The organism is Methylomonas stagni (genome assembly GCF_050154735.1).
GTDB lineage: Bacteria > Pseudomonadota > Gammaproteobacteria > Methylococcales > Methylomonadaceae > Methylomonas > Methylomonas koyamae_A.
The window spans coordinates 1,088,665-1,146,335 of the sequence record NZ_CP189557.1 but is presented as its reverse complement, the minus strand read 5'-3'; the positions used below and the strand labels follow the sequence as shown (position 1 = coordinate 1,146,335).

The window sequence follows — 57,671 nt, the reverse complement described above, 5'->3', positions numbered from 1 at the left end:
GGCTTGGCGGTGCATCCGCCGATGTTGTACATGGGCTATGTCGGTTTCTCGGTGGCGTTCGCGTTTTCGATCGCCGCGTTGTTGGAGGGGCGATTGGACGCCGCCTGGGCGCGTTGGTCGAGGCCGTGGACTAACGTTGCCTGGATGTTTCTGACGCTGGGCATCACCTTGGGCAGTTGGTGGGCCTATTACGAGCTGGGGTGGGGAGGCTGGTGGTTTTGGGACCCGGTCGAGAATGCCTCCTTCATGCCCTGGCTGGTCGGTACCGCGCTGATTCACTCTTTGGCCGCCACCGAAAAACGCGGTGTGTTCAAAACCTGGACTGTGTTGTTGGCGATTTTCGCGTTTTCGTTGAGCTTGCTCGGTACCTTTTTGGTTCGGTCCGGAGTGTTGACCTCGGTGCATGCCTTTGCCAGCGATCCGGCGCGCGGGGTATTCATTTTGGTGTTTTTGGCGACCGTGGTGGGCGGTTCCTTACTGTTGTATGCGATCAAGGCCCCCAACGTGAAAAGCTCGGCGAGCTTCGATTGGGTGTCCCGGGAAACCGTGTTGTTGGTCAATAACGTGCTGTTGGTGGTGACCGCCGCCAGCATTCTGCTCGGCACCTTGTATCCGTTGGTGATAGACGCGCTCGGCTTGGGTAAGCTGTCGGTTGGTCCGCCGTATTTCAACGCGGTGTTCATTCCGCTGATGGCGCCGCTGGCATTGGTGGTCGGCTTGGGGGTTTTGCTGCGCTGGAAATCCGACGACTTCAAGAGCTTGACCGTTAAGCTGCGCGGCTTGGCGGCGGCATGTCTGCTATTGGCCGTTGCCGCCCCGCTGGCGATGCCGTTCTATTCCTGGGCGGCGGCAGTGGGCAGCGCCCTGGCGCTGTGGACCTTGGCGGTGTCGGGTGCCGCTTTCCAACACCGCATCCAAACCTGGTCCTGGGAGCGTTTGAAACAAATTCCGGCCGGTTTTTACGGCATGACGGTGGCCCATTTGGGTATCGCCGTATTCGCGATCGGCATCACCTATACCTCGGTGTACAGCATCGAACGCGACGTGCGTTTGGCGCCGGAAGAAACCCTGGATTTGTTCGGCTACGTGTTTCAGTTCCATGGGGTCAAACAGACTCAGGGTCCAAATTATCAAGCCGAGCAAGGCTTTCTGACCGTCAGCCATGAAGGCCAAATCGTCGCCGAATTGGCGCCGCAAAAGCGGGTTTATCGTGTCCAAAAAATGCCGATGACCGAAGCCGCAATCGATGCCGGCGCGTTTCGCGATCTGTTCGTCGCGTTGGGCGAGCCCTTGGACCAGCAGGGAGCCTGGAGTTTGCGGGTTTATTATAAGGCCTTCATCCGTTGGATTTGGATGGGCGGCGTGTTAATGGCAGTGGGCGGCTTATTGGCGGCCTGCGACCGTCGCTATCGCATGGCGGGTATCAAGACTCAGGAGAGCCGATGAAATACGTTTTACCGCTATTGCTGTTCATTGGCTTATCGGTATTTTTGGCGATCGGTTTGAAACTGAATCCTCGGGAAATTCCGTCGCCGCTGATCGACAAACCGGCACCGGCATTCAACTTGCCGGTATTGGCCGAGCCAAGTAAGACCCTGACTCCCAATGATTTGAAAGGCAAGGTTTGGTTGCTGAACGTTTGGGCGTCGTGGTGCATTTCCTGCCGCGAAGAACATCCGCTGCTGGTCGAGCTGGCCAAGCAAAACCGAGTCACGCTGATTGGATTAAATTACAAGGACGAAGCTCAGGCCGCCGAACTTTGGCTGGGCAAACACGGTAACCCTTATAACGCCAGCGTCATGGACAGCGACGGCCGCATCGGCATCGACTACGGCGTTTACGGTGTGCCGGAAACCTTCGTAATCGACAAGCGCGGCGTCGTGAGGCATAAACACACCGGACCGATTCAACCGGCCGATCTCGAACAAGTGTTATTGCCGATGATAGAACGTCTGGAAGGGGAGCCTTCATGAAACGCGCGGCCCTGCTGAGTCTGATGCTGATGGCCTCAACGACCTTCGCCGCCGTGGAGTATCGGGATTTTTCCCAACCCGAGCAAGAACAGGTCTATCAGACCTTGATTTCGGAATTACGCTGCCTGGTTTGCCAAAATCAAACTATCGCCGATTCCAACGCCGATTTGGCCAAGGATTTGCGCGAACAGGTTTATCAAATGCTGCGCCAGGGTAAATCCCGCGCCGATGTGGTCAATTTTATGACCGAGCGTTACGGCGATTTCGTGATGTACAAACCCGCTTTCAATCTTAAAACCGTATTGCTTTGGCTAGGGCCTGCGTTATTCTTGGGTGGTGGTTTGATCACGGTAATACTGGTGGCGCGCCGCAAGCGGACCGGGCGAGCAACCGAACTTGACGCCGCGCAAAAAGCCCGGCTGGAAAAACTATTGGGCGAGGGCGAAGACGCGTGACGACTGAATTCTGGCTTTGGATAGCCGCGCTTTGCGCCGTGGCGCTAGCGATTTTGCTGCCACCGTTGTTTCGAAGAGCGCCGATTTCATCGGCCGACGGCGCGCAGCGCAACACCGACATCGCTCGCCAACAACTGGCCGAACTCAAGCAACAATTGCAAAGCGGCGCGTTGTCGCCGACGCAGTACGAAGCCCAATACAATGATTTGCAGTTGTCCGTGCTCGACACCTTGGACGACCAAGGCCGGGGGACCGCGATTGGCTCTGCCGGTCGCTGGATTGCCGTGCCGATTGCAATATTGCTGCCGGTGGGCGGCTTGTTGTTGTACGGCATGCTCGGCGAACCCGAGGCGATGAAGAAGGCCGAATGGCAAGCAACCAATCAAAAGCTGGCCGACAACGTGCAGACCATGGTGCAGCGCTTGGTTGATCGCTTGCAACAACATCCGGACGATCTGGAAGGCTGGATGATGCTGGGCCGATCCTTCGTATACATGCAGGAGTATCAAAAAGCGGCCGAGGCCTTCGGCGAGCTTAATCGGCGCAAGCCGGGCGATCCGGCGGTGATGCTGCGCTACGCCGACGCCTTGTCGATGGCGCGCAACGGCCGTATGAGCGGCGAACCGGCCGACTTGGTCTTCAAGGCCCTGGAGCAAGTCCCGGAAGATCACACCGCGCTGTGGCTGGCCGGGATGGCCAAGGCGGAGTCCGGCGATTTTCGCGAGGCTATCGCTTATTGGCAAAAGCTTTCTAAATTATTGCCGGCCGATGACGAGGCTCAACAACAGTTGGCCAATATGATGCGGATGGCCGAAGCGGAAATGGTCAAAGCACCGCCTTCTAACGCAGCATCCGCGCCGAACGTCGAAATTTCGGTGCGCGCGTCATTGGCGAACGGCCGAACCGCGCCGGCGGATAGCACGGTATTTATCTACGCCCAAGCGGCCAACGGCCCAAAAATGCCGTTGGCCATCGTCCGCAAGCAGGTCGCCGACTTGCCGATTGACGTGGTGTTAAACGACAGCATGGCGATGCAACCGCAATTGCATTTGGCCGACTTTCCGAAATTGCGCATCGTTGCCAGAGTCTCCAAGTCCGGCAATGCGATGCCGGCCGCCGGCGACTTGATCGGCAGCGCCGAACTGAACTTGGCCGATGCCAACCGGCGGGTCAATGTCACCATCGACCAAGAAGTGAAGTAATGGATCAATCCATCCAATTCGACCTGGACCTGATTCACCGCTACGACAAATCCGGTCCGCGCTATACCTCGTACCCGACCGCGTTGGAATTGCACGAGGGCTTCGGCGAGGCGGAATATCTCAAGCATATCGAAAAATCCAATGCGGCCGGCGGGCCGCTATCGCTGTATTTCCACATCCCGTTCTGCGACACGGTATGTTTTTATTGCGCCTGTAACAAGATTGTGACCAAAAACCGGGCACATTCGGTACCGTATCTGGACAATCTGGTCCGGGAAATCGAAATGCAGGGCGACTTATTCGACGGGTCCCGTCCGGTCAACCAATTGCACTGGGGCGGCGGCACGCCGACCTTTTTGAATTTCGAACAAATGCAACGGTTGATGGACGCCACCCGCCAGCATTTTAATCTGCGTAGCGACGACGGCGGCGAATACTCGATCGAAGTCGATCCGCGCGAAACCAACGATAGAACCATCGCGCAGTTGCGAGAATTGGGTTTTAACCGCATTAGCCTGGGATTGCAGGATTTCGACCCTGCGGTCCAAGCCGCGGTCAACCGTTTGCAGAGCAAGGAACAGACCTTTGCGGTGCTGGAAGCGGCTCGGACGGAAGGGTTTCGTTCCACCAACATCGATTTGATCTACGGTTTGCCGTTGCAAACCGAGGCCAGCTTCGCGGATACCTTGGATCAAGTACTGGCTTACGCGCCGGACCGCTTCTCGATCTTCAATTACGCTCACATGCCCAGCCGCTTTAAAACCCAGCGGCAGATCAACGAAGCCGATTTACCGCCGCCATCGGTCAAGCTCGATATTTTGCAAATGATCGGCAGGAAACTAACCGACGCCGGTTACGTATACATCGGCATGGATCATTTCGCCAAGCCAGACGATTTGCTGGCGGTAGCGCAACGCGAAGGCAAGTTGTATCGAAACTTTCAAGGTTACTCGACCCACTCGGACTGCGATCTGATCGGATTCGGTATTACGTCAATCGGCCGGGTCGGCGATGCGTATATCCAGAACGTTAAGGAACTGGACCCATACGTCGCGCGGATTTCCCAAGGACGGCTAGCGGTGTTTCGCGGCGTCGAATTGGATGACGACGACAAGTTGCGGCGCGCCGTGATCACTCAGTTAATCTGCCACTTCGAATTGTCTTTCGCGGTTATCGAACGGGAATTCTCGATCCGCTTCGCCCATTATTTCGCGCCGGAATTGGAACATTTGCGGGTCATGCAAGGTGACGGGCTGTTGAGTCTCGACGACGCTGGCGTCCAGGTCTTGCCCGCCGGCCGCTTGTTGATTCGGAACATTTGCATGGTATTCGACAAGTACCTTGTCCAAAAACAACAGCAATTTTCCAGGGTAATTTAAGCGCCGCGTCGGGTTGAATCTCGGACTCCACGGCTTGTTTGTGTATGGGGATTTCCGCCGGTCTCGCCTTACCGACAGGGATAGGTGCAATGCAAAAGTTATCCCCGGCTACCCGACCCGTTACTAACTGCGGCAGGTGCCCGCTGACTGAGTTCGCCGCTAATTTTGCCAGCTAGACTTGGGTTTTCGGCTACGCTTGTAGGCCACATACCATTGTAAAAGGAGCTGGAGCGTATGTCGGCACAACCTCTATCGCTGCGTTTCACCGGAAACGGGAGCGAATATTTTCGAATCTGGATCGTCAATCTGTTGCTCAGTATCGTGACTTTGGGTATTTATTCGCCGTGGGCCAAGGTCAGGCGCAACCAGTATTTTTACCGGCATACCTTACTCGCCGACAGCGGCTTCGATTATCACGGCGACCCGAAGTCGATATTGAAGGGTCGAGTAATCACGGTGCTGCTGTTTGGTTCCTATTCTTTTTTCAGCCGTTTCGACCCGACCATCGCGGCCGTGATTTTTCTGGCGATTTTAGCGGTGCTGCCGTGGTTGCTGGTGCGGTCCTTGCGGTTTCGCTTGCATAACACCAGCTATAGGGGTTTGCGGTTCGGTTTTCACGGCCAGACGGGCCCCGCCTATTGGTATCTGTTGGGAGCACCTTTTTTAGGCGGCGCCACGCTGGGCTTGCTCTGGCCGTGGGCGCAACAGCGCATGACGGTTTACACCCGTGATCACAGCAGTTTCGGCTCTGCGCGCTTCAAGTTCGAAGCCACCGCCGGAGCGTTTTACAAAATCTATTTCTGGGTATTCTTGTTGGCGGTGCTGATGTTTGCCGGCGCGGCCGCGGCCATGACGCTGGTTCTGTCGTCCGGCACTTTTCCGCTGGAAGGCCAGAATCAGGCTGGCGTGATTGGCGGCGCGGCGGCAGTGTTGACGTATTTTGGCCTAGTGGTGATTGTCTATCCCTTCGTGTCGGCGCGGATGCAAAATTTAGTGTGGGGGCACACCCGGCTCGGTGCGCACCGCTTCACCGCGCGGGCCAGAGCGCGCGACTTGTTGTGGATCATGATCAGCAATGTGTTACTGATCGGCTTGTCGTTGGGGCTTTTCAAACCGTTCGCCGATATCCGCCTGGCTCACTATCGTCTCGAATGCACGAGTTTGTTACCGGGCGGCAGCCTTGCCGATTTCGTCGGCGGACTGCAAAGCCAGGCCGGCGCGGCTGGCGAGGAAATCGCCGATATTTTCGATTTCGATATCGCGTTGTGAAGACGGTCGCCGGCATTTATTTCGACGGCCGGCAGGCGATAGCCCATCGGGTCGTTCTCAGCGTCGAAGCCGGCCGCTTGCAATTGCGAGGCGAAACTGTAAATCGCGACGCGCCGCTGGCCGCGCTAACGATACCGGCACCGCTCGGCCGTTCGCCGCGTTTGATTCTATTCTCCGACGGAGCCCGCTGCGAAGTGGCGGATTCGGTCGGTTTCGCCGACTTGCTGCCGGAGCGGGCCGACGGTTGGTTATCAACCTTGGAAAGTCATATCGTCGCGGCAATAACCGCCGTATTGTTATTACTGGGATTGGCGATTGCCGGCTATCGTTGGGGCTTGCCTTATGCGGCCAAGACAGTCGCGGAAAGGTTGCCGGCCGAGATGTTGACGGAAATGGACCATCAGTTGTTCGCCAGCCTCGACCAACATTGGTTGCAGCCCAGCGGCGTGCCGGAATCGCGCCGCGCCGACATCCAGGCGAAAGTATTTAGTTTGGCGCCGCATGCCGAGGTTCGGCTGGCGTTCCGCGCCAGCCGTCAGCTTGGCGCCAACGCCTTTGCGCTGCCCGGAGGAACGGTGTTGGTGCTGGACGATTTGGTCGACCTTACAGCCAACGACGACGAGATCGTGGCGGTGCTGGCGCACGAATTCGGCCATGTTCGCGAGAAGCACGCCTTGCGGCAGATGTTACAAGCCACCGTGGTTGGCTTGGCATTGGCGGCCTATCTGGGCGACATCAGTAGTCTATTGGCGGCGGCTCCCGCGGTATTGCTGGAGACCGGATATTCGCGCGATTTCGAGCGTTCCGCCGACCGCTATGCCGCCGATTTGCTGATTGGCCATCACCAATCGCCGACCTTGTTGGCCGATATGCTAGACAAGTTGGACGCTTACTGGCGAGAAAGAGACCGCCTGCAACTTGGTGATCGAATGGGGGAGTTCGGCGAATATTGGTCCACGCATCCCGACAATGCCGAGCGCATCGCTTTTTTGCGGGGGCAGCGCTAGCGAAGCGAATTGGGTTAAAGCCGCTAAGCACGTGATCGCTTGATTTGCATCGGCAAGCGCCCGGTTAGTGTTTAGTCTGGTAAAAGCATGTCGTGGCTCGTGTTCAGCGAAATCGTCGTTCGTTTGACGTCGAAGGCGTTCTATCCGGACTTTGTGCATCGGTGCTGAAGCACGGTGTCTCAATCGGAATTTATATGGTCGTCGGGCCGCTATCTCGTGATCGGTTGTTTGTAGGTCGACTAACCACTCGATCAAGCCCATGCACCAAAATGCAGCGCGATCTCGATTAGCTTGGTGCGGCCGCTCGCTTTAGAGAGCGGCATTCTGCCAGTATCGGCTAGCGATCGGTTCACCAACGATGTCGGCATAGTACGCCGAAACATGAAGACACTATTTTCAAAGGTCTGGCGACGCCGAGATCGGCCATGATTTGGCCGTCTCGGCTCCGGTAGTCGCGCGATGGCTACAAGCCGGCCGAAGCCCCGCCAGTTTGTGCCACCGGCGCGTATGCCGCGGGCCGTCGTAGCCCCCTAGGAGTCTGCCAGGACTGCGGTTTCCAATCTATAGGCGCACAGTACCCTCAGTCGTCGCCTCGGCTAAAGGCCCCTTAGGCTGCAATTGGTGCGAGTTTTGCTTTCTGATCTGCAGGACGCTAAGATCGGCCTTGGGTTTCAGCGGGTTTGTTGCCCGGTCTGTGCTGACTGCCCGATGTTTGAAATTGATATGATAAACCACGGATTATGCCAAACATGCAATGCTCGACCAGATCCTAAGCAAAATCCGCCTGGAAGGCGATCATGCGCTCGGTCATCACCAGAATGTCGAGTTAAGTAGTGCTTTTCAGGCGATTGTCAGTTTGCCGCACCAGCGCGCGGTAGGTTACGAGGCGTTAATCCGGGGCAGGGCGCTCGACGGAAGTGTGGTGGCGCCTCCGCAATTGTTCGAGAGTGCAAAGTCCTTGCAGGATTTGGTTTATCTGGACCGTTTATGTAGAGCCCTGCATTTGCAGAATTTTAAGCGGGCGGATTCCCGCGACAACTGGTTGTTTCTGAATATTGCGCCCGAAGTCATCGTACACGGCTGGCGTTTCGGTATTTTCTTCGCGGAGTTGCTGAAACTGATAGAAATTCGGCCCGAGCGGGTCGTGATCGAAATCATGGAAAGTCCGTTGTTGGAAGAGCGGCAATTGAATCGGTCGGTCGATTTTTACCGCGAGTTGGGCTGTTTGATTGCGATTGACGATTTCGGCGCGGGACATTCCAATTTTCAGCGGATCTGGCGCATAAAACCACATATCGTTAAGTTGGACCAGTCGATCGTCCGCCATGCGGTAAATAACCCGGTCGCGCGGCGCATGCTGCCCAATATCGTCGCCACGCTGCACGAAGCCGGAAGTCTGGTGTTGATCGAAGGTGTCGAAACGCATGAGGAAGCGATGATCGCGATGCATGCGAATATCGATTTGGTACAAGGCTATTATTTCGGCACCCCGCGCATGGGGGTGCAAGACGCCGAAGAAGCGCGCCCGGTGGTTGCTGAATTATTCGGCCAGTACGCGCTCGATATTGCCAAGCGGAGCGGTCGCTCGCGTTATCCGCATCATATTCAAGCGATGCTGGTGGCTAAACAGGCTCTACAAACCGGTGCCGAAGACCTCGAGAGTCTTGATTGCATTCGCCAATTGTTGGCGCTACCGGGCGCCGATCGCTGTTACTTGTTGGGCAGCGACGGCGTGCAGATCGGCGGTAGCGTGCTTGCCGATCACCGCTACGGAACAGCCTCAGGCCGGTTCGCGCCGTTGGCGGCCGGGAATCGGGCGAGTTGGCTACGCCGACCGTATCTTTTACGAGCCTTGCAAGGTTCCGAGGACGTGCATTTGACCCGGCCCTATTTGTCGGTGGCAACCGGACGCTTGTGCGTGACCTTGTCGGTGGCCTATCCGTTCGGCGGATCGCCGCGAATTCTTTGTTACGATCTCGATCACGAAACCCTGGAGGCTGCACCGATCGACGATGCCATGGTTATCGAATCGGCCGCTGCACTTTGAGTCTCGGCGGTTTCGCGTCGTTAATCGAAACTGTGTATGATTGTTTATCCCTTAAATATTGAGTCAGGAGAGTTTGAATGCATAACGTCACGTTGATCAAAGGCGATGGTATCGGTCCCTCGATCATGGAAGCGGCCGTCGCGGTGATTAACGCCGCCGGCGCGAAAATCCATTGGCACGAGGCCGATGCCGGCATGTCGGCCTACGAACGTACCGGTACGCCCCTGCCCGACGCAACGATGGAATCCATAGCGCAAACCAGGGTGGCCTTCAAAGGTCCGTTGACGACGATGGTCGGCGAGGGCTTTCGCAGCATTAACGTCGAATTGCGCAAGCAATACGATCTTTACGCCAACGTGCGACCGGCCAAAAGTTGGCATGGCGTTAAAACCCGCTACGACGATGTCGATATCGTCATCGTGCGGGAAAATACCGAAGGCTTGTACGTGGGCCTGGAGCATTATCTGACACCGGCCAAGGATATTGCCGAAAGCTTGGCCGTCGTGACCAAAGCGGGGTCCGAGCGCATTGCCGAATATGCCTTCAAATACGCGATCGACAACCATCGCAAGAAGGTCACGGTTTGTCACAAGGCCAATATTTTGAAATTCACCCAAGGCTTATTCTTGAAAACCGCTCGCGAAGTGGCGGCCAAGTATCCCAATATAGAATTCGACGAAAAAATCGTCGATGCGGCCTGCATGCACATGGTCATGAAACCCGAACAGTTCGATGTGGTGGTGACCACCAACATGTTCGGCGACATCCTGTCCGATTTAACCGCCGGTTTGGTGGGTGGTTTGGGGCTCATTCCCGGCGCCAATATCGGCGAGGACGCAGCCCTGTTCGAAGCCGTGCATGGTAGCGCGCCGGACATCGCCGGCAAAAATATCGCCAACCCGACTGCCGTGATGATGGGCGGCGTGATGATGCTGAATCACTTGGGGGAACATGATGCAGCGATCCGCATGCAAAACGCCATTGAAAAAGTCGTGAACGGCGGCGTCTATGTAACCCCGGATTTGAACCCGGGCAGCAAATACGGCACCAAGGAAATGGGGCAGGCCATTGTCGATGCGATGGAGTGATTAATCGGCGACGGAGGCGGATATGAGCGCGCAATCTGAATTTGATAAACCGTGGATGTCCGTTGAGGACTATCTTGCGGCGGAATTGCTCAGCGACACCAAGCATGAGTATGACGACGGGGAAGTCGTGGCAATGTCGTGCGTCAGCAAGAATCACGATAGGATTAAGATGAACTTGTCACGTAACTTCGGCAACCATTTGCAGGACCAACCCTGCGAGCCGTTTAGCTCCGATGTCAAAGTCAAGATCGGCCAGTATTTGTTCTACCCCGATGCGATGGTGGTTTGCGAGGATACCTCGACCCACGACTATTACGCCGAGACTCCGGTATTGGTCGTCGAGGTGTTATCCAAATCCACCCGCCGCCGCGACGAAACCATCAAACGCCGCCTATATCAAACCATTCCGACTTTGCAGGAATACGTGCTGATCGAGCAAGACATCGTCGATGTCGAAGTTTGTCGGCGTAGCGAAGGTTGGGTCTCCAATCACTATTTTCTCGGCGACGACATGCCTTTCGAATCGATTGGCTTGAACCTCGGCGTCGCCGAAATCTATGCCCGAGTCGACAACGACGACATGCGGACCTTCATCGCCGTGCAAACGCTGGCTCAAGAAAATGCCAACGCCAACGCATCCCAAGCCTAATTTTTTTACCGGAAATCATCATGCTAGAACAATACCGAAAACACGTAGCCGAACGTGCCGCTGAGGGCATCGTTCCCAAACCCTTGGATGCCGAGCAAGTCGCGGCCTTGGTCGAATTATTGAAGCAGCCGCCGGCTGGCGAAGAAGCGTTTTTGCTGGATTTGCTGGCCAACCGCATTCCCGCCGGCGTCGACGAAGCCGCTTATGTCAAAGCCGGTTTCCTGACTGCCGTCGCTAAGGGCGGGGCGACTTCGCCGTTGTTGACGCCCGAAAAAGCCACCGAGTTGCTCGGTACCATGCTCGGCGGCTACAACGTCGCGCCGTTGATCGAATTGCTGGACAACGCCGCGTTGGCACCGATTGCCGCGAAAGCCTTGTCGCAAATCCTGCTGATCTTCGATGCCTTCCACGATGTGCAAGAAAAAGCCGAAGCCGGCAACGCTTACGCCAAGCAAGTGCTGCAATCCTGGGCCGATGCCGAATGGTTTACTGCTAAACCGGAAGTGCCGGAAAAACTGACCGTCACCGTGTTCAAAGTCACCGGCGAAACCAATACCGACGATCTGTCGCCGGCGCCGGACGCCTGGTCGCGGCCGGATATTCCCTTGCACGCTAAAGCCATGCTGAAAATGCCGCGCGATGGCATCACCAACGCCGAACAGCAAATTACCGAGCTAAAAGCCAAGGGCTTTCCGGTGGCCTATGTCGGCGACGTGGTCGGCACCGGCTCGTCACGTAAATCCGCGACTAACTCAGTGCTGTGGTTCATGGGTGACGACATTCCGTTCATTCCTAATAAGCGTGGCTGCGGCGTTTGTATCGGCGGTAAGATTGCCCCCATTTTTTTCAACACCATGGAAGATTCCGGGGCATTGCCGATCGAATGCGATGTGACTGGCATGGCGATGGGCGATATGATCGATATTTTTCCTTATCAAGGTGTCGTCAAACGCCACGGCAGCGAAGAAATCATCTGCGAATTTGCGTTAAAAACCGAAGTGATTTTCGACGAAGTCCGTGCCGGCGGTCGTATTCCGTTAATCATCGGTCGCGGTTTGACCGATAAGGCCCGACTAGCCTTGGGCTTGCCGGCTTCAACCGTGTTCCGCCGCTTAGGAGAAGCTACGGACACCGGCAAAGGCTACACGCTGGCGCAAAAAATAGTGGGCAAGGCTTGCGGTGTGGTCGGTGTCAGACCCGGCAGTTACTGCGAACCGAAAATGACCACTGTCGGTTCGCAAGACACCACCGGACCAATGACCCGCGACGAATTGAAAGACCTGGCGTGTTTAGGTTTTTCGGCGGACTTGGTGATGCAGTCCTTCTGCCACACGGCCGCTTATCCGAAACCGGTCGATGTGCAAATGCAGCATACCTTGCCGGACTTTATCATGACCCGTGGTGGGGTATCGCTGCGTCCCGGTGACGGCGTGATTCACTCCTGGCTGAACCGGATGCTGTTGCCCGATACCGTCGGCACGGGCGGTGATTCGCACACTCGATTCCCGATTGGTATCTCGTTTCCGCGGGTTCCGGTTTGGTGGCGTTTGCGGCTGCGACCGGCGTGATGCCTCTGGATATGCCGGAATCGGTGTTAGTGCGCTTCAAAGGCCAGATGCAACCCGGCATTACCTTGCGAGATTTAGTCAACGCGATTCCGTATGCGGCTCTGAAAAGCGGCTCGCTGACCGTGGCCAAACAGGGCAAGAAAAACGTATTTTCCGGCCGAATCCTGGAAATCGAAGGCTTGCCGGATTTGAAAGTCGAGCAAGCATTCGAGTTGTCCGACGCGTCAGCCGAACGTTCTGCCGGCGGTTGCACCATCAAGCTCAATGAAGCGCCGATTCGCGAATATCTGAACTCCAATATCACCTTGCTGAAGTGGATGATTGCCGAAGGTTACGGCGATGTACGGACTATCCAACGCCGGATTAAAGCCATGCAGGATTGGTTGGCGAACCCGGTATTGATGGAAGCCGACGAGGACGCCGAATATGCGGAAATTATCGAAATCGATTTGAACGAAATCACCGAGCCGCTATTGGCGTGCCCGAACGATCCGGACGACATCAAACCCTTGTCGGAAGTGGCTGGGACCAAAATCGATGAAGTCTTCATTGGCTCCTGCATGACCAACATCGGTCATTTCCGCGCTGCCGGTAAATTGCTGGAAAAAGCCGGGGCCTTGCCCACGCGCTTATGGGTGGCGCCGCCGACTAAGATGGATCAAAACCAGTTAGTGGAGGAGGGCTATTACGGTACTTTCGGCAAAGTCGGCGCGCGCACTGAAATGCCGGGTTGCTCGTTATGCATGGGCAACCAGGCGAGGGTGGCGGAAGGCTCGACTGTCGTTTCAACTTCGACGCGTAATTTCCCCAATCGTTTGGGGAATGGCGCCAATGTCTATTTGTCTTCGGCGGAATTGGCGGCGGTGTGTTCTTTATTGGGGAAAATCCCGACGCCGGAGGAATACATGCAATATGCGACGTTGATCGACCAAAGCAGCGCCGATACTTATCGGTATCTGAACTTCAATCAAATCGACAGCTATCAAACGAAGGCGGATCAAGTCGCCTAATGGCATTTTCTAAGCGGCGGGGTTATGCCTCATCGCGCCGGTTGTTCGCCGCGAAACCGAGCGGGTAACCGGCCTCAAACACGTCGGGTTGAGCCCGAGGCGACCGGATGAAGCCTCGTGTGTCAGGCCCGCGCATTTTCGACAAACCCTGCTAGGATTATCGGCTGGGTCGTCGCGCGCGGTGGGGGCAAGATTGGAAGAAGATATAACAGCTGAATTGTCGGTGCTGGAGAGCCATTTGGATGGCATGCTGAATCGCGTTCAACATAACAGTCTGACTCTGAAGCGCCTGCAGGCTTTCGAAATGCGTTTGTTGGCGCTGAACACCCTGGCGGAGATGATTGAATTCATCATAGACGAGACCCGCTTGTTTTTTAATCTCGATGCGGTTTGCTTGTCCTTGATCGACGCCCAAGGCGAAATTGCCAGTTGTCTCGAGGCAGATCACTATGCGTTTCGCGAGCGGCCCGATTTGGTGCTGTTGGAGCAAGACGGGGTATTTCTACAAAGTTTCGGTACGGCCGGCCAGCCATTGGTGGGTATCCATCGCGATGAGCGCTGGAGCCGCTTCTTTCCAGGCGTCGAGAAACAGCCGGCTTCGGTTGTGATCATCCCGCTAATCCGCCGCGGCAAAATTCTGGGTTCATTAAATTTGGGCAGTCACCAGCGCGACCGTTTTATCAACGGCATGGCGACCGATTTTATCGAGCACATTGCATCCGTGATCGGGATTTGTCTCGAAAACAACTTGAATGTCGAGACAATGCGTCGCACCAGCCTGATAGACCCGCTGACCGGCGTCAATAACCGGCGCTTTCTGGAACAGCGCATCGTCGAGGAATTGACCGAAGTCAACGCAGCCGTGAACCCCTGTCCTGTCTGTTTCTGGATATCGACTATTTCAAACGAATTAACGACGGCTTCGGTCATCAAGCCGGCGATCAAGTACTCTCGTTGGTGGCGTGTACTATCAAACGGCAGCTACGTAGCAACGATGTATTGGTCCGATACGGCGGCGAAGAATTCGTCGCACTGTTGTCGCAGGCTGACGAAACGATGAACGGTGAGATTGCCGAGCGGATCCGCATCGGCATTTCCGATTTGACGATCAAATACGCCGATCAAGTTATTCCGGTCACAATCTCGATCGGTGCCGCCACCTACCACCCTAACCTCAGCAGGAAATTGGCGGTGCCTCAAATCGCGCTGGAACTGGTGCAAGCGGCGGATGTAGCCTTGTACGAGGCCAAGCGTAGCGGCAGAAACCGGGTTGAAAACGCCGGGTTGGTGCTGGAGCCGAGGGCTGTTCAGTCGTAACCGTTGGGGTTTTGTGTTTGCCAATGCCAGGTATCGGCCAGCATCCGGGCCAACTCTCGCTCGGCCTTCCAGCCAATTTTTTCGGCGGCCAGGCCGGGGTCCGCGTAACAGGCCGCCACGTCGCCGGGCCGGCGCGGCGCAATACGGTAGGGTACGGCTTGTCCGGTGACTTCAATAAAGGTTTCGATCATCTGTAAGACGCTGTAACCGTTACCGGTGCCGAGATTGATGGCGTCGCACACGCTATCCTTGGCATCCTGTTTTAGAAGGTATTCCAAGGCCTTGATGTGGCCGACCGCCAAATCGACCACGTGGATGTAGTCGCGGACGCCGGTGCCGTCCGGCGTCGAATAGTCGTTGCCGAATACCGACAGCATCGGTAATTTGCCGATCGCGACTTGCGACAGGAAGGGCATCAAATTATTGGGGATGCCGTTCGGGTCTTCGCCGATGAGCCCGCTGGCGTGCGCGCCGATCGGGTTGAAGTAGCGCAATATCGTGATTTGCCAAGGTGTGGCGCTATGGCTTAGCGGATCGGACTGGCTAAGGTCGCGCAGGATTTCTTCGATAAACAGCTTGGTGCGGCCGTAAGGGTTGGTGGCTTGCAGCGGAAAATGTTCCAGAATAGGCACGCTGTGCGGATCGCCGTAAACGGTGGCCGAAGAGCTGAACACCAGGCGTTTGATCCCGAACTCCGCCATCGTCTCCAGCAGTACCAAGGTGCCGTAAATATTGTTGTGATAGTAGTTCAGCGGCATCTGGCAGGATTCGCCGACCGCTTTCAGTCCCGCGAAATGCACGACGGCGGCAATGTTGTGCTGGGCCATGATGGCTTGCAACGCCGCTTTGTCGGTAATGTCGGCTTGATGAAAAGCTATTGTTTTGCCGGTGATACGTTCTACCCGGCGAATGGCTTCGATTTTGCTGTTGCTAAGATTGTCGACGACGACAATATCGAATCCTGCGTGTAACAGCTCGACGCAAGTATGGCTGCCGATATATCCAGCGCCGCCGGTGACCAAAATGGTTGGGTTCATGTCCGGATTTCCGTTGGGTTAACGTTCGAGTATGTCCAGTCCGGCGCCGTAGGCAACGACGGCCGATTGGTCGGTGCCAACGTCGCCGCAAGCGCTAGCGGCCGGCAGTGGGTTAGTATCGCGGGTCAGGCCGGCAAAGTCGAATAGGCCGGCGTCGAGCATTTGCGACGGCGCGATATTTTGCAGCCCGGCGAAAATGGTTTCGATACGACCCGGAAACTGCTTATCCCAACCGTTCAGCATCACCTTCATGGCTTTGCGTTGCAGGTTTTCCTGCGAGCCGCACAAATTACACGGAATGATCGGAAATTGCTTGAAGGCCGCGAAGCGATTGATGTCTTTTTCCCGGCAGTAGGCTAACGGCCGAATCACGATGTTCTGTTTGTCGTCGCTGAGCAATTTCGGCGGCATTGCCTTCAGTTTGCCTGCATAAAACAAATTCAGGAAGAAGGTTTCGACGATGTCGTCTCGGTGGTGACCCAGCGCGATTTTGGTGACCCGATGTTCTCTGGCAAAGCCGTACAGTGTGCCTCGCCGCAGCCTTGAACACAGACTGCAGGTGGTTTGGCCTTCCGGAATGATGCGTTTGACGATGCTGTAGGTATCGTGCTCGATGATATGAAACGGCACGCCGATAGAGCTCAGGTATTCCGGCAATACGTGCTCCGGAAAACCGGGCTGCTTTTGATCCAAATTGACGGCCAGTATGTCGAAATCCACCGGCGCGGTCTTTTGTAAGTTCAGCAGAATGTCCAGCATCGTGTAGGAGTCCTTGCCGCCGGACAGGCAAACCATGACTTTGTCGCCATGCTCGATCATATTGAAGTCGGCGATAGCCTCGCCGACGCTACGGCGCAAACGCTTCTGCAGTTTGTTGAATTGGGTACGGGATTTTTGGCTGGAATCGGACATGGGCGCTAGGCGAGCGGCTAAAGCAAGGCTTCAGCCGCTTAAGGATTTAGCCGTTGAAACGTTGGAAGATCAGCGTGGCATTGGTGCCGCCGAAGCCGAAACTATTGGACATCACGGTGTTCAAGCTGACGTTGTCCCAGTATTCGCGAACGATGGGAATGCCCGCCGCGCCAGGGTCGAGTTGGGTAATGTTGGCAGATGCGCTCAAGAAACGTTCCTGCATCATCAGCAACGAATAAATGGCTTCATTGACGCCGGCCGCGCCCAAGGCATGGCCGGTCAGTGATTTGGTGGAACTCACCGGCGGCACCGAATCGGCGCCGAACACCGCGCGCATCGCTTCCAGTTCGCGGGTATCGCCCACCGGCGTACTGGTGCCGTGCGCATTGATGTAGTCGATATTGCCGTCAACGGTCGCCAACGCCATTTGCATGCAGCGCACCGCGCCTTCGCCGGACGGCTGCACCATGTCGTAACCGTCGGACGTGGCGCCGTAGCCGACCAGTTCCGCGTAAATTTTCGCGCCGCGCGCCTTGGCATGTTCCAGTTCTTCGACAACCAGTACGCCGCCGCCGCCGGAAATCACGAAGCCGTCGCGGGTTTCGTCGTAAGGTCTAGACGCGCTTTCCGGCGTATCGTTGTATTTGGAGGATAGCGCGCCCATCGCGTCGAACAAGACCGACATAGACCAATGCAACTCCTCGCCGCCGCCGGCGAATACAACGTCTTGCTTGCCGAGTTGGATCAACTCCATCGCATGACCGATACAGTGGGCGCTGGTCGCGCAGGCTGAGCTGATCGTGTAATTGACGCCCTTGATTTTGAACGGCGTGGCCAGACAGGCGGTATTCGTGCTGGACATCGCGCGAGTCACCATATAGGGACCGACTTTCTTGACGCCCTTGGAGCGTAGTATGTCGGCCGCATCGACCAAGTTAGACGTAGACGGTCCGCCGGAACCCATCACCAGACCGGTGCGGACATTGGACACTTCGTCGTCGGCCAGACCGGAGTCGGCAATGGCTTGTTCCATCGCCAAATAATTGTAAGCCGCACCATCGCCCATGAAGCGTTTGACTTTGCGGTCTATCGCTTCGTCGAGGTTGATCTTGATCGGACCGTGGATTTGGCTGCGAAAGCCCAGTTCACGATAATCTTCGCAAAAACCAATGCCGGAACGCCCCTGGCGGAGCGACTCGACCACTTCGTCGCGATTATTGCCAATGCTGGAAACGATGCCCAGACCGGTTACTACTGCTCGTCTCATGGCTAGACCTTCTTCAGAAATCCTGGGTGGAGGTAAACAGACCGACTCTCAGGTCGGTGGCTTCATAAATTTGCTTGCCGTCGACTTCCATCACCGCGTCGGCAATGCCCATGACCAGTTTGCGCAAGATCACCCGTTTCAAATCGATTTTATAAGTGACTTTTTTCGCGCTGGGCAAGACTTGGCCGGTGAACTTGACTTCGCCGCAGCCTAACGCCCGACCTTTACCTGGTCCGCCCATCCAACACAAATAAAAGCCAACCAATTGCCACATCGCATCTAAACCCAGGCAGCCGGGCATCACCGGGTCACCTTGAAAATGACAGGCAAAAAACCAAAGATCGGGGGTAATGTCCAATTCGGCAATGATTTCGCCCTTGCCATATTTACCGCCTTCGTCGGAGATGTGGACAATTCGATCCATCATCAGCATATTGGGAAGCGGTAGCTGCGCGTTTTCCGGGCCGTAGAGCTCGCCCCGACCGGACATCAACAATTCTTCGCGCGTAAAACTGTGCGGCTTCTCCATTCAATACTTACCTGATAAATTGGGTTCAAAACACCCGACATTATCCAATAATTAGCCTAAAAAATCAGCCCTAAATTTCATCCAGGCCTCACGTCACGCATCAAATCCTCCGAACGAGGTGTCTCGGCGTTCAGGCGTTCCCGGTAGATCAGACTATACATCAACACCGATGCCACGTAGCCGCGGGTCTCCTTGTAGGGGATGGTCTCCACCCAAATATCGGCCGGCAGCGGTTTATCGCTCGGCAGCCAGCGCTTCACTCGATTAGCGCCGGCGTTGTACGCCGCGGCGGCCAGAGCCGGGTGGTGATCAAAACGGTCCAGCAACTGCTTGAAGTGCCAGGCGCCGAATTGGATGTTAGTATCCGGTTTAAGCAGGTCGTTTCCGCCGCTCCAGGGCTCCCCCAGGTTTTTCGCGATTTCCTGGCCGGTGTTCGGCATGATTTGCATCAAACCCTTCGCCCCGGCCGGCGAGTCGGCCTGCGGGTCGAAGGCGCTTTCCTGGCGGATCAGCCCGAAGATCAGCGCCGGCGCCAATTGGCGGGCGCCGGCGGCTTGCCTCACACTGTCGGCGTAAGCGATGGGGAAGCGCAGTCCAATGTCGTCCCATTCGTTAGCCTTGGCAACCGTGGCGATCGCTTGCGCCGACCAGCCCCAGCGCTGCGCCAACTTGGCGGCGGCCGCCAAGCGCGGTTTATCGAGTTTGGCGATGGCGAAGCCCCATTGTCGCTTAGCTTCCAATGGTCGATCCAAGGCTAAAAACTCGGAAACTTCCAAAAATTCCGAGCGCGATTGCAAGTCTTCCAGCTCCGACTCCGGAACGGCCAGCGGCTTGTCGACCAGCTTCACCGTCCGTCCGAGCTTGCCGGCCGCCAGAAAACCGTAGTAACTGCGATGTTCGGCAATTTGCCGGTAAAGGCTCAAAGCCGGTTCGCGCAGTCCGGATAGTTCCTGGCTGCGCGCCAACCAATATTGCCATTTGTCCTGGTTTCGTTCTTCGTTGTTCAATCGAGACAATGCCAGATCGACCTCCGGCCAGGACTGGTGTTGCAACGCGGCACGCACCCGCCATTCGCGGATCGAGTCGTCGCTATCGTCTAGCGCCGCCAATCGGGCATAGGCGCGGCGGTCGCGTTGCGTAGCCAGCGCCAACCCGATTTGTTTTTCCACTCGCTGGCTGGATTCGGCCGGAATCGGCAAGCCCGCTTTTTCGCGATCCCAGAACATCAGCGCGGCGTCCAGGTCTTGTTCGAGCCAAAGCACCGTGGCGAAAACCAAGCACTCGGCGCGGGTTTCGGCCGGATATTCGCGCCAGGCCACTGTATTGGCGAGGCGCTCGGGGTGGCGTTGCAAGTCTAGCCATAGATTCGCCAGCCTGAGTTCGTCTTCCGCGAATGCCGGCAGCAAGCGCTGAGCCAGCCCAATATTGCCTCGTTTCAGAGCCGCCTTGAAGCGCAGCCACAGCAGGTCTCGGTTGAAATAAGGCGAGGCCTGGTACGTCGAAAACAAGCTTATGCAGGGTTCCGCCGGCTCGCCGCCGCTCAGCCAAAGCGGTCTGGCTATTCCAAACGCTTCGTCGGTCCGGCCTGACTGTAAATAGGCCAGGCCGGCGTAGCATTGCAGTTCGGGGTCTTCAGCGCCGCGGTATTGGCTTAATAACTCCGACCAGCGTTGCCGCTTGCCAAGTTGTATCAGCCATTTGGTGCGTAATGGCGCCGCGTAGCGGGTATTGGCATAAGTGTCGAGAAATCGACGTACGGCCTGATCGTCGTCCAGATGCGATTTAGCCCAAAGGTAGCGCAAATAAGGCAGTAACGGATAATCGGTCAATTCGGCGCTCAGCCGTTGATAATCGCCAAGCCGATTCTCGGCGACAGCGCGTTCGGCTTGCAGGAAAGCCGTGCGCTGGGACGAAGCGGGCTGAGCAGCGACGCAACAACCGGCCGCCGTCAGCCAGAGGACCGTACCCAATGTCCTTAGAAATCGCGAAAAGCCGCGCGGAAATAACAAGTGTTCAGTAAAGATCGCCACGCTATTATAATTTGCTATTAAGCCACCGGATTTAGTCATATTCCCTTGAACGCACCCCAAGCCGTAACACCTCAGGAGTATTCCTGGCATTATATCTATCGCATCGCACTGCAACACAAAAAGCAATTGGTGACCGGTCATATCATCGCCTTGCTGGCGACGGTCGCCAGCGTACCGGTGCCGCTGTTGATGCCGCTGCTAGTGGATGAAGTGCTATTACATCATCCCGGTACGGTACTCAATACTCTGGACCCATTGATTCCAACAGAGTGGCGGGTGCCGATTTTCTACATCGGCGTGATCTTGCTGGTCAGCTTGTTGATGCGACTGTTCGCGTTGGTATTGAACATTATTCAAACCCGGCAATTTTCCAATATCGCCAAGGATGTGATTTTTCGGATACGCGAGGGCCTGGTCGGCCATTTGCAGCGAGTGTCGATGTCGGAATACGAGAGCCTGGGCAGCGGCACGGTCAGCGCCCACATGGTGACCGACCTGGATACGCTGGATACTTTTATCGGCACGACGATCAGCAAGTTGTTGGTGGCGGTATTGACAGTATTCGGCACCGCGTTGATTTTACTGTGGATGCACTGGCAGTTGGGCTTGTTCATCATCTTTTTGAACCCGCTGGTGATCTACCTAGCCAAGGCTATCGGCTCGAAGGTGAAGGATCTGAAAGCGAACGAAAACAAAGCCTATGCGGTGTTTCAGCAAGCCTTGAGCGAAACCTTGGATGCGATACACCAGATACGCGCCAGCAACCGAGAGGCGCATTATTGCCGGCAGTTGGTCGCCAGTGCCGAGGCGGTTAAGAACCACTCGACGGTATTCGCCTGGAAAAGCGATGCGGCGATTCGCCTTAGCTTTCTGACATTTTTGTTCGGCTTCGATATTTTTCGCGCCACCGCGATGCTGATGGTGCTGTATTCCAACCTCAGTATTGGCGAAATGCTGGCTGTGTTTGGCTACCTGTGGTTCATGATGGCGCCGGTGCAGGAGATTTTGAGCATACAGCAATCGTTTTACGCCGCGAAGGCGGCTTTGGCACGGGTTAACCAATTGACCCACTTGCAGCGGGAACCCGATTATCCGCACGCCGAGAATCCGTTTGCCGGTCGGAAAACGGTGTCGGTCGGCGTGCGCGATTTACACTTCAGCTACCGCGACGAGCCGGTTTTGAACGGCATCAACCTGGACATACCGGCCGGCGAGAAAATCGCATTGGTCGGTGCCAGCGGCGGCGGCAAATCCACGTTGGCGCAGACTTTGATCGGCTTGTATCCGCCCGGCCGAGGAATGATTTATTTTGACGGCGTTCCGCTGAATCGGATTGGTTTGGATGTGGTGCGCGAGCATGTCGCCACGGTATTACAGCATCCGGCCTTGCTCAACGATACGATAAGGGCCAATCTGACCTTGGGCCGCGACGTCGCCGATAGCGACCTGTGGCGGGCCTTATCGATGGCGCAACTAGCGGACGCGGTGCGCGAGCAGCCGCTTGGCCTGCACACCGTGGTCGGTCGACAAGGCATGCGTTTGTCCGGCGGGCAACGCCAGCGTCTGGCCATTGCCCGGATGATCGTCAGTAATCCGGCGGTCGTCATTCTGGACGAGGCCACCTCGGCGCTGGATACCGAGACCGAATTCAAGTTGCATCAAGCCTTAGCGGAGTTTTTGGAGGGCCGCACCACACTGATTATCGCTCACCGGCTGAGCGCGGTAAAACAAGCCGACCACGTATACGTCTTCGAGCAAGGCAAAATTTGCGAGCAGGGCAAGCACGATGTCTTGATTCAGCAAAACGGGTTGTACGCCAAGCTTTACGGCGACTACCAATGAGCGCCGCCATCTACGATTTGCATAGTCACTCCAATGCTTCGGATGGCGTATTGACGCCGGGCCAGTTAGTACGCCGGGCGCATGCCCGCGGCGTTACCGCCTTGGCGTTGACCGATCACGATACGACAGCCGGTTTGGCCGAGGCGCGGGTTGTCGCGGCGGAATTGGGCCTGCGCTTGATTCCAGGTATCGAATTGTCGGCGAGTTTCGAAAGCCATTGTTTGCACGTGGTCGGATTGAATATCGATCCAAGCCACCCAGTGCTGGTCGACGGCGTTGCCAGACAGCAGGATTTGCGTGTCGAGCGGGCCAGGAAAATCGCCGATAAATTGGCTAGAAAAGGCATAGACGGTGCTTTTCAGGCAGTCGCGCGGGCGGCGCGCGGCGGCGAAATTACCCGCTTGCATTTCGCCGATTTTTTGGTCGGGGTGGGCCGCGCCAGGACTCAACAGGACGCTTTCGACTATTACTTGAGCAAGGGCAAACCGGCCTATGTCGCCACGCAATGGGCCGGGTTAGCCGAAGTTATCGGTTGGATAAACGCCGCCGGCGGTTTGGCGGTACTGGCGCACCCGTTGCGCTACAAATTGAGCAATAAATGGATCAATAAAGCGTTGGCGGCATTCAAAGTGGCGGGCGGGCAGGGCGTCGAAGTGGTCACCGGGCGGGCCAGCGGCGACGATATTCGCTTCAGTCAAGAATTGGCCACCAAGCATCAGTTACGCGCGTCGATCGGTTCCGATTTTCATGCCCCCGAAAACCAATACTTGGAACTGGGCCGCTTGGCGCCGCTGCCGGTCGGCGCCCAGCCGATTTGGGAATTGTTCTAGGGTTATCGCCCGCTGTTAGACAGCGTCGCTTGGTTGAAATGGGCGACGAAATCGAAGAACTCGTCGGCCGGGGCCGGCTTGTGATACAAAAAACCCTGGGCAATATGGCAACCGCCGGCCATCAGAAATTCGGCCTGCGCTTGATTCTCGACGCCCTCGGCAATCACATCCAGGCTTAAGGCCCGGGCTAGCGCCAATATCGCGGTTGTAATGGCTACGTCGTCTTCGTTATCCGGCAAGTCGCGGACGAAGCAGCGGTCGATTTTCAATTCCGAGATCGGCAATTTTTTCAAATACGACAACGACGAATAGCCGGTGCCGAAGTCATCGATGCTGGTCTTCACCCCCAACGCGCGCAATTCGCGCAACGTGACCAGCGCTTCATCGACATGGTCGAGCAACATGCTTTCGGTCAATTCCAGTTTCAAGCATTCCGGTGCGATGCCGGCCTGGGTCAAGGCGTTGCGGACATGGCCGACAAAGCCCGGTTGATGCAATTGATTGGCCGAGACGTTAGCGGATATCACCATGGCCGGACTAATGCCACGATCTTGCCATTCGCGGATTTGCAGGCACACCGTTTCCAGCACCCAATTGCTGATAGGCACGATCAGCCCGGATTCTTCGGCGATGGGAATGAACTGCGACGGCGCGACCAGTGCCAGATCCGGATGGCGCCAACGGATCAAGGCTTCGCCGCCAACCACGCGCTGACGATGCATATCGATCTTGGCTTGATAAAACAACAGCAATTCGTCCCGGTCCAGCGCCCGCCGCAAGCTGTTTTCCATGGCCAGTTTCTGGAACGCGACCGCATTCAACGATTTGCTGAAATATTGATAGGTGTTTTGGCCTTGTTCGCGGGCATGGTGCATCGCGAACTCGCCGTTTTTAATGTAAGCGTCTTCGTCGCTACCGTCGCCCGGATAAACCGCGATGCCGATGTTGATGCCCAGGAATAACTCGATCGCGTCGATTTGGAAGGCGGGTTCCAGGGTTCTGAGAATTTGGCGGGCCACGCGCACGCCGGTTTGATCGTCGTCGGCGTGTTTAAGCAATATCGTGAACTCATTTCCGCCTAAACGCGACACGGTGGATTCGCCGCCAAAGGCGCCGCCTCCCTTGCCGTGGCTGTCGCGAACTTCGGCGACCAAGCGGTCGGCAAACATTTTCAAGACGTGATCGCCGGCTCTTGGGCCCAATGTTTCATTGATGCGGCTGAAGCGGTCTATGCAAACGAACAAGGTCGTAATCCGGCTATTTTGATGATTGCATTGCGCCATCGCCTCGGCCAGAATTTCCCGAAATAGTGCCCGGTTCGGAAGTCCGGTCAACGGGTCGTAGTACGATAAAAATCTGACTCTTTCCTCGATATGGCGGCGCTCGGTAATGTCTTGCAGCGTGCCTTGTATCCGGGTCGCCGATTCGCCGTCGACGATCAATTCGCCCTGGATGTGAACGATACGCTCCCCGCCGTCGCGGTGGACAACCGGGAGGTCGAGCCGAAATTGGCGGCGATTTTTCAAGCACAGGTCGATGGCCTGCCGCAAGATCCCCACTTCGCTGGGATGCACCGCCGCGTACAAGTCTTGACAACTAGCCTGAAAGTGCTCGGGAGAGACGCCAAGTAAATTGAACACTTCGCGCGACCAGATCATTTTGTCGGTATCGACCCACCATTCCCAACTACCCAGCTGGGCGATTTTCTGCGCCTTACGCAGTTCCGCCTCGCTTTTGGCCAGTTGGGCCAAGGCTGCGGATGAGCGCAGCAGATAACGCAAACGGTGCGGGAGGGTGGCCCAGCTGATGGGTTTAGCGACGAAATCGGTGGCGCCAAGCTGAAACGCGCGATTGACCGACTCCAGATCGTCGACGCCGGTCAGCATGACGATCGGCAGCAAGCGTTTTTCAGGCTGGGCGCGAATGCTTTGCAGGCAGTCGAAGCCGCTAATGCCGGGCATCATCACGTCTAACAACACCAGATCGGGTTGGTCCGCCGCCAAACGCTCCAAACCGGTTTCGCCGTCGCTGGCGCCGATCACCGCGAAGCCCTCCCGGTCCAGGATGTTCGTCAACATCAGACGTATCATGTCGTCGTCGTCGATGACTAATATCAGACTACGGGAGGATGGCGGGGAGGTCATTCGGGATCCAGATTAGCAAGCTTTGCAAGCACTCGTTTATAGCTGTTTTGCAAGGTCAGGGCAAGCCGGTCGTCGAAATCCAGCGTATTGTCGCGGGCCGCATGCTCGATGGCTTTCGCTTGTTCGGACAAGCCTCGCGCGCCGATATTCGCGGCCGCCGACTTCAACGCGTGCGCGGCGAAACGCACGGCTTGGGGGTTTTGCTCGCGTAGTCCGGTGGCGATTAAGTCGATTTGTTCGAGCGCATTCTGACGGAACAGGTCGACGACTTCCGTGACCAACTGGTCGCCGCCGATCTGCCGTAAAGTGTCCAGGGCGTTGTTGTCCAATTTGTCCAGGTCCTTGTCGATGGGCGGACGGGCCGGTGATTCGTTGTTGCCGGAATGCGGTAGAAAGCGGCCGATTTTACTCGCCAGCGCTTGCTGTAAAAACGGCTTGCTGACGTAGTCGTCCATGCCGGCGTCCAGACATTTTTGCTGATCGCCCTCCATGGCGTTGGCGGTCAGCGCGATGATCGGAATTCGCGTGCCGCCTTGTTGGCGTTCGCTGTCTCGAATTAGCCGGGCGGCCGAATAGCCGTCCATCTCCGGCATCATACAGTCCATCAAGATTAAGTCTATCGGTTCGGATTCGTAAATGTGCAGCGCGGACTTGCCGTTATCGGCAATTCTGACCCGATACCCCAATTGATCGAGCATGGCCTTGGCGACTTTTTGATTGACCGGATTATCCTCCGCCAACAATATTCGTCGCCGATCGCAACGGACTGCCACCAAGTCGGCGATGCTGGGTTTACCGTCTACTCCCAGCAATAATACTTCCCTGAGCGCTTGGCGCTGAATCGGCTGGTATAAAACCGGCCAGTCCGGCGGCGGTCGTTTAGGGTCGGGGCCGCTGGCGCCACTGATTTCGACGGCGCGAATCGAGGCTAGGCGCGGCAAGGTTTGAAGACGTTCGTTTAACACGCCGACGTCCAAGGTCGCCGCGTCGAACAAAATGAAATCGTAATAGATGCCGGATTTCGCACCCTCTTCCAGCCGTAGCAGGGCCGATGCTTCGTTTGCGGCGAGCTTGAAATGCACGCCGAGTTCTGAGAGTTCCAAGCACAAGCATTCAATGTCCAGCTGGCCGTTGGCAACCACTAGCGCGCGTCGTCCCCGCAAAATCGGGTCGACGTTGACCGGCGGCAGGAGAGCGCCGGCCGGGGCGAGCGGCAAATAGACCGTGAACTGCGAGCCGACGCCCAACTGGCTGCGCACTTCGATCCGCCCGTCCATCAAACTGGACAATTCCTTGCAGATGGCCAATCCCAGGCCGGTACCGCCGTATTTGCGGGTGGTCGATCCGTCGGCTTGGTTGAAGGGCTTGAACAGCTTAGGCAAGATTTCTTCGGCGATACCGATGCCGCTATCGACCACCCGAAACACCAAGGGTAGCCGCCGTTCCGGTGCGGCCGGATCGGCTTCCGCCGCCGAGACGTACAAACCCACCGAGCCGCGTTCGGTGAATTTGATGGCGTTCGACAACAAGTTAGTCAGAATTTGCCGCAAACGGTGCGGATCGCCTCGGACCGCGTCGGCGACGCTGGCGTCGATTCTGCAATCCAGCTCGATATGCTTGGCGCGCGCCCGCTCCCAGAACAACGCCGACAGTTGCTCGATGAGTTCGTAGAGGCTGAAATCGATGGTTTCCAGTTGCAATTTGCCGGCTTCGATTTTCGAAAAATCGAGAATATCGTTAATAATGGTCAATAGCGATTCCGCGGAGCTGAATACGGTTTCCGCATATTGGCGTTGAGTGTCGTCCAGCCGGGTTCCCAACAATAATTCGGTCATGCCCAATACACCGTTCATCGGCGTGCGGATTTCGTGGCTCATCGTCGCTAGAAACTGTGACTTAGCGACGTTGGCGGCCTGCGCCTCCGCGACGGCTCGGCGCAAGTCGACGGTACGCAGATCGACTTGCCTTTCTAGATTTTCGCGTTGCTTGGCCAACTCGGCGTCCCGTTGTTGCAGGCGTTCTATCATCGAATTGAAGCTGGCGACCAATTGGCCGACCTCGTCGTCTCCGCCGCCGCCGGCCCGCACCATGTAGTCGTTATCTTGCGAAACCTTGCGCGCCAACGACGACAAGGCGGTTAGCGGCGCGGCGATCGATTTGGCCAAATTACGGCCGAATAATACCGCGAGCACCACCGCGGTCAGCAACGCGCCGAACAGTTGCGCCATATTGATTAACACCGTCCGCCACATCGGCCGTAAATCGACGGCCATTCGCAGATGTCCGATGATTTCGGGACCCTCGCCGCTAACCGGGTATATCAAGACTTGTTCGGTCAGTCGCCAGCCGTTGCTCGCGATTTCCAAGCGCGCGTCGCTCAAGTCGCGCGGGACATCCGGTGTCGTATCGCTTGAGGGATATTGCGCGAACAACAAGCCTTCCCTGCTATAGAGTTGCGCCGACAAGATCTCCGGTTTACCGCGCAAGGTCGCCAGCACGCCGTTCGCGGTCTTAACGTCGTCGAACAACAGCGCGGCGCTGGCACTAAAACCCACCATGGTGCTCAATGAACGGGTTTCGGTTTCCAAACGGCTCCGCTCCTGATGAATTTGCGTCAGACTGGTGATCGGTAACGTAAACAGCAAGGCCAGCGCCACGGTCAGCTCCTGCAAGTACAAAAGCTTTTGCTTCATCGGCAAATCGGGCAGTTTGCGTCGCGCCATGGTCCGCCAAGCCTCCTCGTGGAATTAAGCCGGTCAACCGTCGCCGAATAGGCGTTCGTCACATACTCTATCGTTTTGGTTAGGCTGTCCTAGGCCTTGCTCGCGACTCTTTCACGGGTCTTAGCACGGCGTACTTTAGTCTAAAGATTACCAATATAGCTTTATTTTGTGAATCCGCCAGCAAAACGGCGGATGGTGCCCGATAGCGCGATCCGCGTAGCGTGAGGGCTAGGCGTTCCAGCAACGGCCCCGCTTGCACAAGCACAAACGAATCGAGCCGTTCGCGCGATGGTATTTTGTCGGATTCTCGGTAATGCTCGCCGTTTCGGAGGGGATTTGGGTTGGCGCTGTCGCGGGTGTCGAGATCCAGGCTGGCGAGCTTGCCCGTTCGTGCTATCGCGAGGCGTAATAACCAGGAACATAGGGTAGGACTCCGTCCGAACGCTTTGTCGTCATGCGGGCGATCCAGCAGGTAGTGCGCTTATTTCCCTGGTGCGAGCAAACGTTTCCTGGACGATCAGCGCATCGCTACTGGCGCGATGGCGTTGTAACGCCAGCGTCTCTATCACTTCGTGCTTGATCTCGCTCCAGATCGCCATCTGGCTTTCCTTCAAAATGTTTTCCAACGGACTTAAATAAAAACTGGGTTGAGCATGGGCGTCGTAATACAGTCTGGAAAGCCAGGGTTTGTCGACGACCCAACCGTCGCTATACACTACGCGGTTACCGAGAAAGGCGTTTAACTCGCCAACCACCACCTGGATCGGCTTGCCGTGCGCCAACAGCAGCTCACGGCTAAGGCCGTGAACTCGTTCGGCTTCGCCGTCCCAAAACCGCCAGCTTTGAGCCGGTTTGATTAAAGCGCAATATTTTTGACCGTCGGCCAAGACGACCCCGACTTCAATGGGATAGCTGTCGACACCAAACCCGGAGGCTTCAAAATCGATCACGTTGGGTCTGCGGTTTTCCAACTCGATATTCCTTAGTTTTCGCCAAATTCCTAAGACTAGCCGAGTTTTTGCGTTTGGTAGGGGACCTTAGGCGAGCCGAAACCCACCTGAATCGGTTTTCGATGCAAAAAATAAAAACCAACACCCTGGATCTCGTCGGGCCGGTCGCCGGTGGGTTCAGTCCAATCGGCGCGCGGTCAGCGCCAACCAAGGTTGCTCGTGGCGCGGCTTGCCCGGCGGTCGGTAGTAGTGATCGAGGATTTCGAATCGGGCCGCGGCCAAAAACGTTCGGCTCGCGTCAATTTCCATGAAATGGCCGTAACGTTGTCCGGACCAACCTTCACCGTTGCCGCGAGGATTGGAGATAAACAAGACCCCAGCGGATCTTAGTGCGGCATGTAACTGGTCTAGCACACGCGGCAACTCGCGGCTAGGTATATGAAACAGCGAGGCGTTAGCGAAAATGCCATCGAAACCCTGAGTCGGCAAATCCAGACTTAGAAAATTTTGCCGCAATACCGGACCGCCGCTGTGAGCGCGCGCCATCTCGCAAAATCTCGCGCTACCGTCCAGTCCGACCGGTCTGTGGCCTAAGGTTTTAAAATAGAACAGATCCCGGCCGGGCCCACATCCAAGATCCAAAATATCCAGCGCTCGATCTCCCGGTAACGCCCGTAAAAATGCCGCATAATTCTGGCTGACGTCATGATCCTTGGTGCCTTCCCAAAAAGATTCGGCATTGAGGTCGTAATGATTCAAAGTGGCGGCTTCGATTTCGGTCAGTTGTTCGCTGTCGGTTTCCATGAAGTTTGCTCTGCAATCGAAGGTTGTCAGTATCGCGTGAAGTCGCCGGCTCGCCAAATGTAAGGTCTATCCAGCAACGTTGTTCAGCCAGATGTTGCCAGCGTAAGGATTCCCCCAAACTCTTCTGTTCCTCGAAATCCGGCTGCGGTCGTTAGCTCATCCGCCGCTTGGGTACGACGTGGCTAAAACTGATTATGCTCTAAGCGAAGACCATGGCACATAAGCCATCCGGCGGTGTGCGGACGGGCCTCGAACCTGGGCTGGCACGCAAACTAATCGAAAGCTTCGGGTTGGGGAGCCGACATCTTGTAAAGAGGTTAGGAATCGGCGAGCGTATTCGATGGTAAAACTAAGACAGGCTCGAACTGGAAATTCAAACAACAAAAAAGGCATTGATAAACTGGAGTTTATCAAGGCCTTAAAATATTCGGTGGCGGAGAGAAAGGGATTCGAACCCTTGATACGTTGCCGTATACACACTTTCCAGGCGTGCGCCTTCGACCGCTCGGCCATCTCTCCAGGTGTGAATCAGTCGGAAGAAACATGCTAAGGTTGTTCAACCCCTCGGCGATAGCCGGAAGGCTTTTTTAAAAAGCGGTGACTGATTTATCCTCGGTAGGATACTCGATACACCCAGCAAATGCAAGGTGGATCGAGGTGAGCGCGGGTTCGACAGGACTGCGAGGCAAGCGTTGATGTTTGTCTCGAATCAAACCGCGGAACCGGCTTGTGCCGATTCGGCAATCAGTAGGCCATTGAATTCACTAAAGACATTATTTCAGCCGTTGGGAGGCGGCGTCCATGCCCGACACATATAGCGCCGGCGACAAATCCAGGATTTTGATCGTCGACGATGTTCACGAGAACTTGCACACCCTATTGAACATACTCCGCGGCGAGTATGCGATTCTGGCGGCAACCTCCGGCGAGAAAGCCTTGGAGATCGCCCAGCGCCAACCCGTGCCGGATTTGATTCTGCTGGACGTGGTGATGCCGGAAATGGATGGCTACCAGGTGTTGGAATGCTTGCAGGCCTCGGACGCCACTGCCGACATCCCGGTGATCTTCGTAACCGCCGCATCGGAGTCGGGCGACGAAGCCAAGGGATTTCAGATGGGTGCGGCGGATTATTTGACCAAGCCGGTCGTGCCGGAAACCTTGCTGGCCAGAGTCCGAACCCACTTGGCCCTAGCCGCCTATCGTAAACGCTATGGCCGACTATAATTGGCTTCACTGCCCGAGTCTTACGAATTCATGAGTAAAAATGCCAATTTTGTCAGCAAGTCCCGACCAACCATTTTGGTTGTCGACGATTTACCGGAGAACATTCATGGTCTGCTGGAAGCCTTGAAGGGCGACTACGGCATACTGGTTGCCACCGATGGCCAAAAAGCTCTGGACTTGGTATTCGGCCCCACCCCGCCGGATTTATTGTTGCTGGACGTGATGATGCCGGGCATGGACGGTTATGAAGTCTGCCAGCGTATCAAGGAAAATCCAGCCACCGAAGCGATTCCGATTTTGTTCGTGTCGGTGGTTGACGCCGCGATCGAAAAAATCCGCGGCTTTTCGTTGGGGGCTGGGGACTACATCACCAAACCCTTCGATATCGACGAAGTTCGCGCCAGAGTCAAAACGCACCTGGAACTGAGTCGCCTGCGGCGCGCGCTGGAAGGTCGCCTGCACCGGCTCAACGAGTATACTCGGGCAACCGATGCCGCCAACATCGTCTCGCGTACCGATGCGGCCGGCGTGATCACCTTCGTCAACGATGCCTTTGTCGATACCTACGGTTACAGCCGCGACGAAGTCATCGGAAAAACGCATAAACTCATCGCCGATCCGGATACGCCATGCAGTTTGTTTCGGGAAATGTGGCAGACCATCGCCGGCGGCGATGTTTGGCGCGGGATTTATTGCAATCGCCGCAAGAATGGCGACACGGTTTACATCAACAATACCATCGTACCGGTAGTCGGCGCCGACGGCCGCCCCAGCGAATACATGTCTTGCAGCGTGGACGTCACTTGCTTGATACACCAAGAAGAACTGATCCGCGAACAAGCCACCGACAAATTGACCGGACTGCCCAACCGCGTCAAATTGATGCAGGACCTGGAAGCCGCCACCCGTCCTTTGCTCGGCATGATCAATATCGACCAATTCAAGGCCATCAATGACTTTTACGGCTTGGCCAACGGCGACAAGGTTTTATTGGAAATCGGCCGACGTTTGGACCGGATGGGCGGCGGCTGGGTCGAAGCCTACCGCATTGGCGGCGATTTGTTCGCGATGCTGGCGGTTGGCGACGATTGCACGCTGGAGCAGTTCGCGTCCTTGATAGCCCGCATCATGCGGCACTTGGAGGAAGAACCGGTCGATTGCGACGAGGACCGTATTTTCATTCAAGTCACTGCCGGGATTTGCCAGGGTACCGACAACTGTTATACCCATGCCGCGCTGGCGTTGGCCAGGGCCAGGGCCGAACAACGCGATTACCTGATCTACGATGAGGAAATGGAGGTCAAATCGCATTACCGCGACAACATCCGCTGGAGCCAAAAGATTCGCTCGGCGTTAGCCAGCGGCCGGATCGTGCCCTACTACCAGCCCATCGTCGACAATGCCACCGGCCGGATTGTCGAATACGAAGCCTTGATGCGGATGATAGACGAGGACGGCACGGTGATTCCACCTACCTTTCTCGGCGTGGCCAAACGCTCCCGCCAATATACGGCGCTGACCAAAACCATGGTCAACAAAGTGATCGAGGCCTTGCCCCATTGTAGCGGTTTGATGGCGCTGAATTTAACCGTCGAAGACATCATCGACGCCGATACCGCCGCGTTTCTGTACGATCGCCTGTCGCCGCCGGAGGTTGGGCCGCGCATCGTCTTGGAAATCACCGAGACCGAAGGTATCGAAAATTACGGCGAGATCGCCGAGTTTATTGAAAAGCTGAAGGCCCGAGGTTGCCGTTTCGCGATCGACGATTTCGGCAGCGGCTATTCCAATTTCGCGCATTTGTTACGGCTGAAGATCGATTATTTAAAAATCGACGGTTCCATCATCATGAACATCATCGATAGCCGCGATTCGCAAGCGATCGCTCACGTCATCGTCGATGCGGCGCGGCGCCTGGGGATGAAGACGATCGCTGAATTCGTCGGCAGTCCGCGTATCCAGGCCAAGGTCAAGGAACTGGGTATCGATTATTCCCAGGGCTATTACATTGGCCAGCCCTCGCCGGTGGCGGCCGCCAGCTATACCGAATCGGACGCGTGAAGGCATGCCGGACCAAAGCTCAGCTCCGTTCAAATGGCTTCGGTCGATGCCAGCGCAGGCTGGCCGGCTGGCCGGTATCGGCCTGTTGAGCGTGGCGTGGTGGCTGCCGGCTCGGGCCGACCCCAGCATGGCGACGCTACGCGGGCGGGTCGAAATGCCCGGCTTAGCCGATCAAGCGGGCGCCCAAATCATCGTCACCCATTTGGGTCGCGGCTTTTCGACCCGCACCGTGTCGCGCGAGGGCGGCAGCTATGTGTTGATGGCATTGCGGCCCGGCCGCTATTCGTTGAAAGTATTGGCGCCGGATGGCCGCAGCATCGAGCAGGCGCTGACCTTGCAAGTCGGACAGGCCATGACGCTGGACTTGGCGGTCGGTGCCGAAGCCGGCACCGAATCCGCTTCAACCGCATCGGAAATCCGCAACCCGGAGCTGGCGACCTACCTGACGCCGGAACAAATGCAACGCTTGCCGCAGATCAACCGCAACTTCCTGAACTACGCCGATCTGGCGCCCGGCGTCAACGTGGTAACCGATCAGGACGGCAGTACCCGCTTGCAAAGCGGCGGTCAGCGTCCGGACAGCGTCAATCTCTATATCGACGGCGTCAGCCAAAAAAATTACGTGGTGCGCGGCGGCGTGGCCGGCCAGGATTCCAGTCGGGGGAACGTGTTTCCGGAATCGGCGGTCGCCGAATACAAAGTGATTAGTCAAAACTACAAAGCCGAGTTCGATCAAGCCAGCGGCGCGGTGATTTCGGTGCAGACCAAATCCGGCGGCAATCAGTTTCACGGCGAGACCTTTTACGACCACACCAATCAAGATTTGCGCGCCGCCACGCCCAGCGAAACGCTGAACGGACGCTACGACAATATGCAGGCCCAATACGGCGTGACCTTGAGCGGACCGATCGCCCGCGACGTGGCGCATTTTTTCGTCGCTTACGAGCGCAAACAAAACGACGATTTCGCCGGCGTGCGCACTGCGGACGGTGGGGCGCTGCCGGCCCGCTACCAATCCCTGCTCGGCGAGGCGAATCGGCCGTTCGAAGCCGATCTGTTCTTCGCCAAACTGGATTGGGCGCTGGACGAGCGCAACTCGCTAGAGGCTTCGTTTAAATTGCGCGACGAAACCCAAATACTGGGTATCGGCGGCGGCAATGCCGAACCGAACGCGCTGGACAAGGGCAACGCCGAAAAGCGCCTGGACTTCAAATATCAATACACCGCCGAACACTGGGTTAACGAAGCGCGCTTCACCTACGAGGATAGCCATTGGCGGCAACAGCCGGCGCATTTGAATGCCGGACAGTTGCTACAGCGTTTGGATGGTAGCCTAAGCGGCGGCAATTTAAGCAGCGTCACGGTTCTGAACGGCGGCGGCGCCGGTAACTTTCAAGACAAAGGCCAACGCGGTCCTGGCTTGCAAGACGATTTGACCTTCAGCGGCTTGAATTGGCACGGTTCGCACGTCGTCAAAGTCGGCGCAAAGCTGAAGTACATCGAATTGAACGCACTGGAACGCGATCCCTACAATCCGCAATTCAGCTACAACCTGAACAACCCGGACGGGACGCCCTACCGGGTCACTTGGGCCGCGCCGATGGCCGGACTGGGCGACGGCAACGGCGCGACATCGACCGACGTCAGTCAAGTCGGACTCTATCTACAAGACGACTGGGAATTGAATCGACATCTAAGTTTAAGTTTGGGCGCGCGCTGGGATTACGAATACAACCCCGGCTACTTGAATTTCGTCACGCCGACAGGCGTGGCGAGCGCGTTGCGCGACTGGAGCAATATCGCCGGCGGCCGCGGCGGCTACAATCTCGAGGATTATCTCAGCAACGGCCATAACCGCCGAGCCGACGCCGACAACATCGCGCCGCGCCTGGGTTTTGCCTACGACTTCGACGGCGATCAGCGCCACGTCGTGTTCGGCGGTTATGGGAGAGCCTACGACCGCAACATTTACGACGTGTTGCAGTTGGAGCGCACTAAAGGCAGTTACCCGTCGTTCAGCGTGGCGTTTCAAGGCGATCCGAACTACGATTGCGGCGCGGCGGCCGACTGCATCGCCTGGGATCCGGCCTATTTGAATTACAACGGCGAGCAACTCAGCGCATTGACCGGCGCCACCCCGGCCAGCCGGGAAATCAACTTAATGCGCAACAACCTGAAAACGCCGTTCGCCGATCAATTCAGCCTTGGCATCCGCAACCGTATCGGCGATTGGTATACCGAACTGGCGGTGTCGCACGTGCATAGCTACGATGGTTTGGTGGGCGTGCTGGGCGGACGTAATGCCGACGGCAGCTTTTACCGGGCCGGCAGCGACCTTGGCGGTACTTTTCAAGCGGTTCCGGGCTACGGTCAGTTGATCCTGTTCGACAACGGCGTGCAAACCAAAACCAATTCGGTGTATTTAAAAGCCGAGAAGCCTTACGTCAAAGAAAGCGGTTGGGGGGCTAGTTTTGCTTATACCTATACCGACTCTCAGGAAAACAAGCCGCAATCCTTCGTGGATAACAGCAGCTATTTATTTGAAAAGCCGGATACTCACAGCGTCGGTTGGCTCGATACCTCTGGAGTACGCGCCCATAAAATCGTAACCACCGCAAGCGTCGATTTACCGTGGGATGTGGTCTTCGCCGCCAAATTGACGCTGGCCACGCCCGAAACCCGCTACGGCATCAATTGCACCAGCGGTGCCTGCCGTTTCGATACCTACACGCCGCGTGGTTACGACTTTATTTTTCCCGGCGAATGGTGGGGCTATCGGCAATTCGATATTGCGTTAATCAAAAATTTCGACACTCCGCGAGATACGCGATTTAAGTTACGTTTGGACGTCTTGAACTTGTTCGACTTCAAAAATTACGGCGCTTTTAATAGCAACTTCGCCTCGACCGACTTCGGCGCGCCGACGTCGATTTTGGCCGGTCCGCCGCTGACGCTGAAATTGACGGCGCGGCTGGAGTTCTAATGCGCGCTGCCCGCATTTCGGCGATCCGTTGTCGCCTTATCGCCTTGTGGGCGATGTGTTGGTTGGCTTGGCCGGTGGCGGCGGATAGTGCCGACGCGAAAATCAAGGCCGGATATTTGTTTAATTTCACCCGGCTGGTCGAATGGCCGACACCCGGCGACGAACCCTTGCATGTTTGCGTGGTCGGCGCCGACGCGGTGGTCGAACAACTCGGCGAATTGGCCAGCCGCGATAGTAAGGGTAGAGCCTTGCAAATCTGGTCGGGAACCGAGGAGTTGCAGATATGCCAATTGCTGTACATCGATGGGGATTCGGCGATGTTGCCGGGACTGTTACAGCAAACGAAGAGCAGGGCGGTGCTGACCGTCAGCGACCAACACGGATTCGCGGCGCGCGGCGGCGGGATAGGCTTTTACCGCGAACAAGATCAGATTAAAGTCGAAATCAACCCCCAAACGGTCAGCGGCGCTCAACTCAAGGTTAATGCCTTGTTGATGGAAATTGCCCGTATCGTCGTTCCCTCCAAACCTTGAAAACCATGCCGGTCCGCTCACTCGACGTCAATATCAAAACTAAATTGGTGCTGATTATCTTGGTAACCAGCCTGGTCGCGCTGTTACTGGCCGGAACCGGTTTCGTCGTGCACGAGCGCATGCGTCTGAAAGAAGATATGGCCAAGGACTTGCAGTCGTTGGCGCGGATTGTGTCCGGCCGCAGCACCGTCGCCTTGTCCTTCGGGGATCCGGGCGTCGCCGAAGCCAATCTTAGCGCGTTGGGCGTCAAGCCCGCGGTGGTGTCCGCCTGTATTTACAACGCCGAGGGCGGCTTATTCGCCGAATATCGGCGGGGCGAATCTTGTCCGGCCTCGTGGCCGGCGCGGCAACAGGTCGGACTGGCGGTTTTCGGTGAGCAATTTTGTCGAATGGCCGAGGATATCGAATTGGACGGTCAGCATGTCGGACGGGTGTTGATCGTGGCCAGTTTGGCGGAACTGAATAATCTCTGGCGGGGTTCGTTGATCGCGGCATCGCTAATCGTGGTATTGGCGGGTGCCATCGCATTTTTGATGGCTTCGCGCTTGCAAAGGGTGATCTCGGCGCCGTTGGTTAAGCTAAAAAAACCGTCGAGACCATCAACCGCAGCCAGGATTACACGCTGCGCGCCGAGCGCCACAGCAACGACGAACTCGGCGCATTGATTTCAGCGTTTAACACCATGATCGCGACGATCGAAAACCGCGATCGCCAGTTGGCGGAAAGCCGCCATCAACTGGCGGCGGTCAATGAGGATCTGGAACGCCGAGTGGCGGCGCGGACCGCCGAGCTGGCCGAAACCAACGTCAAACTGGCGCACAACGGCGCGATATTGACGACGGTGCTGGACAGCATGTCGCAAGGCTTGATTGCCTTCGACGCCAATTTGAAATTGCTGGTGTGGAACAAGCAATTGGCGCTCGTGCGCGGCTATCCGGAAGAATTGTTGCAAACCGGCCGCGATCACAGCGATTTCGAACGTTTTGATTTACATGGCGATGCCTTGCGTTACGCCGAAACCAAGGCCGAGTTGCGCGAGGCCCTGGAAAGAATCAGTCGCTTTCAACCACACCGCTACGTGTGGACGCGGGCCGACGGCAAGGTGTTGGAAATCAGCGGCGGGCCGATTTCCGACGGTGGTTTCGTCAGTACCTACGAAGACGTCACGTTACGCAAACAATACGAAACCGCGCTGAAGGAAGCTCGCGATGCTGCCGAATCGGCCACTCAAACCAAAAGTCAATTTCTCGCCAATATGTCGCACGAGATCCGCACGCCGATGAACGGCGTGCTGGGCATGCTGCATCTTGCGCTGCAAACCGAACTCAGCGCGTCGCAGCGCAACTATTTGGCCAAAGCATATAGCTCGGCTAGGGCCTTGTTAGGCATCCTTAACGACATTCTGGATTTTTCCAAGATCGAGGCCGGTAAACTGACGTTGGAGCAAGCCGAATTCCGATTCGATGCGGTCGTCGATCAATTGGCCGATGTCATCGGGTATCAAGCCGGCTTAAAAAATATCGAGTTTTTGATTCGGCACGACCCGGAAATTCCGTCGCTGTTAATCGGCGATCCGTTGCGTCTTGGGCAGGTGTTGACCAATTTGTGTAGCAACGCGTTGAAATTTACCGAGCGCGGCGAATTGGAACTGGCGTTTCACGGCCGCGTCGTCGCGCCGACCGAAATGGAGTTGCTGGTCACGGTGCGGGATACCGGCATCGGCATGTCGCGAACCGACCGCGATAAATTGTTCACCGAATTTACTCAGGCCGACCAAGGCACTAGTCGGCGCTTTGGCGGTACCGGCTTGGGACTGGCCATTTCCAAGAAACTGGTGGAAATGATGCGAGGCCGAATCTGGATCGATTGGTCGGAGCCGGGTCTGGGGACGACGTTTTGCTTTACCGCACGTTTGGGTATTGTCGGTGACGGCGCGCTGCGGCCGCAATCGCTCGAGGACAAGGTTGGCCGGCTGTTGACCGACGTCCGGGTGTTGGTGGTGGACGACAACGAAGCGTCGCGGGAAATCATTGCCGATATGCTCAGGCCGTTCGGCGTACGCATTGGGGTTGCCGCCAGCGGTGCCGAAGCCTTGACCGAATTGCGCCAAGCGACCGCAACTCAATCCTACGAACTGGTGTTGGTGGACTGGCACATGCCGGGTATGAACGGCGATGAAGTGGTGGAACAAATGCGCGCCGACCCTCGCTTGGCCGGGCTTAAGGCGATCATGGTCACCGCTTACGGCAACGAGGACGTCATGCGCCTGGCGGACAAGGTCGGCATCGACGGTTTCTTGATCAAACCTGTCTCGCCGTCGTCTTTGCTGGATGCCATCCTGTCGGCCTTGGGACGTGGCCGTATCCAGGGCATGGCCGACAAATTCAAGCCGCGCCTGACAGGTGGCGTGGAAACCGGACCATTACACGGTCGCCACATCTTGCTGGTTGAGGATAACGAAATCAACCGTGAGTTTGCCGGCGAATTATTGCGCGGACACGGCCTGGAGGTAGACGAGGCAGTGAATGGCGAGGAGGCGGTGCGGAAAGTCTGTCAGACAGCTTACGACGCGGTGTTAATGGATATTCAGATGCCGGTGCTGGACGGCTTGGAAGCGGTACGGCAAATCCGGTCGCTAACCCAAGCCGACGGCGCCGACCGCTTCGGTGCGATGCCGATTATCGCGATGACGGCGCACGCCATGGCGCAAGACGTCGAAAAAAGTCTGCAAGCCGGCATGAACGACCATATCACCAAACCGATCGATCCCGAGCGTTTGCTGGCTTCGTTGACCACCTGGATCGCCGGCACCGGGAGCCAGACTCCCCAGCCTCGGCAACGGCTAGCGTCGCATACCCGGCGGATCTGCAGTGTTTACGGCATATCGATGTCGCGCAGGGCATTCGGCGCATCGGCGGCAATTCGGAGGCTTATCGGCGGCAATTGCTGCGATTTTTGGCGCATTACGCCGACTCGGTGACAGAACTGCGTGCTTCGATCGAAGCGGGGCGTTTCGAAGAAGCGGAAGCGCATTGCCACGCGCTGAAAGGCGTCAGCGGCAACCTGGGCGCGCAAGCCTTGTTCGAAGCGGCCTCCTCTGTTGACGCGGTGTTAAAGCAAAGCCACCCGCCGGCCGAAGCGCAACTCGCCGACTTGGAGCAATGCTTGGCGCGGATTATCCTCGAATTGACCGATTTGGCGGCGAAACAGCCGGAAAACGTGGTGGAGCCGAAACCCGTCGTCAATACCCAGGAAGTCGCCAAGGCCGCCGAGCGTTTGGCGAGGATCTTGGACACCGATCTTGGCGCGGTAGAATCGGCGCTCGCGGAGCTGCGGGCGCTGGCGGCAGGGGGGATGGCAGGCGGAACTTGACGCGATCGCCAAATCAATCGATCGCTTTGCAATCGACGAAGCCCAGCTACAATTAGCGCGGTTGCGCGATGGCTTGCAGCCGGAAAACCCATGAAGATGTCGAGCTACCACGGATAGGCGGGGAATGGAGAACATTCAGTACTCTAAAACACGAACTCCTCTGTCTTTTTTCAACTTCAAGCATGGGCCAAGTCGTAGCAGTGGCGACCGTGCATTTAGATTTACCTGCCGCGCGGCAATATCTTACAATTCGGCAGCCTTGAGCTAACAATAATTACTTTTAGGAGGATGGTTATGTTAAAAATTCGTTTGCTGGTCGCCGCGTTGGCGATGACCGGTTCCTTGTCCGCATCAGCCGCGGAATCCTTGCCGGCCAGCGCTCCGGCACCGGAAAACAATCCCACCACAGCCGAAAAAGTCTCGTTGGGAAAAATGCTTTACCACGATCCGCGATTGTCGTCGACCGGCACCGTGGCTTGCGCCTCTTGCCACAACACCATGCTGGGCGGCGAAGATAATCGACCCAACTCGATGGGCGTGAACGGTCAAACCGGTGGACGTAGCGCGCCGACGGTCTGGAATGCGGCTTTCAACGCAGTGCAATTTTGGGATGGCCGCGCGGCCAGCCTGGAAGAGCAAGCCGCCGGTCCAGTCACCAACCCGATTGAAATGGGCATGAAAAGCTGGGACGACGTGGTAGCTCGCCTGAAAACCATCGAAGGCTACCAAGATGCGTTCGAAAAAGCCTTCGGCAAGGACTCGATCAGTAAGGATAATGCGACCAAGGCTATCGCGGCTTACGAACGTACGCTAATTACGCCTAACAGTGCTTACGACAAATATGTCGAAGGCGGTACCAACGCCATGACCGAACAACAAGTACGCGGCATGAAAAAAGCCGTCGAAATCGGTTGCACCAGTTGCCACAGCGGTCCAGCCTTTAACGGTGCCGGCATGTTCCAAAAATTCCCAGTGAATTCCAACGGATATTTCGAAGCGCAATACCATTTCCAAAAAGATTTGGGCCGCGCCGAAGTCACCAAAAGCGATGCCGACAAGCATTTCTGGAAAGTGCCTACGTTACGGAATGTCGCTCTGACCGCACCGTATTTTCACAACGGCTCCGTGAAAACCTTGGACAGAGCCGTATGGTTGATGGCAAAACTGCAATTGAATAAGGAATTGTCCGACGCCGAAGTAGCCGACATCGTCGCATTTTTGAACGCACTGAGCGGCGAATTTCCGACACAAAGCATGCCGCATCTCCCCGGCACGCCAGGCAAGGCTTTCAACTAATCCGGGCTGTAAGTCAAACAAGGGGCCGGAAGGCCCCTTTTTTATTGTCACCGACGATGGTCCTTGCCTCAGCAAATGCGCCACGCCAATTAAAGTCTCCGACGAGTACTATCAGCTCGAAAGCCGGGGCTGATTGGGTCTATTGTGCGATTTTTATAGCGATGGTGGCGTTTTATCCTAAAAAGGGCAGTTGGCGTGTATTGCGGGCCGTTCGTGCTGAGCAACGTCGAAGCATGGACGGCTCGCAATACACTCACCAAACGGGTGAATGAAAAATCCCGCGCGCCCTTCGACAAGCTCAGGACGAACGGGATTTTTCATCGCCAAACTGCTCTTTTTAGGTTTATGGAGCAAGCACAGGGAACGAGTAGGCTCTTCCCCGAGCGAGCGTATCGGTTGCGGGTTCTTGTCGACCAAAGGCCGCATCTCTACCCTAAAATCCCGCCGGACGACTAAAATAGGCGCGCTAGCTTTGTTGTCAAAGACTCAAGGTTGGCGATTCTAGAAGCGATCTTGCAGCGATTAATTTAGTAAGTAATTGACCTATATGAATAAAATTAAAGTACTCTTTGTCTGCATGGGCAATATTTGCCGATCGCCGACGGCGGAAGGCGTGTTTTCCAATTTGATCGAAAGTCAAAATTTGGCTGATCGCTTTCAGATCGATTCCGCTGGCACGCATGCCTATCACGTCGGCGACGCGCCGGATTTACGCGCGCAAAAAGCCGCTCGCGATCGCGGCGTGGAATTGAAACACCTGCGCGCACGCAAGGTATCGGCAGCGGATTTTGCCCATTTCGACCATATTTTGGCGATGGATAGCGAAAACCGGGAGAGTCTGACCGAGCTTTGTCCGCCGGATCATCGGCATAAAATCCGTTTGTTTTTGGAGTATGCGCCGCATCTACTGGAGCATGAGGTCCCCGATCCGTACTATGGCGGCAGTTACGGCTTCGAACGGGTATTGGATTTGGTCGAACAAGCCTCCGAAGCCTTTCTGGAGTCCCTGCGTCAGACCGGTCGTTTGTAACCATCCAAAGGAGTTAGGACATGGCCATAGTGGCAAACACGGTTGCTTATCTGGATCAAGAGACCTTGCTGGAAGGGTATTTCGCGTACGACGACGCGGTTAGCGGCCAGCGCCCGCTGGTATTGATTCATCACGCTTGGGGTGGGCGGGACGAATTTGTCGCCGGCAAGGCTCGAAAATTGGCTGAATTGGGCTACTTGGGGTTTGCGGTCGATATGTACGGAAAAGGCGTGTTAGGCAGCGGCCCCGATGAAAATGCCAAGTTGATGCAGCCCTTCATGGCCGATCGCGCCTTGTTGCAGCGTAGGACGCTGGCAGCGCTGGCGGCGGCCAAATTATTGCCGTGGGCCGATAATCGCAAAATTGCGGCGATCGGCTTTTGCTTCGGCGGTTTGTGCGCGTTGGATTTAGCCAGGACCGGCGCCGATATTCAAGGCGTGGTGGCCTTCCACGGTCTATTCTCGCCGCCCGCCAACATTCCGGAGCCCATGATAAAAGCCAAGGTTTTGGCCTTGCACGGTCACGACGATCCGATGGTGCCGATGGAGCAGGTTATCGCGCTGCAAGCCGAATTAACCAAAGCCGGTGCCGATTGGCAACTGCATAGCTACGGTCACACCCTGCACGCGTTTACCAACCCGGTGGCCAATAATCCGGGGTTCGGCACGGTGTACCAGCCGCTCGCCGACCGGCGTTCGTGGCAAGCGATGCAAAACTTTTTGGCGGAGATTTTTGCCTGACGTGGCAGGGGGCGTTTGCTATAATTGCCGGCTTTACAAACCTGTCGGTACTGAGTAAATGGAATTGACAACTCAGGCCCACCCGTCGATGCGCTTGCCGTCGACCGCTATGGAATCACGGACCCATGTCAGACTTCGCTAAAGAAATCATTCCTGTCAATCTCGAAGACGAGATGAAACAGTCCTATCTCGATTACGCGATGAGCGTCATCGTCGGTAGGGCGCTTCCCGATGTCAGAGACGGCCTGAAGCCGGTGCACCGCCGCGTACTGTACGCGATGAGCGAACTGGGCAACGATTGGAACAAACCGTATAAAAAATCCGCCCGCGTCGTCGGTGACGTGATCGGTAAATACCACCCGCACGGCGATACCGCGGTTTACGACACCATCGTCCGAATGGCGCAACCGTTTTCGCTGCGTTACATGTTGATCGACGGTCAGGGCAACTTCGGCTCGGTGGACGGCGATTCGCCGGCGGCCATGCGGTACACCGAAGTGCGGATGGCAAAGATCTCCCACGAGTTACTGGCCGACCTGGACAAGGAAACCGTCGATTTCGTCGCCAACTACGACGAGTCAGAATCCGAACCCACGGTGCTGCCGACTAGGGTACCCAATCTACTGGTCAACGGCTCTTCCGGCATCGCGGTCGGCATGGCCACCAATATCCCGCCGCACAACCTCGGCGAAGTGGTCGGCGCCTGTTTGGCCTTGATCGAAAATCCCGATTTAACGATCCCCGAGCTGATGGGGATCGTACCCGGCCCGGATTTTCCGACCGCCGGCATCATCAACGGCGCGTCCGGCATACACGAAGCGTATGCCACCGGTCGAGGCCGAATTTATCTGCGCGCCCGTTGCCATTTTGAGGACATCGGCGACAGCGGTCGGCAGGCCATCGTCACGACGGAACTGCCGTACCAAGTCAACAAAGCCCGCTTGCTGGAAAAAATCGCCGAATTGGTCAAGGAAGGCAAGCTGGAGGGCATTTCCGGATTGCGCGACGAATCGGATAAGGACGGCATGCGGATGGTCGTCGAATTGCGGCGCGGCGAAGTGGCCGACGTGGTGTTGAACAATCTCTACAAGCAAACCCAGTTGCAGACCGTATTCGGCATCAACATGGTGGCTTTGTACGACGGTCGGCCACATTGCATGAATTTAAAGGACATTCTGGCCGCCTTCATCGACCATAGACGCGAAATCGTGACGCGCCGGACGATCTTCAATCTACGCAAGGCGCGCGAGCGGGCGCATATCTTGGAAGGTCTGGCGGTAGCACTGGCCAATATCGACGAGATGATCGAGCTGATCAAAACCTCGCCGAATCCGCAGGAAGCTAAAGTCGGGTTGTTGGGACGATCCTGGAATGCCGGTCTGGTGGCGTCGCTACTGGACCGCGCCGATGCGGATCGCTCGCGCCCGGAAGACTTGCCGGCGGAATTCGGCTTGGCGAACGGCCTATATCGGCTGTCCGAAAATCAGGCTCAAGCCATTCTGGATTTGCGCCTGCATCGCTTGACCGGGCTGGAGCAGGAAAAAATCGTCAACGAATATCGGCAATTGCTGGAATTGATCGACGAATATTTGTTCATCTTGGGCAGCGACGTGCGCTTGATGGAAGTCATCAAGGAAGAATTGGAAGAAATCAAAAGCCAATATGCCGATGCGCGCCGAACCGAAATCGTTCAGGATTATTCCAACCTGACCGCTGAAGATCTGATCACCGAGGAAGACATGGTGGTGACCATGTCGCACGAGGGTTACGTCAAAACCCAGCCGCTGACCGATTACAAAGCGCAACGGCGCGGCGGTCGCGGTAAATCGGCGACGGCTACCAAGGAAAACGATTTCATCGAAAAACTGATCATCGCCAACACCCACGACACCATCCTGTGCTTCTCGTCGCGCGGCAAGGTCTATTGGCTGAAAGTGTACGAGTTGCCGGTAGCCAGCCGAGCCTCGCGCGGTAAGCCTTTCGTCAATTTGTTGCCGCTGGAAGAGGGCGAACGCATCAACGCGATGCTGTCGGTTCGCGAGTACAGCGAGGACAAATACGTGTTTATGGCGACGATGGCCGGTACGGTCAAGAAAACCCCGCTGACTGAATTCGCGTTCCAATTGGCGAAAGGCAAAATCGCGATCGATTTGCGCGATAACGATACCCTGGTCGGCGTCGCGCTGACCGACGGCCGTCAAAACGTGATGTTATTCAGCAGCGACGGTAAGGCGGTCTGTTTCAACGAAAGCGACGTACGTTCGATGGGCCGGGTTGCGGCCGGTGTGCGGGGTATCCGCTTGCAGGAAGGCCAAAAAGTGATTTCGCTGATCGTCGCCAGCGAGGGGACGGTATTGAATATCACCGAAAACGGCTACGGCAAACGCACCAAGCTCGAAGAGTTTACCCAGCACAAGCGCGGCGGTCAGGGACTGATCGCGATTCAAACCTCGGAACGCAACGGCGCGGTGGTCGGGGCGGTGCTGGTCAACGACACCGACGAGATCATGCTGATTACCGACGGCGGTACCTTGGTCCGAACCCGCGTCAACGAAATTTCGGTGGTGGGTCGCAATACTCAGGGCGTCACGGTGATTCGCCTCGATAAAGGCGAGAAAGTGGTTGGCGTCGACCGCATCGAAGCGCTGGGCGACGAAGAAGGTGATCTCGACGACGAAAGTCCGGATAGCGACGCGGCACCGTCGACAGGAGAGGAAGAATAATGGCCAGGATCTACAATTTCAGCGCCGGTCCGTCGATGTTGCCGGAACCGGTATTGCAACAAGCCCAACAGGAAATGTTGGATTGGCGGGGCAGCGGTATGTCGGTGATGGAAATGAGCCATCGCGGTCCGCACTTCATGGCCATTGCCGAGCAAATGAAGAACGATCTGATCGAACTGCTGGCGGTACCGGCCAATTATCGGGTGTTCTTTCTACAGGCCGGCGCCAGCGCGCAATTCGCGATGATTCCGCAAAACATCCTGAACGGCAAAACCAAAGCCTGTTACGTTAATACCGGCGCTTGGTCCACCGCGGCGATCAAGGAAGCCGGCAAATATTGCGAAGTCCAGGTGGCGGCCAGCGGCGAATCGACCGCGTTCACGACAATCCCAGCCTACGCGGACTGGCGAGTCGATCCGGCAGCCGCCTACTTGCACTACACTTCCAACGAAACGATACACGGCGTCGAATTTAACGATATTCCGGACGCCGGCGACCTGCCGCTGGTTTGCGATATGTCGTCGAATATCCTGTCCAGACGGGTCGATATCGGCCGCTATGGCTTAATCTACGCCGGCGCGCAGAAAAACATGGGGCCGTCAGGCGTGACGGTAGTCATCGTCCGCGACGATTTGGTGGGCTTGGAGGCCAAGAATACGCCGGCCGTGTTCAGCTATGCTCAGCAGGCCAAGGCCGATTCGATGTTGAACACGCCGGCCACCTACAACTGGTATTTGTTGGGTTTGACGCTGCAATGGCTGAAAGGCGAGGGCGGCGTCGTCGCGATCGAACAACGTAACATCCGCAAAGCCAACAAACTTTACCAAGCCATCGACGATTCCAGTCTGTACCGCAATCCGGTCGATCCGGCCTGCCGGTCACGGATGAATGTGCCATTCGTATTGGCCGATGCAACGCTGGACAAAGCCTTCTTGGAGCAAGCCGAACAACAAGGCTTGAGCACGCTGGCAGGCCATCGTTCGGTGGGCGGCATGCGCGCCAGCATCTATAATGCGATGCCGGAAGCCGGCGTCGAGGCCTTGATCGAATTCATGGCCGAGTTCGAGCGTACTCATTAAGGCTTATGACCGCGATCATTCCTTTGTCCGAACTGCGCCAGCGTATCGATGCCATAGATCGGCAAATTCTCGACTTGATCAATCAGCGCGCCAGTTGCGCGCTGGAAGTCGCGCGTACCAAGCAGGCCGAAGGCGAGACCGGCAGTTTCTACCGCCCTGATCGCGAGGCGCAGGTGTTGCGGCGCATCATGGAGATCAATCCTGGCCCGTTAGGCGATCAGTCCGCCGCGCATTTGTTCCGGGAGTTGATGTCGGCTTGCCTCGCTCTGGAAAAACCGCTGGAAGTCGCCTTCCTCGGCCCTGCCGGCACCTTCTCGCAACAGGCGACGTTTAAGCATTTCGGACACGCGGTCCAGGATACTCCGGTCCCGACGATTCATGAAATCTTCCAGGCGGTCGAGACCGGTCATTGCCAGTTCGGCGTCGTGCCGGTCGAAAACTCCACCGAAGGGGTCATCGCCCATACGCTGGACCGCTTCATGGACAGCCCCCTGCAAATCTGCGGCGAGGTCGAAATCCGCGTCCATCAGAATTTGCTCGGCAAGATGGAGGGCTTGGTCGGGATTGGCGAAGTGTTTTCCCATCAACAATCGCTGGCCCAGTGCCGGCAATGGTTGACCGCCAATCTGCCCGGCGTGCCGTGCACCGCGGTTAGCAGCAACGCCGAAGCCGCGCGCTTGGCATCGCTGGACCACGGTAAAGCGGCGATCGCCGGCTTGACGGCGGCGGAATTGTACGACTTGAACGTGATCGCCAGACACATTGAAGACGAAGCCAACAACACCACACGTTTCATCGTCGTCGGACGCTTGCAACCGGTTTCGACCGGTTTCGATAAAACCTCGATTCTGGTTTCGACCGGCAACCAACCGGGGGCATTGCATCGGATTTTGGAGCCGTTCGCGGAGTATGGCATCAGCATGACCCACATCGAATCCCGGCCGTCCCGCCAGGGTTTGTGGGAATATGTGTTTTTTATCGATATCGAAGGGCATCGCGATGACGACGATGTCGCCAAGGCACTGAAAACCTTGGAGAACAACGTCAAAATGCTGAAAGTGCTCGGCTCGTATCCCAAGGCAGTCATTTAATCTTTTTGCTTCATGAATTTATTTTTATCTCTTGCTTTAGACGGCGTTCAACAACTGATGCCTTATGTGCCGGGTAAACCGGCGGAAGAATTACAGCGCGAGCTGGGTTTGGCCGAGGTCATCAAGTTGGCATCCAACGAGAATCCGTTGGGAACCGGCCGGAAAGTCGCCGAGGCCATTCGTAACACCTTGCCGGAAATAAGCCGTTATCCGGACGGCAGCGGTTTTGCGCTGAAGGCGGCATTATCGGCCCGCTGGGGCGTGGACGCGGCGCAAATCACGCTTGGTAACGGTTCCAGCGAGATTCTGGAATTGGTGATGCGCACCTTCGTCGCACCCGAGCATGAAGTCGTATTCGCCCGGCACGCCTTTGCTTTATATCCCATCCTGACTCAAGCAGTCGGTGCCAAAGCCGTGGTCGTGCCGGCCAAGGCTTACGGCCACGATTTGGTGGCGATGCGGGCGGCGGTGACCGATCTTACCCGCGTAGTGTTCATCGCCAATCCGAATAATCCGACCGGCACCTTGTTGGCTGCGCAAGCCGTCGAAGAGTTTATCGCCTCGTTGCCGAAGTCGGTGTTATGCGTGCTCGACGAAGCCTATTACGAGTTCGTCGATCCAGCCGTGCGCACCGAATCCATGCACTGGCCGGATAAGTACCCGAATTTGATCATCGCTCGCACCTTTTCCAAGGCCTACGGATTGGCCGGCTTGCGCATAGGCTTCGGCGTATCGTCGCCGGAAGTGGCCGATTTGCTGAATCGGGTGCGCCAGCCGTTTAACGGTAATATGTTGGCGTTGGCGGCTGCGGAAGCCGCCCTGACGGATGCCGATTATTTGACCGAGACCATTGCTGTCAACAATGCCGGTATGGCGCAATTGACATCAGCCTTCGAAGCCTTGGGTTTGCCTTGGATTCCATCTTCCGGCAACTTCGTCTCGGTCGATATGCGGCAGCCGGCGATGCCGCTCTACCAGGCCTTGCTGAGAAAAGGCGTGATCGTGCGCCCGGTCGGCAATTACGAAATGCCCAATCATTTGCGAGTCAGCATCGGTACCGAACGCGAAAACCGAATCTTCATCGACGCGTTGTCCCAGGTATTGCAAGGTGTTTGAGCGCCTGTGCATCATCGGGATTGGCTTGATTGGCGGCTCGATCGCCAAGGCCGCCCGCGCCGAGGGTTTGTGCAAACAGGTAGTGGCGCTGGGCCGGGAGAAGAATCTGCCCAACATGCAGCGCGCGGTCGAGTTGGGCGTCATCGACGCGTTTTATACCGATCCGGCCCAAGCGATGGCCGGTACCGATTGCGTGATCATTTGCACGCCGGTCGGCAGCATGCAAGCCATCTTCGAGCAACTCAAGCCGTATTGGAATTCGCAAACGCTTTATAGCGACGCCGGCAGTACCAAGGGCAGCGTGGTCGAGGCCGCGCGTGCGGTGTTCGGCAAGGTGCCGAGCAATTTCGTGCCGGCACATCCGATCGCCGGCGCCGAGCGCAGCGGGGTCGAAGCGGCGAAAGTCGATTTATACAAAAACCGCCGGCTGATTTTGACGCCGTTGCCGTCCACCGACCCGCGGGCCGTGGATCAATTCAGCGCATTCTGGCGGCGGATCGGTTCCAGCGTGGCCATCATGAGCGTGGAGCACCACGATACCGTGCTCGCCGCTACCAGCCATCTGCCGCATATTCTGGCCTTTGCGTTGGTCGGCATGTTGGGCCGCAAGGACGAGCAGCGCGAAATCTTCAAATACGCGGCCGGCGGGTTTCGCGATTTCAGCCGTATCGCGTCCAGCGACCCCACCATGTGGCAAGACATTTGTCTGGCCAATAAACAGGAAATCATTCCGCTGATTCAACAATTTCAAGCCGAACTTAGCCAAGTCGAGCACCTGCTGCAAAACGACGACGCTTCCGCGTTGTTCGAAACGTTCAGTTACGCCAAGCAAGCCCGGCAACGTTTTCTCGAAACTTTTGACGATCCAACTTAACCACTATGTCCTCATCCACTAACGTCATTTTCCAAGTCCAACCCGGCGGCAGCCTGAACGGCGAGATTCGCGTGCCCGGCGATAAATCGATGTCGCACCGCTCCATCATGCTCGGCTCGCTGGCCGAGGGCGTTACCCACGTCACCGGATTTTTGAATGCCGAAGATGCGATGTGCACCTTGGAGGCCTTTCGGGCGATGGGCGTTTCTATCGAGGGGCCGGCCAACGGCGAAGTGACCGTGCACGGCGTCGGCAAGCATGGCTTGAAAGCGCCGGAAAAGCCACTGTACCTGGGCAACTCCGGCACCTCGATGCGGCTATTGTCCGGGCTGTTGGCCGGACAGCCGTTCGACAGTGTGTTGACCGGCGACAAGTCGCTGGAATCCCGGCCGATGAAGCGGGTGACCGCGCCTTTGGCGCAAATGGGTGCGGAGATCGTTACCCAAGAAAACGGTACCGCGCCGTTGCATATCAAAGGCAAGGCCGGCAAATTGCAAGGCATGCATTACGACATGCCGATCGCTAGCGCCCAGGTCAAATCCTGTTTGTTGCTGGCGGGCATGTATGCGGAAGGCGAAACCAGCGTCACCGAACCCGCGCCGACCCGCGATCATACCGAACGGATGCTGGCCGGCTTCGGTTATCCGGTCACTCGCGACGGCGCGACCGCGAGAATCACCAGCAACGGCAAATTGACCGCGACGAATATCGACGTGCCTAGCGACATTTCCTCTGCGGCGTTCTTTTTAGTCGGTGCCAGTATCGCGCCGAATTCCGATGTCACCTTGAAACACGTCGGCATCAATCCGACTCGCACCGGCGTCATCGACATTCTGCGCCTGATGGGCGCCAACATCGAAGTGCTGAACGAGCGCGAAGTCGGCGGAGAACCGGTCGCCGATTTGCGGGTGCGTTCCGCGCAATTGCAAGGTATCAATATTCCCGAGCATCTGGTGCCGCTGGCGATCGACGAATTTCCAGTGCTGTTCGTCGCGGCAAGCTGCGCCGAAGGCCAAACGGTGCTGACCGGCGCCGAAGAATTGCGGGTCAAGGAATCCGATCGGATTCAGGTGATGGCGGACGGCTTGCAAATCCTGGGTATTGACGCTCAAGCCACCAAAGACGGCATGGTGATCAACGGCGGTCAAATCGGTGGCGGCGAAGTTGATTCACACGGCGATCACCGCACCGCTATGTCGTTCTCGATCGCCGGATTGCGTGCCTCCGGACCGATTACGATCAAGGATTGCGCGAATGTGAATACCTCGTTCCCGGAGTTCCGCGACTTAGCGGTCAAGCTGGGACTCGATGTTAGCGTGATTTAATATGACGGCACCGGTTTTAACGATAGACGGGCCTAGCGGCGCGGGAAAAGGCACGGTCAGTCGTGCCGTCGCCAAGCTTTTGGGCTGGAATTATCTGGATAGCGGTTCGATATACCGGTCTCTAGCGGTAGCGGTGCTCAACGCAGGATTGAATTTGGACGATGTGCCGGCTATTTGCGAGGTCGCTCAAGCCATGCTGTTAGAATTCGACTGCGGTGACGCATTGATCGTCAAACTGAACGGTGTGGACATCACGGCGCGTCTGGCGACAGAAACCACCGGCAATACGGCGTCCATCATTGCGGCCTACCCCGATGTCAGAGCGGTTCTTTTGCAAAAACAAAAGGATTTTCAACAGCTTCCCGGCCTGGTTGCCGACGGGCGGGACATGGGCAGCGTGGTGTTCAGCGATGCCCGTTACAAGGTCTACTTGACCGCCAGCGCCGAAGAGCGAGCATTAAGACGATATAAACAGTTGATTGAAAAGGGGATTGATGCTAATCTTCCGCAAATCACCCGTGAGATAGAAGAACGTGATCGTCGCGATAGTCAGCGAACGTCCGCGCCGCTTACCGTTCCGGAAGGCGCGTTGTACATCGACTCCTCGAATTTGACAATTCAAGAAGTCATCGATCAGGTGGTTAATTTAGTCGTATGAGACTTTTTGGCGGTTGTCGGCGGTTGTCGGCGGCTTTTTATTAATTTTTGATAAATGTGAAAACTTGTTCGTGTTTTAACAAGTTTGGGAAAGAAAAGATGGGCGAAAGCTTTGCAGAGTTGTTTGAAGAGAGTTATGCCAAGACCGAAATGCGTCCTGGCGCGATGTTGATCGGTACCGTTGTCGACATCGAAAACGAATTTGTCATCGTCAGTACACAGGCGAAATCCGAAGGTGTCATTCCAAAATGGCAGTTTCTGAATGCCGACGGCGACTTGGAAGTCAATATCGGTGACGAAATCGAAGTTGCTCTCGATTTGTTCGAAGATGGTCTGGGCGCCACTCTTCTTTCCCGCGACAAAGCCAAGAAAAGTAAAGCGTGGGCTGAACTGGAAAAAGCCTTCGAGACTCAAGAAACCATTGTCGGTCGTATCAACGGCAAGGTACGCGGCGGCTTCACCGTGGCGGTCGGCGCGTTGCGCGCGTTCCTGCCGGGTTCTCTGGTCGATGTGCGCCCGATTCGCGACACTACCTTCCTGGAAAACCGCGATCTGGAATTTAAAGTCATCAAAATCGACCAAAAACGCAACAATGTCGTGTTGTCGCGCCGCGCCGTCGTCGAAAGCGAATACAGCGCCGAGCGCGAAGAATTGGTCAAAACCTTGCAAGACGGCGCGATCGTTACCGGTATCGTCAAAAACCTCACCGATTACGGTGCGTTTATCGATCTGGGCGGCGTCGACGGTCTGTTGCACATCACCGACATGGCATGGCGCCGCGTACGTCATCCATCCGAATGCGTAGAGATCGGTCAGGAAGTTAAAGTTAAAGTCCTGAAATTCGACAAAGACAAAACTCGCGTATCGCTGGGCATGAAACAAATGGATGAAGATCCATGGCAAAACATCGCTCGCCGTTACCCTGCCGGCACTCGCGTGTTCGGTAAGGTCAATAACCTGACCGACTACGGTTGTTTCGTGGAAATCGAGGAAGGCGTCGAAGGTTTGGTACACGTTTCCGAAATGGACTGGACCAATAAAAACGTCAACCCATCCAAGGTCGTACAACTGGGTGATGAGTGCGAAGTCATGGTTCTGGAAATCGACGAAGAACGCCGTCGTATTTCGCTGGGCATGAAGCAATGCCGCTCCAACCCTTGGGATGAATTCGCGGCTACGCACAACAAAGGCGACAAAATCTCCGGCAAAATCAAATCGATTACCGATTTCGGCATCTTCATCGGTTTGGATGGCGGTATCGACGGTCTGGTGCATATGTCCGATATCTCCTGGAACGAGAACGACGAAGAAGCGATTCGCGCCTACAAGAAAGGCGACGAAGTCGAAACGGTTATTCTGGCCGTGGACTCCGAACGTGAGCGTATTTCGTTGGGTATCAAACAGCTGGAACAAGACCCCTTCCAAAACTATATCGCGCTGCATGAAAAAGGCAGCTTGGTGAAAGGTACCATTAAGGAAGTCGATGCCAAAGGCGCTGTGATTACCCTGGCCGATAACGTCGAAGGCTATTTGCGCGCTTCCGAGATTCAACGCGATCGCGTCGAAGATGCCCGCACTTTGCTGAAAGAAGGCGATGAAGTCGAAGCTAAATTTATCGGCGTCGACAAAAAAACCAAATCCATTTCATTGTCGATCAAGGCTAAGGATATGGAAGAAGAATCCAACGCTATTAAGGATTACTCGTCACAAAATGCCGGTACCGCGACATTAGGCGACATCTTTAAACAAATCGACAAATAACTCGTCGACTTCGGGGGTGGCGTGGGCGTAAACCTCATGCCGCCCCTTTTTGATTATTCAGGGTTGGATGTGACAAAATCAGAATTGATAGAGGTGCTGGCTAGAAAACAGCCGCATCTTGCGCTTAAAGACGTGGAGCTCGCTGTCAGATGTGTTGTCGATCACTTGAGCGATACGCTGGCTAGCGGCGATAGAATAGAAATCAGGGGTTTTGGCAGTTTTTCGTTGCATCATCGTTCGGCTAGATTGGGACGCAATCCCAAAACCGGCGAATCGGTTTCGTTAACCGAAAAACATGTTCCCCACTTCAAACCCGGCAAGGAGCTTCGGGATATGGTCGACGCTTCCAGGGAGAAATACAAAATCGTCGATTGATCAGGCACCCCGCCTGCTTCAAGTTTTTTACGATATTTGCCATAGCCGCCGATGAGTCTGTTTGAGCATCCTTACAACTACGACCCAGGCTATGGCTACACTCTCGAACGATTGCTCGGCGTCGATGCGCCGACCGAGCCCGCCGATTTTGAGGACTTTTGGTCCACCCGTTATCGGCAAGTCCTGCAGCAATCGCCACGCTTCCAAATCGGTAACCCGACCCTGGTCGACGGTTATCGGGTCAACGATATTTCCTACCAGTCCACGGACGGTATCACGATCGCCGGTTGGTTACTGGAACCGCACGGTCAAACGGTCACGCAGGCTATCGTTGTGGGACACGGATATGGCGGCCGGGAAGGCCCGGACTTTCATTTGAGCTTTCCCAATACCGCGCTCTTGTTTCCGTGCTTTCGTGGCATTTCCCGGAGCCGTTGTACGTCTATCCCGGAGCGGCCTGATTGGCATGTCGTGCAGAATATCCTGGATAAAGATCGTTATGTGATCGGCGGTTGCGTGGACGATCTGTGGCTGGCGGTATCGGTATTGTGGACGATTTATCCGCAGGCCCGGGAACGGATCGGTTATATGGGAATCAGTTTCGGCGGCGGGATTGGGGCTTTAGCGGTGCCTTGGGACGGCAGAATTCGTCGCGTTCACCTAAACGTACCGACATTCGGTAACCAGCCGTTGCGTTTAAGTCTGCCCAGTTGCGGTAGTGCCGACGCATTGCGAGCCTATAGTCAGCATCTGGGTCATATTCCCGACACATTGACCTATTACGATGCCGCTACCGCCGTGCGCCATGCCAATCAACCCCTGCATGCCGCATTGGCCTTGTTCGATCCGGTAGTCGCTCCACCGGGTCAGTTTGCGATTTACAATGCCTGGCACGGTGAGAAACGCCTGTTCACACTGGATGCCGGCCATTTCGAATATCCGGCGCAACGTCTACAAGAGCAGCAGTTGTTGGCGGAACTCAAGCTATTTTTCTCGCCCAACTGACAAGCTTGCGATGAAACGGGAATATCATCATTGGTTCAGCCCGCGTTTAGAACGCGATATGGAGTTTTTGGTATTCGGTCATGCCGGCGCCAAAGTGCTGGTCTTTCCGACTCGGGACGGCCGTTTTTACGAATACGAGAACCTGCGAATTGTTGATAGCTTGGCCGACAAGATCAACGCGGGCCACATGCAATTGTATTGTCTGGACAGCATCGACCACGAAAGCTTTTATTGTTTTTGGTGTCAACCGGGCGATCGCATCAAGCGCCACATGCAATTCGAAGATTATGTGTTGAATGAAATTCTGCCGTTCATTGCACTGAAGAACCCGCATCCGTGCTTAATTTCGCATGGCTGCAGTCTGGGCGCCTATCATGCCGCCAATATCGCATTTCGCCACCCGCATTTATTCAAAAAGCTGGTGGCGTTTTCCGGACGCTTCGATCTAACCCTGGAGGTGGAATGCTTCAAGGATTTATTCGAAGGACACTATAACGACGATATTTATTTTCATACGCCAACGCATTTTTTGCCGAATTTGACCTGCGAATCCCAATTGGCGGCCATTCGGGCGCTGGACATCACCTTGGTGATCGGCAGAGCAGATCCATTTTTACAAAACAATCACGACCTGAGCCATATTCTGACCCAGAAGCAGGTGCCGCACAGGCTCTACGAATGGGATGGCCGCGCGCATCAAGGCCATTCCTGGCGGCGCATGGCTCCATTATACCTTTGACCGAATCGCCATCGATGATCAAGCGCAGCCTGCTAGTACTATTGTTGACCTTACTTGCGCTGGGTGCGATTTTCGGACTCAAGTTTTACCGGATGCGCCAAGCGGCCAGCCAAGTGCCTGCAGTATCTCCGGCCGTCGTTGCCTTCGCCGAGGTCAAAAGCGAACACTGGGACTCTTCGTTAAGCACTGTCGGCAGCTTTCGCGCCGTCGCCGGTATCGATATCAGCAACGAAATTGCCGGGATGGTCCAAGCCATTCATTTCAACTCCGGCCAAACTGTAAAAGCCGGACAGTTGTTGCTAGAACTGGATAGCGCTACCGACCGAGCGGAACTCGACGGCCTGCTCGCCGAACAAAAATTGGCCGGCTTACGGTATCAGCGAGGCCAGAGCATGTTGGAGCGAAAATTCATCGCCGCCGCCGATCAGGATCAAAATCGAGCGCAGCTCGATCAAGCCGCGGCGGCGGTTGCCGGCAAGCAGATCCAAATCGCTAAGAAGCACATCAAGGCGCCGTTTGCCGGCGAGTTGGGCATACGTCGCGTCGATCTTGGGCAGTACTTGCCGGTTGGTTCGGCGATCGTGATGCTTGAACAACTCGATCCGATGTATTTGGATTTCACGTTGCCGGAACGCGATCTTGGCCGGATTGGCAAGGGCCAAAAGGTGATCGCCAGCGTACCTGCCTTTCCAGACCAGTATTTTGAAGGAGAGGTCACTGCGTCGAATCCCGCCGTCGACACCGATAGTCGAACCATCAAAGTACAGGCACTGTTTAGAAACCCAGGGAAATTGCTTCGGCCAGGGATGTTCGCCCAGATCAAACTGTCCGCCGAGGCCGACCAAACCGTGTCGACCTTGCCGGATACCGCCATCAGCTACAACCCCTACGGCAATTCCGTGTTTGCGGTTCAGCGCGGTCCGGCCGGATGGATCGTGCAAAGTCGCCAAGTCAAAACCGGCGACAGTCGGGGAGGGCGAGTCGAAATTTTGGAAGGGCTGCGGCTCGGCGATAAAGTCGTTGCCGCCGGACAAATGAAGCTGCGTAACGGCATGGCCGTCACGCCGGACAGCCAACCCGCGCCCGGCGAACGCGAGCAGGCTCCGTGAAGTTGACCGATTTATTCATTGTACGGCCGGTCCTAGCCAGTGTCGTCAGTTTGCTGATCCTGCTTCTCGGCTTAAGAGCCTTGGACGTCTTGGAATTGCGCCAATACCCGAAAACCGAGAATACCGTCGTGACCATCACGACCGCCTATCCCGGCGCGGACAGCGACTTGATTAAAGGCTTTATTACAACGCCGCTGCAACAGGCCATAGCCGAAGCCAACGGCATTGATTATCTGTCTTCCAATAGCCGCCAGGGCAGCTCGGTCATCGAGGCTCACATGCGGCTGAATTACGATCCTAACGCCGCGGTCGCCGAGATTCAGGCCAAGGTGGCCGGTAAGCGTAATCAATTGCCGGCCGAAGCCGAGGATCCGGTGATTAGTTCGCAAACCGGCGACGACACCGCACTCATGTATATAGCGCTGTACAGCGACACCTTGCAGGACTCGCAGATTAGCGATTATCTGCTTCGGGTCGTGCAGCCGAAGTTGCAGGCGGTCCCCGGCGTCGGCAAGGCCGCGATGTTGGGCAACAAGACCTTCGCGA

General features: G+C 56.3%; 44 protein-coding genes, 1 tRNA gene and 3 pseudogenes (2 of these 48 only partly in view). 38 read left to right on the top strand and 10 right to left on the bottom strand.

What is annotated here, in order from left to right:
* The 13 genes and pseudogenes from ACP4CD_RS05390 to ACP4CD_RS05330 form a co-directional block, all read left to right on the top strand.
* On the top strand, positions 1-1,446 hold the 3' portion of the coding sequence (locus tag ACP4CD_RS05390; protein WP_426993849.1) for a heme lyase CcmF/NrfE family subunit. It extends 501 nt beyond the left edge of the window; only the last 1,446 of its 1,947 coding nucleotides appear in the window; its start codon lies beyond the left edge, outside the window; the stop codon is at positions 1,444-1,446.
* Entirely contained in the window at positions 1,443-1,973 is a 531-nt protein-coding gene (locus ACP4CD_RS05385) for a DsbE family thiol:disulfide interchange protein (protein WP_064031654.1), read from the top strand. Before ACP4CD_RS05390 ends, ACP4CD_RS05385 begins: the two co-directional genes overlap by 4 nt.
* Positions 1,970-2,428, top strand: a complete 459-nt coding sequence (locus ACP4CD_RS05380) for a cytochrome c-type biogenesis protein (RefSeq protein ID WP_064031653.1) — start codon at positions 1,970-1,972, stop codon at positions 2,426-2,428. Before ACP4CD_RS05385 ends, ACP4CD_RS05380 begins: the two co-directional genes overlap by 4 nt.
* Complete coding sequence (ccmI, locus tag ACP4CD_RS05375; RefSeq protein ID WP_426993848.1) at positions 2,425-3,630, top strand: c-type cytochrome biogenesis protein CcmI; 1,206 nt, start codon at positions 2,425-2,427, stop codon at positions 3,628-3,630. Before ACP4CD_RS05380 ends, ccmI begins: the two co-directional genes overlap by 4 nt.
* Positions 3,630-5,009 (top strand): oxygen-independent coproporphyrinogen III oxidase, encoded by a 1,380-nt coding sequence (gene hemN / locus ACP4CD_RS05370; RefSeq protein WP_426993847.1) that lies wholly within the window; start codon positions 3,630-3,632, stop codon positions 5,007-5,009. Before ccmI ends, hemN begins: the two co-directional genes overlap by 1 nt.
* A gap of 234 nt (positions 5,010-5,243) precedes the next feature.
* Positions 5,244-6,278 carry a YjgN family protein gene (locus tag ACP4CD_RS05365; RefSeq protein ID WP_426993846.1) on the top strand — a complete coding sequence of 345 codons (1,035 nt, stop codon included), beginning with the start codon at positions 5,244-5,246 and terminating at the stop codon, positions 6,276-6,278.
* Complete coding sequence (locus ACP4CD_RS05360; protein WP_426993845.1) at positions 6,275-7,285, top strand: M48 family metallopeptidase; 1,011 nt, start codon at positions 6,275-6,277, stop codon at positions 7,283-7,285. Before ACP4CD_RS05365 ends, ACP4CD_RS05360 begins: the two co-directional genes overlap by 4 nt.
* A gap of 754 nt (positions 7,286-8,039) precedes the next feature.
* Positions 8,040-9,332: a sensor domain-containing phosphodiesterase gene (locus ACP4CD_RS05355; protein ID WP_426993844.1), complete on the top strand. Its 1,293-nt coding sequence runs from the start codon at positions 8,040-8,042 to the stop codon at positions 9,330-9,332.
* 77 nt (positions 9,333-9,409) lie between these two features.
* Positions 9,410-10,420, top strand: coding sequence for an isocitrate/isopropylmalate dehydrogenase family protein (locus ACP4CD_RS05350; protein ID WP_426993843.1), 1,011 nt, complete (start codon positions 9,410-9,412; stop codon positions 10,418-10,420).
* Between the two features lie 22 nt (positions 10,421-10,442).
* A complete protein-coding gene (locus ACP4CD_RS05345; protein ID WP_426993842.1) occupies positions 10,443-11,069 on the top strand; it encodes a Uma2 family endonuclease in 627 nt (208 codons plus the stop codon).
* A 20-nt stretch (positions 11,070-11,089) separates the two neighbouring features.
* Positions 11,090-13,647, top strand: a pseudogene (gene acnB, locus ACP4CD_RS05340) (bifunctional aconitate hydratase 2/2-methylisocitrate dehydratase).
* 247 nt (positions 13,648-13,894) lie between these two features.
* Positions 13,895-14,329: pseudogene (locus ACP4CD_RS05335) on the top strand (GAF domain-containing protein); the annotation flags it as partial.
* Between the two features lie 158 nt (positions 14,330-14,487).
* Positions 14,488-14,964, top strand: a complete 477-nt coding sequence (locus ACP4CD_RS05330) for a GGDEF domain-containing protein (RefSeq protein ID WP_426994658.1) — start codon at positions 14,488-14,490, stop codon at positions 14,962-14,964.
* Here the strand turns inward: ACP4CD_RS05330 and galE are convergent.
* From galE to ACP4CD_RS05305, 5 genes are all read right to left on the bottom strand, one after another.
* Entirely contained in the window at positions 14,955-16,001 is a 1,047-nt protein-coding gene (gene galE, locus ACP4CD_RS05325; protein WP_426993841.1) for a UDP-glucose 4-epimerase GalE, read from the bottom strand. The two genes, ACP4CD_RS05330 and galE, sit on opposite strands and share 10 nt — an antisense overlap.
* An 18-nt stretch (positions 16,002-16,019) precedes the next feature.
* A complete protein-coding gene (ttcA, locus tag ACP4CD_RS05320) occupies positions 16,020-16,913 on the bottom strand; it encodes a tRNA 2-thiocytidine(32) synthetase TtcA (protein WP_426993840.1) in 894 nt (297 codons plus the stop codon).
* A gap of 46 nt (positions 16,914-16,959) precedes the next feature.
* The gene (gene fabB / locus ACP4CD_RS05315; protein ID WP_426993839.1) at positions 16,960-18,180 is read right to left on the bottom strand and encodes a beta-ketoacyl-ACP synthase I; all 1,221 of its coding nucleotides are present in this window, start codon (positions 18,178-18,180) and stop codon (positions 16,960-16,962) included.
* A gap of 13 nt (positions 18,181-18,193) precedes the next feature.
* Complete coding sequence (fabA, locus tag ACP4CD_RS05310; RefSeq protein WP_064027660.1) at positions 18,194-18,709, bottom strand: 3-hydroxyacyl-[acyl-carrier-protein] dehydratase FabA; 516 nt, start codon at positions 18,707-18,709, stop codon at positions 18,194-18,196.
* Positions 18,710-18,786: 77 nt separating this feature from the next.
* Complete coding sequence (locus tag ACP4CD_RS05305; RefSeq protein ID WP_426993838.1) at positions 18,787-20,739, bottom strand: transglycosylase SLT domain-containing protein; 1,953 nt, start codon at positions 20,737-20,739, stop codon at positions 18,787-18,789.
* 45 nt (positions 20,740-20,784) lie between these two features.
* Between ACP4CD_RS05305 and ACP4CD_RS05300 the strand changes: the two genes are divergently transcribed.
* The gene (locus ACP4CD_RS05300) at positions 20,785-22,581 is read left to right on the top strand and encodes an ABC transporter ATP-binding protein (RefSeq protein ID WP_071156919.1); all 1,797 of its coding nucleotides are present in this window, start codon (positions 20,785-20,787) and stop codon (positions 22,579-22,581) included.
* Complete coding sequence (locus tag ACP4CD_RS05295) at positions 22,578-23,411, top strand: PHP domain-containing protein (protein ID WP_426993837.1); 834 nt, start codon at positions 22,578-22,580, stop codon at positions 23,409-23,411. The genes ACP4CD_RS05300 and ACP4CD_RS05295 overlap by 4 nt, the downstream gene beginning before the upstream one ends.
* A gap of 2 nt (positions 23,412-23,413) precedes the next feature.
* Here the strand turns inward: ACP4CD_RS05295 and ACP4CD_RS05290 are convergent, their stop codons facing one another.
* From ACP4CD_RS05290 to ACP4CD_RS05270, 5 genes are all read right to left on the bottom strand, one after another.
* Positions 23,414-25,555, bottom strand: coding sequence for a putative bifunctional diguanylate cyclase/phosphodiesterase (locus ACP4CD_RS05290; RefSeq protein ID WP_426993836.1), 2,142 nt, complete (start codon positions 25,553-25,555; stop codon positions 23,414-23,416).
* Positions 25,552-28,278, bottom strand: a complete 2,727-nt coding sequence (locus ACP4CD_RS05285) for an ATP-binding protein (protein ID WP_426993835.1) — start codon at positions 28,276-28,278, stop codon at positions 25,552-25,554. Before ACP4CD_RS05285 ends, ACP4CD_RS05290 begins: the two co-directional genes overlap by 4 nt.
* Before the next feature lie 452 nt (positions 28,279-28,730).
* Positions 28,731-29,249 (bottom strand): 3'-5' exonuclease, encoded by a 519-nt coding sequence (locus ACP4CD_RS05280; protein WP_139306172.1) that lies wholly within the window; start codon positions 29,247-29,249, stop codon positions 28,731-28,733.
* Between the two features lie 156 nt (positions 29,250-29,405).
* Entirely contained in the window at positions 29,406-30,032 is a 627-nt protein-coding gene (locus ACP4CD_RS05275) for a class I SAM-dependent DNA methyltransferase (RefSeq protein ID WP_426993834.1), read from the bottom strand.
* Positions 30,033-30,463: 431 nt separating this feature from the next.
* Positions 30,464-30,551, bottom strand: a tRNA-Ser gene (locus ACP4CD_RS05270).
* Positions 30,552-30,833: 282 nt separating this feature from the next.
* On the opposite strand from ACP4CD_RS05270, the gene ACP4CD_RS05265 reads away from it, so the two are divergent.
* The 23 genes and pseudogenes from ACP4CD_RS05265 to ACP4CD_RS05155 form a co-directional block, all read left to right on the top strand.
* Entirely contained in the window at positions 30,834-31,256 is a 423-nt protein-coding gene (locus ACP4CD_RS05265) for a response regulator (protein WP_064027645.1), read from the top strand.
* 30 nt (positions 31,257-31,286) lie between these two features.
* Entirely contained in the window at positions 31,287-33,317 is a 2,031-nt protein-coding gene (locus ACP4CD_RS05260) for an EAL domain-containing protein (protein ID WP_426993833.1), read from the top strand.
* Between the two features lie 46 nt (positions 33,318-33,363).
* Positions 33,364-36,300: a TonB-dependent receptor gene (locus tag ACP4CD_RS05255; protein WP_426993832.1), complete on the top strand. Its 2,937-nt coding sequence runs from the start codon at positions 33,364-33,366 to the stop codon at positions 36,298-36,300.
* Positions 36,300-36,833 carry a YfiR family protein gene (locus ACP4CD_RS05250; protein WP_064027637.1) on the top strand — a complete coding sequence of 178 codons (534 nt, stop codon included), beginning with the start codon at positions 36,300-36,302 and terminating at the stop codon, positions 36,831-36,833. Before ACP4CD_RS05255 ends, ACP4CD_RS05250 begins: the two co-directional genes overlap by 1 nt.
* 5 nt (positions 36,834-36,838) lie before the next feature.
* Positions 36,839-37,498, top strand: coding sequence for a CHASE sensor domain-containing protein (locus ACP4CD_RS05245; RefSeq protein ID WP_426993831.1), 660 nt, complete (start codon positions 36,839-36,841; stop codon positions 37,496-37,498).
* Positions 37,499-37,515: 17 nt separating this feature from the next.
* Entirely contained in the window at positions 37,516-39,813 is a 2,298-nt protein-coding gene (locus ACP4CD_RS05240; protein ID WP_426993830.1) for a response regulator, read from the top strand.
* The gene (locus ACP4CD_RS05235) at positions 39,810-40,205 is read left to right on the top strand and encodes an Hpt domain-containing protein (protein WP_426993829.1); all 396 of its coding nucleotides are present in this window, start codon (positions 39,810-39,812) and stop codon (positions 40,203-40,205) included. Before ACP4CD_RS05240 ends, ACP4CD_RS05235 begins: the two co-directional genes overlap by 4 nt.
* 294 nt (positions 40,206-40,499) lie before the next feature.
* Positions 40,500-41,501 carry a cytochrome-c peroxidase gene (locus ACP4CD_RS05230; RefSeq protein WP_426993828.1) on the top strand — a complete coding sequence of 334 codons (1,002 nt, stop codon included), beginning with the start codon at positions 40,500-40,502 and terminating at the stop codon, positions 41,499-41,501.
* A gap of 547 nt (positions 41,502-42,048) precedes the next feature.
* Positions 42,049-42,531, top strand: coding sequence for a low molecular weight protein-tyrosine-phosphatase (locus ACP4CD_RS05225; RefSeq protein ID WP_064027631.1), 483 nt, complete (start codon positions 42,049-42,051; stop codon positions 42,529-42,531).
* Between the two features lie 20 nt (positions 42,532-42,551).
* Entirely contained in the window at positions 42,552-43,271 is a 720-nt protein-coding gene (locus ACP4CD_RS05220) for a dienelactone hydrolase family protein (RefSeq protein WP_064027629.1), read from the top strand.
* Positions 43,272-43,396: 125 nt separating this feature from the next.
* Positions 43,397-45,994 (top strand): DNA gyrase subunit A, encoded by a 2,598-nt coding sequence (gene gyrA, locus ACP4CD_RS05215; RefSeq protein WP_313727860.1) that lies wholly within the window; start codon positions 43,397-43,399, stop codon positions 45,992-45,994.
* Positions 45,994-47,073, top strand: coding sequence for a 3-phosphoserine/phosphohydroxythreonine transaminase (gene serC / locus ACP4CD_RS05210; protein WP_426993827.1), 1,080 nt, complete (start codon positions 45,994-45,996; stop codon positions 47,071-47,073). The genes gyrA and serC overlap by 1 nt, the downstream gene beginning before the upstream one ends.
* Before the next feature lie 5 nt (positions 47,074-47,078).
* Positions 47,079-48,164, top strand: coding sequence for a prephenate dehydratase (pheA, locus tag ACP4CD_RS05205; RefSeq protein WP_064027623.1), 1,086 nt, complete (start codon positions 47,079-47,081; stop codon positions 48,162-48,164).
* Between the two features lie 12 nt (positions 48,165-48,176).
* A complete protein-coding gene (hisC, locus tag ACP4CD_RS05200) occupies positions 48,177-49,280 on the top strand; it encodes a histidinol-phosphate transaminase (RefSeq protein WP_426993826.1) in 1,104 nt (367 codons plus the stop codon).
* Positions 49,273-50,154 carry a prephenate dehydrogenase gene (locus ACP4CD_RS05195; protein ID WP_426993825.1) on the top strand — a complete coding sequence of 294 codons (882 nt, stop codon included), beginning with the start codon at positions 49,273-49,275 and terminating at the stop codon, positions 50,152-50,154. The genes hisC and ACP4CD_RS05195 overlap by 8 nt, the downstream gene beginning before the upstream one ends.
* A gap of 5 nt (positions 50,155-50,159) precedes the next feature.
* On the top strand, positions 50,160-51,479 hold the full coding sequence (gene aroA / locus ACP4CD_RS05190; RefSeq protein WP_426993824.1) for a 3-phosphoshikimate 1-carboxyvinyltransferase: 1,320 nt from the start codon (positions 50,160-50,162) through the stop codon (positions 51,477-51,479).
* A gap of 1 nt (position 51,480) precedes the next feature.
* Positions 51,481-52,137 (top strand): (d)CMP kinase, encoded by a 657-nt coding sequence (gene cmk / locus ACP4CD_RS05185; protein WP_064027615.1) that lies wholly within the window; start codon positions 51,481-51,483, stop codon positions 52,135-52,137.
* Positions 52,138-52,235: 98 nt separating this feature from the next.
* A complete protein-coding gene (rpsA, locus tag ACP4CD_RS05180; protein ID WP_064027613.1) occupies positions 52,236-53,897 on the top strand; it encodes a 30S ribosomal protein S1 in 1,662 nt (553 codons plus the stop codon).
* A gap of 69 nt (positions 53,898-53,966) precedes the next feature.
* The gene (locus tag ACP4CD_RS05175; protein WP_064027674.1) at positions 53,967-54,272 is read left to right on the top strand and encodes an integration host factor subunit beta; all 306 of its coding nucleotides are present in this window, start codon (positions 53,967-53,969) and stop codon (positions 54,270-54,272) included.
* A gap of 51 nt (positions 54,273-54,323) precedes the next feature.
* Positions 54,324-55,277, top strand: coding sequence for an acetylxylan esterase (locus ACP4CD_RS05170; RefSeq protein ID WP_064027611.1), 954 nt, complete (start codon positions 54,324-54,326; stop codon positions 55,275-55,277).
* A gap of 10 nt (positions 55,278-55,287) precedes the next feature.
* Positions 55,288-56,016 carry an esterase family protein gene (locus tag ACP4CD_RS05165; RefSeq protein ID WP_064027609.1) on the top strand — a complete coding sequence of 243 codons (729 nt, stop codon included), beginning with the start codon at positions 55,288-55,290 and terminating at the stop codon, positions 56,014-56,016.
* A 14-nt stretch (positions 56,017-56,030) separates the two neighbouring features.
* Entirely contained in the window at positions 56,031-57,125 is a 1,095-nt protein-coding gene (locus ACP4CD_RS05160; RefSeq protein ID WP_064027672.1) for an efflux RND transporter periplasmic adaptor subunit, read from the top strand.
* Positions 57,122-57,671: pseudogene (locus ACP4CD_RS05155) on the top strand (efflux RND transporter permease subunit); it runs 2,524 nt beyond the window's last position. The gene ACP4CD_RS05160 and the pseudogene ACP4CD_RS05155 overlap by 4 nt, the downstream one beginning before the upstream one ends.

Excerpts from the sequence above, each read along its gene's own strand:
- ACP4CD_RS05385 (WP_064031654.1), top strand. The coding sequence starts at position 1,443 with ATGAAATACGTTTTACCGCTATTGCTGTTCATTGGCTTATCGGTATTT.
- ACP4CD_RS05380 (WP_064031653.1), top strand. The coding sequence starts at position 1,970 with ATGAAACGCGCGGCCCTGCTGAGTCTGATGCTGATGGCCTCAACGACC.
- hemN (WP_426993847.1), top strand. The coding sequence starts at position 3,630 with ATGGATCAATCCATCCAATTCGACCTGGACCTGATTCACCGCTACGAC.
- ACP4CD_RS05365 (WP_426993846.1), top strand. The coding sequence starts at position 5,244 with ATGTCGGCACAACCTCTATCGCTGCGTTTCACCGGAAACGGGAGCGAA.
- ACP4CD_RS05355 (WP_426993844.1), top strand. The coding sequence starts at position 8,040 with ATGCTCGACCAGATCCTAAGCAAAATCCGCCTGGAAGGCGATCATGCG.
- ACP4CD_RS05350 (WP_426993843.1), top strand. The coding sequence starts at position 9,410 with ATGCATAACGTCACGTTGATCAAAGGCGATGGTATCGGTCCCTCGATC.
- ACP4CD_RS05345 (WP_426993842.1), top strand. The coding sequence starts at position 10,443 with ATGAGCGCGCAATCTGAATTTGATAAACCGTGGATGTCCGTTGAGGAC.
- galE (WP_426993841.1), bottom strand. The coding sequence starts at position 16,001 with ATGAACCCAACCATTTTGGTCACCGGCGGCGCTGGATATATCGGCAGC.
- ttcA (WP_426993840.1), bottom strand. The coding sequence starts at position 16,913 with ATGTCCGATTCCAGCCAAAAATCCCGTACCCAATTCAACAAACTGCAG.
- fabB (WP_426993839.1), bottom strand. The coding sequence starts at position 18,180 with ATGAGACGAGCAGTAGTAACCGGTCTGGGCATCGTTTCCAGCATTGGC.
- fabA (WP_064027660.1), bottom strand. The coding sequence starts at position 18,709 with ATGGAGAAGCCGCACAGTTTTACGCGCGAAGAATTGTTGATGTCCGGT.
- ACP4CD_RS05295 (WP_426993837.1), top strand. The coding sequence starts at position 22,578 with ATGAGCGCCGCCATCTACGATTTGCATAGTCACTCCAATGCTTCGGAT.
- ACP4CD_RS05290 (WP_426993836.1), bottom strand. The coding sequence starts at position 25,555 with ATGACCTCCCCGCCATCCTCCCGTAGTCTGATATTAGTCATCGACGAC.
- ACP4CD_RS05285 (WP_426993835.1), bottom strand. The coding sequence starts at position 28,278 with ATGGCGCGACGCAAACTGCCCGATTTGCCGATGAAGCAAAAGCTTTTG.
- ACP4CD_RS05275 (WP_426993834.1), bottom strand. The coding sequence starts at position 30,032 with ATGGAAACCGACAGCGAACAACTGACCGAAATCGAAGCCGCCACTTTG.
- ACP4CD_RS05265 (WP_064027645.1), top strand. The coding sequence starts at position 30,834 with ATGCCCGACACATATAGCGCCGGCGACAAATCCAGGATTTTGATCGTC.
- ACP4CD_RS05260 (WP_426993833.1), top strand. The coding sequence starts at position 31,287 with ATGAGTAAAAATGCCAATTTTGTCAGCAAGTCCCGACCAACCATTTTG.
- ACP4CD_RS05255 (WP_426993832.1), top strand. The coding sequence starts at position 33,364 with ATGCCAGCGCAGGCTGGCCGGCTGGCCGGTATCGGCCTGTTGAGCGTG.
- ACP4CD_RS05250 (WP_064027637.1), top strand. The coding sequence starts at position 36,300 with ATGCGCGCTGCCCGCATTTCGGCGATCCGTTGTCGCCTTATCGCCTTG.
- ACP4CD_RS05245 (WP_426993831.1), top strand. The coding sequence starts at position 36,839 with ATGCCGGTCCGCTCACTCGACGTCAATATCAAAACTAAATTGGTGCTG.
- ACP4CD_RS05240 (WP_426993830.1), top strand. The coding sequence starts at position 37,516 with ATGATCGCGACGATCGAAAACCGCGATCGCCAGTTGGCGGAAAGCCGC.
- ACP4CD_RS05230 (WP_426993828.1), top strand. The coding sequence starts at position 40,500 with ATGTTAAAAATTCGTTTGCTGGTCGCCGCGTTGGCGATGACCGGTTCC.
- ACP4CD_RS05225 (WP_064027631.1), top strand. The coding sequence starts at position 42,049 with ATGAATAAAATTAAAGTACTCTTTGTCTGCATGGGCAATATTTGCCGA.
- ACP4CD_RS05220 (WP_064027629.1), top strand. The coding sequence starts at position 42,552 with ATGGCCATAGTGGCAAACACGGTTGCTTATCTGGATCAAGAGACCTTG.
- gyrA (WP_313727860.1), top strand. The coding sequence starts at position 43,397 with ATGTCAGACTTCGCTAAAGAAATCATTCCTGTCAATCTCGAAGACGAG.
- serC (WP_426993827.1), top strand. The coding sequence starts at position 45,994 with ATGGCCAGGATCTACAATTTCAGCGCCGGTCCGTCGATGTTGCCGGAA.
- pheA (WP_064027623.1), top strand. The coding sequence starts at position 47,079 with ATGACCGCGATCATTCCTTTGTCCGAACTGCGCCAGCGTATCGATGCC.
- hisC (WP_426993826.1), top strand. The coding sequence starts at position 48,177 with ATGAATTTATTTTTATCTCTTGCTTTAGACGGCGTTCAACAACTGATG.
- aroA (WP_426993824.1), top strand. The coding sequence starts at position 50,160 with ATGTCCTCATCCACTAACGTCATTTTCCAAGTCCAACCCGGCGGCAGC.
- cmk (WP_064027615.1), top strand. The coding sequence starts at position 51,481 with ATGACGGCACCGGTTTTAACGATAGACGGGCCTAGCGGCGCGGGAAAA.
- rpsA (WP_064027613.1), top strand. The coding sequence starts at position 52,236 with ATGGGCGAAAGCTTTGCAGAGTTGTTTGAAGAGAGTTATGCCAAGACC.
- ACP4CD_RS05170 (WP_064027611.1), top strand. The coding sequence starts at position 54,324 with ATGAGTCTGTTTGAGCATCCTTACAACTACGACCCAGGCTATGGCTAC.
- ACP4CD_RS05165 (WP_064027609.1), top strand. The coding sequence starts at position 55,288 with ATGAAACGGGAATATCATCATTGGTTCAGCCCGCGTTTAGAACGCGAT.
- ACP4CD_RS05160 (WP_064027672.1), top strand. The coding sequence starts at position 56,031 with ATGATCAAGCGCAGCCTGCTAGTACTATTGTTGACCTTACTTGCGCTG.